Origin of the sequence: Variovorax sp. PBL-E5 (assembly GCF_901827185.1) — a bacterium.
GTDB lineage: Bacteria > Pseudomonadota > Gammaproteobacteria > Burkholderiales > Burkholderiaceae_C > Variovorax.
In genome coordinates this window covers 4180001-4237671 of the sequence record NZ_LR594671.1, presented here as the reverse complement: position 1 = coordinate 4237671, position 57671 = coordinate 4180001, and the positions used below count along the sequence as shown (strand labels likewise).

The window sequence follows — 57671 nt, the reverse complement described above, 5'->3', positions numbered from 1 at the left end:
CACCTTTGACGGAACGCTGTGGGCGTTCGGGGTGGTTTGCAGCTTGACCTCGCCAGAAACGGGTGGCGGTACCCCGACTTGCCGGGACGCACCAAGGCGCCAGATTCAGCAAAGCCAAAGATTATAGCCGACCCGTCATGCAGCTACGGCCGGCGCAGTCAGGCCCGTTGGTGAAACACCGCGGATCCGGCTCAGCCGGTCCGCCGGTGTTGCCCCCGGCAGGGGGTAGGCGAAGCGACACGAAGTGCGCGCAGCCTGGGGGCGAGCTCTATTCTTGTTCGAGGAAGCGCTGCGCATCGAGCGCCGCCATGCAGCCCGTGCCCGCGCTGGTGATCGCCTGTCGGTACACGTGGTCCTGCACATCACCGGCCGCGAACACGCCAGGCACGCTGGTCATGGTCGCAAAGCCCTGCAGGCCCGCCTTGGTCAGGATGTAGCCGTCCTTCATTTCCAGCTGGCCGTGGAAGATGTCGGTATTCGGATGGTGGCCGATGGCGATGAAGCAGCCCTTGAGGTCGAGCTGTTCTGTGGCGCCGGTCTGGGTGTTCTTGAGGCGGATGCCGGTCACGCCCGAGTCGTCGCCCAGCACCTCGTCCAGCGTGTTGTGAACCTTGAGCTCGATCTTGCCCTCTGCCGCCTTTTCGTTGAGCTTGTCGATCAGAATCGGCTCGGCCCTGAACTTGTCACGCCGATGGACCAGCGTGACCTTGCTGGCGATGTTCGACAGATACAGCGCCTCTTCCACGGCCGTGTTGCCGCCGCCGATCACGCAGACTTCCTGGTCGCGGTAGAAGAAGCCGTCGCAGGTGGCGCAGCCCGACACGCCGCGGCCCATGAAGTGCTGCTCGGAGTCCAGCCCGAGGTACTTGGCCGAGGCGCCGGTGGCGATCACCAACGCGTCGCAGGTGTAGGTGTCGGTATCGCCGCTGAGGGTGAACGGGCGCTTGCTCAGGTCGACCTTGTTGATGTGGTCGAAGACGATCTGCGTCTTGAAGCGCTCGGCATGTTCCAGGAAGCGCTGCATCAGATCCGGTCCCTGCACGCCGTGGACGTCGGCCGGCCAGTTGTCGACCTCGGTCGTCGTCATGAGCTGGCCGCCCTGGGCGATGCCGGTGATCAGCATGGGTTGAAGATTGGCACGGGCCGCATAGACGGCCGCGGTATAGCCGGCCGGGCCGGAGCCGAGAATGAGGACCTTCGCGTGGCGTGGGGTGGACATGATGCGTAGAAAACCTATCAGTTACGCTGCAGCAGCGTGTACATTTTCAGGGTGATAGATATGGAGTATCACCGTTCGGTTCAAGACCGGGCGTGGGGTGTTTTCAATGCGTGCGATTGTATTAATCCATGGGTTTGCGAATCGCACGGTACTCGGGGATTGATGAATGTCGATGCTTTCCAACCTTGAATTGCTTCGCCGCGTGCCGCTGTTCGCTGCGTTGACGCCAACGCAATCCGCGAGCATTGCGGATGCGATCATCAAGAAACGCTTCAAGCGCGCCGAGGTGGTGGTCGAGCAGGGCAAGAAGTCCGATGCGCTCTACATCATCCTGACCGGGCGAGCCCGCGTGATGAGCACCGACAGCCGCGGCCGTGAGGTGATCCTCGCCACACTGCAGCCTGGCGACTATATCGGGGAAATGAGCATGATCGACGACGAGCCGCATTCCGCGACCGTGCGCACCGAAGTGCAGACCGACGTGCTCATGCTCGGCCGCGAGGCGTTCGCGCGTTGCCTGCCCGAGAATTCCTCGATGTCGTACAACATCATGCGCGGCCTGGTCGCGCGCCTGCGCCATGCGGATCGCAAGATCGAATCGCTCGCGCTGATGGACGTCTACGGCCGCGTGGCGCGTTCCCTGCTCGAGTTCGCGATCGACGATGGCGCCGGCAATCTCAAGGTGCGCGACAAGATCTCGCGCCAGGATCTGGCCAAGATGGTTGGCGCCTCGCGCGAAATGGTGAGCCGCGTCATGAAGGACCTCGAGGAGCGCGGTTTCGTGCAGACCCAACCCGACGGGTCGATGATCGTCAAGGAACGACTCTCATCGCTCGCCTGATTCTCCGGCCGGCGGCGCTGCAGCGCACCGGCCTTCATGTCGCCGGCCCTGACAACGCGGCCGCGATCGACTTCGTTGTAGTTTCCATAGGTCATCGGCTCGCGCGCGCGGGCCGGTCGTCCTGTCGCCCATGACCTACTCGCTCAATACCCTTCAACAGACATCGTCGTCTGCCGAGTCGCAGCCGGTGCGGCAGCGCGCGATGCGCTTTGCGCACGAGATCACGCTGATCGCCGGCTTCGTCCTCCTCTTGTTCTGGCTGCTCGCCATGCTGAGCTTCACGCCCTCGGATGCGGCCTGGTCAACATCGGGCACCGGCGGTGACATCAAGAACTGGGGCGGCCGCATCGGCGCGTGGCTGGCCGATGCGAGCTATTTCCTGGCCGGCTACTCGGTCTGGTGGTGCCTGGCGGCCGGCCTGCGCGTGTGGCTGTCGTCGCTGGCCGGATGGCTGCGCGGCGGCGAGACGGCGCCTGCCGACCAGCCGCCCCGCGGCCGTTTCAATCGCAGCCGCCTGGCATTCTGGTTCGGCCTGCTGCTGCTGCTGTGTGCCAGTGCGGTGCTCGAATGGTCGCGTCTCTACCGGCTCGAATTCCGCCTGCCCGGCCATGGCGGCGGAATCCTCGGCTACTTCGTCGGGCCGCTGAGCGTGAAGTGGATGGGCTTCACCGGCTCGGCGCTGATCGCCATCGCGGGCGGCGTGATCGGCTCGGCACTGGTGTTCCGCTTTTCGTGGAGCCAGATCGCCGAACGCATCGGCTCGCGCGTCTATTCGCTGTTCGAGTCGCGGCGCGAGAAGCGCGAGATCGCCCAGGACATCGCGATGGGCAAGCAGGCCGTGCGCGAACGCGAGGAAGTGGCTTCCGGCTTTCACGGCGGCGAACTCGAGTCGCCCGACGAAGAACTGCGCGTCGTGCCGCGCGCCAAGCGCCGCGCCCCTTCGCCGCCGGTGCAGATCGAGCCCGCCCTGGCCGAGGTGCCGCGCAGCGACCGCGTCGCCAAGGAACGCCAGAAGCCGCTGTTCCGCGAACTGCCCGACAGCAAGCTGCCGCAGGTCGACCTGCTCGACGCCGCGCAGACGCGCCAGGAGACCGTTTCGGCCGACACGCTGGAGATGACCTCGCGCCTGATCGAGAAGAAGCTCAAGGACTTCGGCGTCGAGGTCCGCGTGGTGCTCGCTTCGCCCGGTCCGGTGATCACGCGCTACGAGATCGAACCGGCCACCGGCGTCAAGGGCTCGCAGATCGTCAACCTCGCGAAAGACCTCGCACGCTCGCTCTCGCTGGTGTCGATCCGCGTGGTCGAGACCATTCCCGGCAAGAATTTCATGGCGCTCGAACTGCCCAATGCCAAGCGGCAGTCGATCAAGCTCAGCGAAATCCTCGGCTCGCAGATCTACAACGAAGGCAAGTCGATGCTCACCATGGGCCTCGGCAAGGACATCGTCGGCAACCCGGTGGTGGCCGATCTTGCGAAGATGCCGCACGTGCTGGTCGCGGGCACCACGGGTTCGGGCAAGTCGGTCGGCATCAACGCGATGATCCTGAGCCTGCTGTACAAGGCCGAGGCGCGCGACGTCCGGCTGCTGATGATCGATCCCAAGATGCTCGAGATGTCGGTCTACGAAGGCATTCCGCACCTGCTCGCGCCGGTGGTCACCGACATGCGCCAGGCCGCCCACGGCCTCAACTGGTGCGTGGCCGAGATGGAGCGCCGCTACAAGCTCATGAGCAAGCTGGGCGTGCGCAACCTCGCGGGCTACAACGTCAAGATCGACGAGGCCAAGGCACGCGAGGAGTTCATCTACAACCCCTTCAGTCTCACGCCCGACAGCCCCGAACCGCTCGGGCGTGAGCCGCACATCGTGGTCGTGATCGACGAGCTCGCCGACCTGATGATGGTGGTCGGCAAGAAGATCGAGGAACTCATCGCCCGCCTCGCGCAGAAGGCCCGTGCGGCCGGCATCCACCTGATCCTCGCCACGCAGCGGCCCAGCGTCGACGTCATCACCGGCCTCATCAAGGCCAACATCCCGACGCGCATTGCCTTCCAGGTGTCCAGCAAGATCGACTCGCGCACCATCCTCGACCAGATGGGCGCCGAGGCGCTGCTCGGCATGGGCGACATGCTCTACATGCCCAGCGGCACCGGGCTGCCCGTGCGCGTGCACGGCGCCTTCGTGAGCGACGAAGAGGTGCACCGTGTCGTCGCCTACCTCAAGTCGCAAGGGGAACCGGACTACATCGAAGGCGTGCTCGAAGGTGGCACCGTGGACGGCGATGGCGACCTGCTCGGCGAGGGCGGCAGCGACGGCGGTGAAAAGGATCCGATGTACGACCAGGCGGTCGAGGTCGTGCTCAAGAACCGCAAGGCCAGCATCTCGCTCGTGCAGCGCCATCTCAAGATCGGCTACAACCGCGCCGCGCGCCTGGTCGAGGACATGGAGAACGCCGGGCTGGTGAGCGCGATGAGCGGCAGCGGCCAGCGCGAGATCCTGGTTCCTTCGAGAACGGAATGACATGTCGATGATGATGAAGAAGTGGATGGCCGCTGCGATGCTCGCCGCGCTGGCCGGCGGCGCGTGGGCCGGCGGCATGGAAAGCCTCGAAGCCTTTGTGAAGACCGCCAAATCGGGCCGTGCCGAGTTCACGCAGACCGTGACGGCGCCGTCCAAGGACGGCCAGGCCTCGCGTGACAAGGTGTCGAGCGGCACCTTCGAATTCCAGCGTCCCGGCAAGTTCAAGTTCGATTACAAGAAACCTTTCGCCCAGAGCATCGTCGCCGATGGCCGGACGCTCTGGCTCTACGACGCCGATTTGAACCAGGTCACGCAGCGCAAGCAGTCGCAGGCATTGGGCTCGACGCCGGCCGCGCTGATCGCCGCCGCGCCCGACCTGCGTGCCCTGCAGGCCGATTTCACGCTCGAGGCTGCGCCCGAGCGCGACGGCCTGCAATGGGTGAAGGCCACGCCGAAGAACAAGGACGGCCAGCTGCAGAGCGTCCAGATCGGCTTCCAGGGCGATGCACTCGCCGCGCTCGAGATCCTCGACAACTTCGGCCAGCGCTCGGTGCTGAAGTTCAGCAAGGTCGAAGTCAATCCTGCGCTGCCCGCCGGCACCTTCTCGTTCAAGGCGCCGGCCGGCGCGGACGTGCTGCGCGAGTGAGCGCCTCGCGGCCGAACGGTCTTCGCTGAGGATGCCGCCCGTGGCCGCACCTGCCCACCAACCCCTGGCCGAACGCCTGCGTCCCAAGACCCTGGGCGAGGTCATCGGCCAGCAGCAGCTGCTCGGCCCCGGCATGCCGCTGCGCATCGCCTTCGAGTCGGGGCAGCCGCACTCGTGCATCCTCTGGGGCCCGCCCGGCACCGGCAAGACCACCATCGCGCGCCTGATGGCCGATGCCTTCGATGCGCAGTTCCTCAGCATCAGCGCGGTGCTCGGCGGCGTGAAGGACATCCGTGAGGCGGTCGAACGCGCGACGGCCGCACGCGATGGGCTGGAGCAGCGCCGCACCATCGTCTTCGTCGACGAGGTCCACCGCTTCAACAAGAGCCAGCAGGATGCGTTCCTGCCGCACGTGGAGTCGGGCCTCTTCACCTTCATCGGCGCGACCACCGAGAACCCGTCCTTCGAGGTCAATTCGGCGCTGCTGTCGCGCGCGGCGGTCTACGTGCTGCAGCCGCTCGACGAAGGCGACCTGAAGCAGATCGTGGCGCGCGCCCAGGCCATCCAGGCCGTGCCTGCCATCGATGCGCCGGCCATCGACCGGCTCGTGGCCTATGCGGACGGCGACGCGCGGCGGCTGCTCAACACTCTCGAGACGCTCGCCGTCGCAGCCGGCGCCGAGAAGCTCGACCCCATCACCGATGAATGGCTGCTGCGCGTCCTGGGCGAGCGCATGCGCCGCTACGACAAGGGCGGCGAGCAGTTCTACGACACCATCTCCGCGCTGCACAAATCCGTGCGCGGCAGCGATCCCGACGCGTCGCTCTACTGGTTCGTGCGCATGCTCGACGGCGGCGCCGACCCGCGCTACATGGCGCGCCGGCTGGTGCGCATGGCCAGCGAGGACATCGGCCTGGCCGACCCGCGCGCACTGCGGCTCGCGCTCGATGCCGCCGAGGTGTACGAGCGCCTCGGCACGCCCGAGGGCGAACTGGCACTCGCCGAATGCGTGGTCTACCTCGCGATCGCGCCCAAGTCGAACGCGGTTTACAAGGCTTACAACGAGGTCCGCGCACTCATCAAGTCCGACGGCACGCGGCCGGTGCCCATGCATCTGCGCAATGCGCCAACGAAGCTGATGAAGCAACTCGACTACGGCAAGGGCTACCGCTACGCGCACGACGAGGAGGGCGGCTTCGCGGCCGGCGAGCGCTACATGCCCGACGGCCTCGAACCGCAGCCCTTCTATCGGCCGGTCGAGCGCGGCCTCGAAATCCGCATTGCGGAGAAGCTACGCGAACTGCGAAAGCGCAACGCCGACACCGGCGGCTGATACGCAGGCTCCGCTCGCCGATATCGGCTTGCACCGCCATCGCCGGCGCGCCTTGCGCCAGCGGGAAAACCCCGTCGTTTGGGCACCGGATTGGCGCGCCCGCGTGACTACAATCCCGCCCACAAACCCGCCGCCGACACATGCTGGCGGGTTTTTTGCTAAGGGGAAACCACGGCGCCGACCCGGCGCGCGGTCAGCGTCAGGCATCTCTCGAGGGTGTCGCCAACAAAAAGGGAAGTTCGCTATGGACATCTTGCTGCAGCAGATCATCAACGGTCTGGTTCTCGGCAGCATGTACGCCTTGATAGCCTTGGGCTACACCATGGTGTACGGCATCATCAACCTCATCAATTTCGCGCACGGGGAAGTCCTCATGGTCGGGGCGCTGACCAGCTGGACCATCATCGGCCTCATGCAGGATGCGTGGCCGCACGCGCCCGGCTGGCTCATCCTGATCGTCTCGCTCATCATCGCCTGCATCGTCGCGGCCACGCTCAACTTCGTGATCGAGAAGGTCGCCTACCGGCCGCTGCGCAACAGCCCCAAGCTGGCGCCGCTCATCACCGCCATCGGCATGTCGATCCTGCTGCAGACGCTGGCCATGATCATCTGGAAGCCGACCAACAAGGCCTATCCCAACCTGCTGTCGACCACGCCGATCCACCTGGGCGGCGCCGTGATCTCGCCCACGCAGGTCATGATCCTGGGCGTCACCGCGATCTGCCTGGCGATCCTCAGCTGGCTGGTCAACTACACCAAGCTCGGACGCGCCATGCGCGCCACCGCCGAGAACCCGCGCGTCGCCGCGCTGATGGGCATTCGGCCCGACATGGTCATCTCGGCCACCTTCATCATCGGCGCGGTGCTGGCCGCGATCGCCGGCGTGATGTACGCCTCCAACTACGGCATCGCGCAGCACGCGATGGGCTTCATTCCCGGCCTCAAGGCCTTCACCGCAGCGGTCTTCGGCGGCATCGGCAACCTGGCCGGCGCGGTCGTCGGCGGCATCCTGCTGGGCCTGATCGAGGCCATTGGCTCGGGCTACATCGGCGCGCTCACCGGCGACGTGCTGGGCAGCAACTACAGCGATATCTTCGCCTTCATCGTGCTGATCATCATGCTCACGCTGCGGCCCTCGGGTCTGCTCGGCGAGCGTGTGGCGGACCGGGCCTGAGGAGCGCGACATGAAGAACAGCAAGAACCTCGTCCTCACCGTGATCGGCATCATCGCCGTGCTCGTGCTGCCGCTGATCCTGCAGAGCCAGGGCAACGCCTGGGTGCGCATCGCCGACATCGCGCTGCTCTACGTGATGCTGGCGCTCGGCCTCAACATCGTCGTCGGCTACGCCGGCCTGCTCGACCTCGGCTACGTCGCCTTCTTCGCCATCGGCGCCTACCTGTACGCGCTGCTGGGTTCACCGCAGCTCACCGACACCTTCCCCGCCATCAAGGCCATGTTCCCGCACGGGCTGCATGTCTCGCTGCTGGTCGTGGTGCCGCTGGCGCTGGTCGTCGCCGCGATGTTCGGAGCGCTGCTGGGTGCACCCACGCTGAAGTTGCGCGGCGACTACCTCGCGATCGTGACGCTCGGCTTCGGCGAGATCATCCGCGTGTTCCTCAACAACCTCGACCAGCCGGTCAACATCACCAACGGTCCGAAGGGCATCACCGGGATCGACTCAGTCAAGTTCTGGGGGCTCGACCTCGGCCGGCCGCTCAAGATCGACGGCTTCACGATTTCCTCGGTCACGCTCTACTACTACCTGTTCCTGCTGTTCGTGGTCTTCACCATTCTCGTCTCGCACCGCATGCAGACGTCGCGCATCGGCCGCGCGTGGATGGCCATCCGCGAGGACGAGATCGCCGCCAAGGCGATGGGCATCAACACCCGCAACATGAAGCTCCTGGCCTTCGGCATGGGCGCGAGCTTCGGCGGCGTGTCGGGCGCGATGTTCGCGTCCTTCCAGGGCTTCGTCTCGCCCGAGTCCTTCAGCCTGATGGAGTCGGTGATGATCGTCTCGATGGTGGTGCTGGGCGGCATCGGCCACCTGCCGGGCGTGATCCTCGGCGCCGTGCTGCTGTCCGCGCTGCCCGAGGTGCTGCGCTACGTGGCCGGGCCGCTGCAGGAAATGACCGACGGCCGGCTCGATGCCTCGATCCTGCGCCAGCTCTTCATCGCGCTGGCCATGATCATCATCATGCTGGTGCGGCCGCGCGGCCTCTGGCCTTCACCCGAGCACGGCAAGTCGCTCGCGCGCAGGGGCGTTGTGGCCGCACCCGCTTCCGGCATGCCGGCGGCAGCGCCGGGCATCGAGACGCCGTCGGACGAAATGCCGGGCGACGCATCGCGGCCGATGTCGATCAACCCGTGACCGAGGGCGAAGAAAAATGACTGAAACCATCCTCGACGTCCACGGCATCTCCAAGCGTTTCGGCGGCCTGCAGGCGCTGTCGGACGTCGGCATCAAGATCCAGCGCGGGCAGGTCTACGGCCTCATCGGTCCCAACGGCGCCGGCAAGACCACCTTCTTCAACGTCATCACCGGGCTCTACTCGCCCGACAGCGGAAGCTTCGAGCTCGCCGGCAAGCCCTACCGGCCGACCGCCGTGCACGAGGTCGCCAAGGCCGGCATCGCGCGCACCTTCCAGAACATCCGCCTGTTCCAGGAAATGACCGCGCTCGAGAACGTCATGGTCGGGCGCCACGTGCGCACCCATTCGGGCCTGTTCGGCGCGATCTTCCGCGGCAGCGGCTTCAAGGCCGAAGAGGCCGCCATCACCGAGCGCGCCCACGAGCTGCTCGAGTATGTCGGCATCGGCAAGTTCGCCGACTACAAGGCGCGCACGCTCAGCTATGGCGACCAGCGCCGCCTCGAGATCGCCCGCGCGCTGGCGACCGACCCGCAACTGATCGCGCTCGACGAGCCGGCCGCCGGCATGAACGCGACCGAGAAGGTGATGCTGCGCGAGCTGATCGACCGCATCCGCAAGGACAACCGCACCATCCTGCTCATCGAGCACGACGTGAAACTCGTGATGGGCCTGTGCGACCGCGTCACGGTGCTCGACTACGGCAAGCAGATCGCCGAGGGAACTCCTGCGGACGTACAGAAGAACGAGAAGGTGATCGAGGCCTACCTCGGCACCGGAGGACATTGAGATGGCGCAAACACTTTTGAAAGTCAGCGGCCTGAAGGTGGCCTACGGCGGCATCCAGGCCGTCAAGGGCATCGATTTCGAGGTGCGCGAAGGCGAGCTGGTGTCGCTGATCGGCTCCAACGGCGCCGGCAAGACCACCACCATGAAAGCGATCACAGGATCGCAGCCCTACCTCGCCGGTGACATCGAATTCCTCGGCAAGAGCATCAAGGGCCGCGGTGCGTGGGACCTGGTCGCCGAAGGCCTGGTGATGGTGCCGGAGGGCCGCGGCGTCTTCACGCGCATGAGCATCACCGAGAACCTGCAGATCGGCGCCTACATCCGAAAGGACAAGGCCGAGATCGCGAAGGACATGGACCGCGTGTTCTCGACCTTCCCGCGCCTGAAGGAGCGCGCCACGCAGCTGGCCGGCACCATGTCGGGCGGCGAACAGCAGATGCTGGCGATGGGACGCGCGCTGATGGCGCGGCCCAAGGTGCTCCTGCTCGACGAGCCATCGATGGGCCTGTCGCCGATCATGGTCGACAAGATCTTCGAAGTGGTCAAGCAGGTCTACGACCAGGGCGTGACGGTGCTGCTGGTCGAGCAGAACGCCAGCCGCGCGCTGCAGCTGGCCGATCGCGGCTACGTGATGGAGTCGGGGCTCATCACCATGAGCGGGGATGCGAAGGTGATGCTGAGCGATCCGAAGGTGCGGGCTGCTTACCTCGGCGAGTAGGGCTTTGTTCCCTCTCCCAAAGGGAGAGGGAGCAAGAGCACTCAATCGACGTGCGCGCCGGTCGCCTTCACGACCTTCTCGTACTTCGTGAGTTCGCTCTTCATGAACGCTCCGAACTGCTCGGGCGAATTGCCCACCGGCTCGGCCAAGAGCGATGCGAAGCGCGTCTTCGTCTCTGGCGAATGCAGCGCATCGACAAACGCCTTGTTGAGCTTCGCGATCACCTCCGGCGGCGTGCCGGCCGGCGCCATCAGGCCCCACCAGGTGTCGACCGAGAAGCCCTTCAGCGTGGCGGCCACGGTCGGCACCTCGGGCAGCATGCTGCTACGTTCGGCGGTGGTCACCGCGAGCGCCTTGAGCTTGCCCGAGCGGATGTTCGGTGCCGCGGTCGCGAGGTTGTCGAAGTTGAAATCGACCTGGCCCGACAGCAGCGCGAGCTGCGCCGGGTTGCCGCCGTTGTAGGGGATGTGCACGGCGAAGATGCCGGCTTCCTTCTTGAACATTTCCCCGGCCAGGTGGCCGGCGCTGCCGTTGCCGCCGCTGCCGTAGTTGAGCTTGGCGGGGTTGGCCTTGGCGTAGGCGATCAGGTCGCGCACGCTGTCGATCTTCAGGCGCTTGGCCGTCTCGGCGTTCATCACCAGCACGTTGGGCACGCGGACCATCTGCGTGATCGGCGCGAAGTCGGTCGCGGCGTTGAACGGGATCTTGCTGTAGAGCCACGGATTGACCGCATTGGTCGCGGTCGCCGCGATGCCGATCGTGTAGCCGTCGGGCGCCGCCTTGGCCACGATGTCGGCGCCGATGTTGCCGCCCGCACCGGGCTTGTTGTCGATGATGACCGGGCCCAGCGTGTCGCGCACGCGTTCGGCGAGCGCGCGGGCCGTGACGTCGATCGGGCCGCCGGCCGCATAGGGCACGACGAGGCGGATCGGCCGCTGCTGCTGCGCCGTGGCGCTCGCGGCGGCCAGCAGCGCGGCGGTGGAGAGGAGGGTGAGAAGTAAGCGTCGGGTAGTCATGTATCCGATTGTGCTTCGGCCCGCTCCGGCCCGTGACCGTGCGATCCCTGAGCCGGCGTGCGGCCCACCGCCTTGCTAGGGCAATGCCTTGTCCGCCTCGGTCGTGAACGCATCCGCGTAGAACTCGTCCTCCGACAGGCCGCGCTCGGCCACGTAGTCCCGCTTGGCGGAGTCCACCACCACCGGCGCGCCGCAGGCATACACCTGGTGACCCGAGAGGTCCGCGAAGTCTTCCATCACCGCGCGATGGACGAAGCCCGTGCGGCCGGTCCAGTTGTCCTCGGGCACGGCATTGGAGATCACCGGCACGTAGCGCAGGTGGGGCATCTCCGCGACTTGGGTGCGCACCCAGTCGTCCATGTACAGATCCTCGGGCCGGCGGCCGCCCCAGTACAGCGTCGCCGGCCGCTCGATGGCCTTGAAGCGCATGTGTTCGATGAGCGCCTTGATCGGTGCGAAGCCCGTGCCCGAGGCCAGCAGCACCATCGGCTTGTCGGAATCCTCGCGCAGGAAGAAGCTGCCGTACGGCCCTTCGATGCGAAGGATTTCCTTTTCCTTCATTGCGCCGAACACGTGGTCGGTGAACTTGCCGCCCGGCAGATGGCGGATGTGCAGCTCGATGCCGGTGCCCGGCGTCTGCAGCGTGTGCGGTGCATTGGCCATCGAGTAGCTGCGCCGCGTGCCGTCGCGCAGGATGAATTCGATGTATTGCCCCGCATGGAACTGCAGCGGCTCGCCGGCCGGCAGCTGCAGCCGCAGCATCACCACGTCGTGCGACTGCTTCGCGAGCGCCTGCACCCGCGCGGGCATCTTGCGGATCGGGAAGGCGCCGGCCTCGCTCACCTGGCGCGATTCGAGCACCACGTCGCTCTCTGCATGCGCGCGGCAGGTCAGCACGAAGCCGGCCAGTTCTTCCTCGGCACTCAGCGCCTTGCTCTGGTGCGAGGCCAGGATCACGCTGCCCGACAGCTTCCTGCACTTGCACGAGCCGCAGGCGCCGTCCTTGCAGCCGTAGGGCAGGCCGATGCCCTGGCGGATGCCGGCCGCGAGAATGGTCTCGTCGGCCTGCGCCATGAAGTGGCGTCCGCTCGGCTCGACCGTGATCTGAAAGCCCGCCTCGCTCGGCGCTGCGCTGGTCATGGGTATTCTTTGCTCTGCTTTGGAAAAGGGAACTGGATTTTGCCTTCAATCAACAGCCCCCTCGGCGCGAGGCCCGCGCGCTTCCGGCGCGAGCGCGTGCTCGTGGTCGGATGCGGCGACGTCGGCCTCCGGGCGGCGCGCCTGCTGCGCGGCCGGGTGCGGCTCGTCGCGCTGACCTCGTCGCCCGAGCGCGTGCCCGCCTTGCGGCAGGCCGGCCTGACGCCGGTCGTCGCCGATCTCGACGCGTCAGCGAGCCTGCGCCGGCTCTCCGGCCTCGCCACCCGCGTGCTGCATCTGGCGCCGCCCGCGCGCGTCGAAGGCGCGCGATGGTGGCGCGATGCGCGCACGCTGGCGCTGGCGCGCGCCCTGCGGCTGCGCACCCTGCCGGCCGCGCTGGTCTATGCATCGACCAGCGGCGTCTACGGCGACTGCGGCGGCGCGCGCATCACCGAGACGCGCCCGCTGCGCCCCGACACGCCGCGTGCGCACCGCCGCGTCGATGCCGAGCGCACGGTGCGCTGGCTCGGCCGTGCGGGCATCGCCGTGCGCATCCTGCGCATCCCCGGCATCTACGCGCCCGACCGCGAGGGCGGCACTCCGCGCGAGCGGCTGAAGAAGGGCACGCCGGTGCTGCGCGCCGAGGACGACGTCTACACCAACCACATCCATGCCGACGACCTCGCGCGCGCCTGTGTGGCGGCGCTGTGGCGCGGCGGCCCGCAGCGTGCGTTCCACGTCAGCGACGACAGCGAACTCAAGATGGGCGACTACGTCGATCTCGCCGCCGACCTGTACGGCGTCGCGCGCCCGCCGCGCATCGCACGCGATGCGGCGCAGGCACAGCTGCCCTTGTCGCTGCTGAGCTTCATGGGCGAATCGCGGCGCCTCGACAACACGCGCATGAAGCGCGAGCTGCGATTGCGGCTGCGGCATCCGACCGTTGCGGCGGGGCTGAGCGCTCTTGCTCCCTCTCCCTCTGGGAGAGGGTTGGAGTGAGGGCGCTGGGCCTTTGATTTGGGTTCAGGTGCGAATTTTTTTATCGTGGCCGAACGACCTCGCGAGTGCGTCGCGCCATTCAGGCCGAAAGCACTGCGGTCCAAATCGCGGGCACAGCTTTGCCTCGGACGCGCAGCTTGCCGAGATTGAACTGGCCCTTGCGGACGCGATGCAGCAACTCGACACCGGCGATCGTCAACGCTGCGCGATCGAAGACCTTGAAGCCGAGCATCGGCTTGATGCGCGACTTCACGCCGCGATGGTCTTGCTCGATCATGTTGTTCCAATATTTGGACGATCGCAGTCGCGTTTCTTTCCACCGCAGGCTTTGCGCGGGCAGCCCGTGCACGGCGCGATGCGAAGCGGCGTAGCCATCCAGCGTGATGCTCATCGGCAGTCAGCCTTGAGTCTGCAGCGCCTCGCGAAAGAATGCCTTGGCCGCCTTCACATCACGGTTGGCGCTCAAGCGAAAGTCGACTGTCTGGCCTTCTCGATCGACAGCTCGATAGAGATAGGTCCACTTCCCGCGGATCTTCACATAGGTCTCGTCGACACGCCATGAACGACCGGCCTTGCGGGCGAATCGATTCCAGCGCTTCTCGAACTCGGGCACGAAACGCTGGACCCAGCGCATGATCGTTGTATGCGCCAAGGCCAAGCCACGCTCGGCCATCATCTCCACGAGGTCGCGAAGGCTCAGCTTGAAGCGCAGGTACCAGCGAACGCACAGAACGGTGATCTCTCGCTCAAAGTGTCGGCCTTGAACAGTTCGTCCTGCTTTGCCGCATCTTCGCCATCGATCCGCCTTCAGTTCAAAGGCCACAGCCTGCCCGGCGCGCGATTTGCACCAGAGCCCAAATCAAAGGCCCAGCGCCCTCACCCCAGCCCTCTCCCAGAGGGAGAGGGAGCAAGACCCTGCGCCTGGCCGAACAGCTTGCCCAGCGCCGCCATTTCGGCCGCGGCGTCCCGCTGCATCGCACCGATCTGCTGGAGACCGTCCTGCGCATTGCGCTGGTCCTTCGCGAACTGCGCGTTGACGTCGTCGACCTGCGCCTTCAGCGTGGCGTCGCCGTCCAGCAGCCGCTTGAGCGTCGCCGTCTTCAGCATCGCGGCCACGTCGCTGCGATCGGCCGCGAGCTGGTCGGTGCCGGCCTTGGCGCGCGCCGCGGCCGCCTGCATGCCGTTGGCCAGGTCGGCCGCGAAGGCATCGAAGGCGCCGCCGTCGAGCGAGCTGCTGTCGGTCGCCGCGAGCCCTGGCGTGTCCGGCAGGAAAATGGCCATGCCGGCGCTCAGCGCGGTGAAGTCGATGTGCGGATTGAGTGCCTGCAGCCGTTCGAGCGACGCGCCGCTGCCGCCGGCGGTGGCCTTGGCCAACTGGGTGCTGAACTTCTGCAGGCTGCTGGCCTTGAGAACGACGAGGCGCATGGCGATGCTCCGTGAATGTGATGAAAGCGCGCGGCTTCAGCCGAGCAGGTTGAGAGGCTGCATCTCGGGCCTGAGCGGCCCGGCGACCCCGCTGCTGGTGATGTTGCCGATGGCCGTCACGACCGCGTTCTGCGGCGAGATCGTCATCGACGGCTTGCCGCCGCGCACACGGTTGGCGTTGACCACCGCCACCGGCGACGCGAGGCGCACGGCATCGATGTTGGTGTTGGCGCGCAGCTCGCAGCGGTTGTCGCCGAACATCAGGTCGCCGCTGGCACCCACGTCGACCGCCGACACGCGGCCGCGCGCGAGCAGCGTGTTGCCGAGCACCGAGGCGCTGGCGCCGCGCACCACCACCGCGCCGGCCGCGTCGACCGTGGTCTGGCCTGCGTCCAGCCAGGCGCGGTTGCCGGCCAGCACCAGCGTGCGCGCCTCGTCGACGCGCACCGCGGTGTAGGCGGCGACGCGCGACAGCAGGCGCAATTTGGCATCGGGCTCGTCGATCAGCAGCGCCCACCAGGCCGTAGGGCTGGGCTGCTCACTCGGTGTCGCGTCGCGCTCCACATGGTTGTGCGCGATCGCGGCCTGCGCATAGGGCGCGCGCAGCATGATGCCGGCGACCGTGCCGCCGAATTCGCCGGCCGGTCCGATCTCGGTCACCTCGTTGTTCGCCAGGCGCATGCGCTGCACCGACATGCCGAACAGGCCGGCGATGAGCTGCTGGTTCTGCTGCGGGCTCAGGCCGACCTGGCGCACGGTGTTGCCCGACAGCGTCGCGACCTGGGTGCGCAGGATGCCGATGCCGAACACCAGCGCCGCGATCGACGCATCGGCCTTGTCGCTGCCGATCGCGCGCAGCTGGTTGCCCGTGATCGAGAGCGAACCCGAGCGCGCCGTGTCGACCATCAGAATGCCGTTGCCGCAATCCTCGATCACGTTCTGCGCGATCACCAGGTCCGATGCCGGCGCCTGCACCAGCACGCCAGCATCGGGAAAGCCGCCGATCTGGTTGGCCAGCACCTGGCACTGGTCGCTGCCGCTCGGATCCAGCCCGACCCCCAGCCGGATCCCGGCGCCGGTCGGTGCGCGATCGCCCTGGCGCACCGCGCTCAGCTTGTTGGCCTCGATCCACGCGCCATCCACCGCGCAGGCGATGCCGTCGCCGTTCACGCTCAGGCCGTTGCCGGCGATGCGCATCGCCGCGCCGGGCAGCGCGATGCCGAGCACGCCGATGCCCTGCGTGCGGCAGCCCAGGAGCTGGTTGTCGCCGATGCGCGTGTCGTAGAGATGCGCGACGCGGCCGCTCATCGTCACACCCGTGCGCTGGCACCACAGCACGTTGCCGGCGATGCGCAGCACGGCCGTGATGAGGAAGGTCGGCGCGGTCTGGTCGCTAGTCTCGCCGGCGCGGATGCCGTCGGGCGCGATCAGCAGGTTGTCCGTGATCGACACGCCGGCCGCCACGCCGGTGAGCGCGATCGCGGCGCCTTGCGCATCGGTGCTGCCGAGCACCGCGATCACCAGTTGCCGCAGCGCCAGCCCGATCACGCTGCGCACGCTGACGGCCGATTGCTGGCCGAGCGAGACCAGCGTCATGTCCTGCAGCGCGATCGCCGCGCTGCGCTCGATCACGAAGGCGCTGCCCGATGCGGTGATCACCGTGGCCGGTCCCTGGCCATGCACGCGCACCGAGCGCGCGCCGGTGATGCGCACCGCCTCGCTCAGCGTGTACGGGCCCGCATGCAGGCACACGGTGCCGCCGGTGTCGCGCACCTGGTCGATCGCACCCTGGATGGTGAGCTGTCCGCTCGCATGCGACTCCGGCGTCACGCAGGCGGTGCAGCCGCAGTCCGCGCCGCCTTCGGCCGGTGGCCAGTGGTGCCGGCAGTCGCTGACCGTGCCGGCCGCCACGTCCCAGAAGCCGAGCCGCGCATAGTGGTGATGGATGCCGCGCGGCGGCGCGCGGTCGAGCAGCTCGACCGAGGCATCGGCCGTGCGCGCCGCGAACTCCCAGTGGTCGCCGCTGCGAAAGCCGGTGGCGCCGGTCGAGTCGAAGTTCACCGTCACGCCGTTCTCGAGCAGCAGCGTGGTGCCCGTTGCCGGCACCTTGATCACGCCGGTCGAGCCCGGCGCGTCGAGGTCCTGCACCTGCACCGGCGTGCCGCTGGGGTCGGTGCGGAACACCAGGCCCTTCTGATCCCACTTGCGCACGCGCAGGTTGCGTGCCGCGGGCCAATCGCTGTTCGGGAAGCTCGCGGGCAGCATCGCGGCCGGCAGTCCCAGCGCGAAGCTGATGCGCCGCGTCGCGTCGTCGACCGTCACCCGCCGCATCTCGCCCGGCGCCTGCGAGAACTCGCGCACGTCGTCGGTGATCTCGACCCAGTCGCCGCTGTTGATGCGCAGCACATCGTCGCGGCCCAGCGTCTCGAGTTCGAGCTGCGTGGCCGAGATCATGCTGCTCACGCGCGAGGCCACGCAGCCGTTGTTGCTGGACCAGCGGAAGGTCGCGGTGCCGCCGGGCTGGCCGGGGTCGTAGATCTCGACGCGGTAGAGCTGGTTCTCCAGCCCGCGGTAGCCGCCGGTGGGCGGCAGTTCGCAAGGATCGTCGACCACCGCGACGTCGAAGGTGCCGGTCGTCAGCACGCCGGTCGAGGATGCGGTCAGCGCGCTCCAGCCGGGGATGTCGCCATCGGGCGAGGCACAGCTCGTGCCCGAGCCCGCGTCGTCGGCCAGCACGCGCACCTGCCACACGGTCTGCCGGCGCGAGCTGGTGTCGACGCCGACCGCGCTCTCGACCAGCGCGGGCTGTTCCAGCGCCGTGACCTCGCGGTCCCAGACATCGAGGTAGACCAGGTGCACGCCGGCTGTCGGCAACGCTGGCGCGCCCGGCAGGTAAGGCTGCGAGGCGTAGGGAATGGGCTGCGTGAACACACTCTCGGCCATCAGATTGTCGAAGGCGCGCTGCGCGGCCTGGTCCGAGGCCGCGCCGTGGTTCTCGGCCAGGAGTCCATCGACATAGAGCCGCCCGCGGCCGATCTGCAAGGCGCCCGCGACCGCCGTGATCTTGAAGGCATCGGGCGTGTTGGACGACACCGTCGCGCGGCCCAGCGTGTCGCTCGCGAGCGCCCGCAGCCGCCGGTCGAGGATCGCGACCAGTTCGTTGGCATCGGCGTCCAGCAGCACGCCGCCCTGCTTGAGTTCGACGCCCGCGTAGTCGAGCAGCGGGTTCAAGCGCACTCTGGAAAGATCGGCACCCATGGTGTGTCTCCAAACAGGTTGTCAGCTGGCGTAGAAAAAGCCCGCGTGCAGGCCGAAGCGCAGGTACTCGTCGAGCCGGATGCGCAGGTTGGTCTCGCGCTGCGGCTGGAACAGCGCATGCAGCACGCCCATCTCGCAGCCGTCGTCGGCGCCTTCGCGGATCGATGCATCGGTCACGGGACGCAACTGCCCGTAACCCGGCGTGCCGTAGCGCAGCGAGGTGAAATGCGGCAGCACGTCCGGATGGTCGGCATCGGGCACGCAATGAAAGCGGCGCGGCGTGATCGCACCCGCAGGCAGACAGCAGAAGCGCACGCAGCCCTGCTGGCGGCGCTCCGCGATCAGCGGCGCGGACCAGGTCTCGCCGGGTGCGTCGCCGAGCGCGGCGAAGAAGATGCTGTCGGAGGCCAGCTGCAGCAGCTTGGTGTGCAGCTTGCCGATTACCGTGCATTCGCTGACGGTGAGCACGCCGCCGGGTGCGCCCGTGCCGTCGGCATCGTAGGCCGCGTTCTGTGGTGCGCCGGCATCGACGATGCAGTTGTCGAGCGTCACCTGCGCATCGCCAACGATCTGGAGCGGGCCGGTGATGCAGCGCTGCAGCGTGATCTTCGCGAAGGGGTTCTCGACGATCAGGCTCGGCGCGCCGGGCGAGATCGCGCTGCCGTCGGCATTCAGCGCCAGGCCGGGCACCAGCGTGCAGTCGCGCAGCACCAGCTCGCGCGGCTCGTCGTCGGCCGCTGCCGCGAGCCGCAGCGCCCCGCCGCTGAAGACCAGGCCATCGATCACCAGCCGGCCGCGCGCGCCGATGGCCAGCGTGACATCGCCGCTCGCCGCGATCAACGGCCGCGCCGGATTGCGCGCCGCCACCACCACGCCGATGCCGGGCGCGCCGGGCGCGAGCACGTCGTCGATCCTGAAGACGGGTGTCTCGGCATGGCGCAGGCTGTCGCCGATCAGGAGGCGCCCGCCGGCCGCGAGCGCATCGAGCTGCGGCTGCAGCGCGGCGCCGCCGATCACGCTGAGCTGCGTCGCGTCGTCATCGCCCTCCGGCGTGCGCTCGTACTCGCCGCCGCCGATCGCGCGCACCGTGCCGTAGTGGAAGGTCGCGAGCAGCGGCCCGTCGCTGGCCGCGCCGAGCAGCACGCGCCCGCGTTCGGGATCGAAGCCGATGGTGCCCGCGGGCACCGAATCCTCGTGGTTCCAGCCGGTCACGTTGCCGCCTCCATCAGCGATGTCGCGCAGGTCGCACACGCGCACCGCGGTGACCGACACCGGCGTCGGCGGATTGCCGGGCCGCATGAAGATAAGGCTCTCGCCTTCGCCGTAGTCGTCGTCCAGCCGCGCATCGGGCGCGGGCACGGTGCTGGCCTGCGCCGCGCGCACCGCAAGCGCCATGCGCCGCACCGACAGCGGCTCGGGCACGTTGATCGCTTCGGCCAGATGGCTGATGTCGTCCTCGGTCTGCGCATGGCGGAACAGCTGCAGGTCGGCGCCCAGCGGATTGACGCGGAACCTGCGTCCGCTCGCATCGCCAGGATCGGGCGTGAGCGGCACCGCGCTCAGCCGCATCGACAGCAGTCGCCACAGGAAGATGCCGATGTTCGGGATGTTGTAGCGCCCGGCCCCGGTCTCGGGCCGGCGCATCTCGGCCGTGTGCGCGACCGCGTTGAAGGCGCCGCCCTGCGCGAACATGGTGCCGGTGTCGCGCAGATCGGCAGTCGCCGGCGCATACAGGCGCACGTGGTTCATGTACTGCGTGGTGGCGAGCTGCTCGAAGAACTCGACCGCATGCGCGGGCCAGTCGGTGACGTCGCTCGCGAGCTGCTCCAGCATCAGCGCCGTGCCCTTGCGGCGCCGGTAGCCGATGGTGTTGGCAACCTCGGGCCGCGGCGAGGCGATCTTCGGCGCCACGCCATGCAGCGGCCGGTAGCCGATCAGGTCGCCGATGTAGGGCGCGACCCAGTCGGCGCAGGTCTCGATGAACTGGTCGTCGTAGAGCTGCGCGATGTTTTCTTCCAGCGCCGCGAACTCCTGCGCGAAGGCCGCGAGCAGCGCCTTGAGCGGCTCGCCCTGGTCGGCATCGCGGACGCGGCAGACCGCGGGCAGCAGCGTGTAGAGACGATCGGCATCGAGGCTCATGTCGACCCCCACGCTCGGCACTTCGTGTCCTCGCTGCCCCCCGAGGGGGCGTTCGCTTGCTTGAAGCGGTTCGGCGCTGCGCTCATGTCATCTCCTCCAGCTGATCGAAGGGCGCCGTGTCGAGCGTCAATAGTTCGGCCGGCAATGCCACGCCGCCGGCCACGCGCAGCGCGGAGGCCAGCAACCGCACCTGCACCGAGGGCAGCGTCTGCGAGGCCGGTTGCGTGCCGCCGTACAGGCGCGTGATGTCGACCGCGACCACGCCCGGCACGGCCTGCGCGACCGCGATCACCTCCGATTGCTGCACCGGCTGCGCGAGCGCGCGCGCATCGAAGGCGTAGTGCGCGCGCAGTGCCGTTTCGACCGCGGCGAGCACCGTGCCGATGTCCCACGCGGGATCGCGCTTGACCTTGAGCCCGAGCCGGAACGTGCTCTGCTGGCAGGCCAGCAGACGCACCGCGACATGCGGATCGCCGCTCGCCTTCAGCGCCGCAAGCAGGTTGTTCCACACCGGACCGGCCGCATCGAGCGCCGCACCTTCGGGCCCGGCGATCGCGAGGGCCACCACCGGCCCTGCGCGCAATTGCAGCACTTGTGCCTGCGCCTTCGCAATGCCGCTGAAGGCGCGCGCGAAGTCCTCGTAGTCGAGCACCGAGACCGCGCGGCCCAGTGTGCGCGTGGTGAGCGGGATGCTGTCGCGCGCCGCATCGGCCGCCTCGGGATCGGTGCCGCCCTCGGCCGCGATCGGATTGCTCACGCTCTTCAAACCGAGCGGCCGGCTCATCAGCTGCGTGAGCTTGTCGGGCGCGACATTGCCGTCCACGCCGAGGCCCTTGCGGTACGCGGCGCGCACGTTGTTCGGCCGGCTCGGCAGGCGCGCGCCGCTCACGCCGTCGCCGAAGACCACGAAGTTGCGGCCCTGCTCGTCGGTCGCGAGCGCGTAGGCGCGCGCATCGGACGCCGCGCCGTAGAGCGTGCTCCGCGCTGTCCACGCGATGTCACCGATGCGCACCGTGAGTTCGGGTGCGGCGCCGAGCTCGTTGGCCGCGGCGCGCCAGGTCAGCGGCAGTTGCTTGAGTTCGAAGCGCTGGAACGCAGTGCTCGCATCGCCGCTGCCGAGGATCTGCGAAACCGATTCGCCATGCGAGGCCAGCGCCACGTTGGCATGCACCACCACGCTGCTGCGCAGCAGCGCATCGGCGAGCGGCGGCGCGATCTCGAGCGTGCAGCGCACGGCGTCGAGTGCATGCGCCGCGACCAGCGTGGCCTGCACCGCAACCACCGCGCCGTCGGCGGCGCGCGTGCCGCGCACGATCAACCGCCGGCCGGGCAACAGACCATCGGCCGCGGCTGCAACCGGAATCAGCGCGCCCGCGACCGCATCGTCGACCGGGTAGGGCGCGAAGACCAGCGCTTCCGATTGAACGAAGGCCACCGTCGCGCGCAGCTGCTGGCGGAACTGGGTCTCGAAGCTGTCGCCGCGCAACTGCAGGCGCGTGAGCCTGCCGGCGAGCGCGAACTCGGCGCGCGCCACCTCGGCGACATTGCTCACCGCATAGAGCTCGACATAGGTGTTCGCCGGCGCGGGCTCGCTCGCAGAGTTGAAGCCACCCTTGGCGAGCACCACGTAGCTGCCGTTGTGGACCTCGGCATAGACCGCATCGAGATCGACCATCGCCGTGCCCGCCGGCAGCGCCGAAGGCCACAGCGCGAAGCCGGGCCATTCGGTCGCGCCTTTGCCTGCGGGATAGTTGTCGCGGAACTCGATCGACAGGCTGCCCCACATCGGCGCGTTGTGGCCGAAGCCCGCTGCGCGCTTGCGCAGCACATGCACCTGCGGGCTCTGTGCGGCCGGCGTCATCGGCGGCACGATCGAGCCCAGGCCGCGCTTCCAGCGCACCAGTGTGCGGTCGGCATCGACCTGCAGCTCGACGCTGTCGATCACGCGGAAGTCCCAGTTGTTGCGGTTGGTGTTGTTGACGAATTCGTTGCCGAGCATCAGCAGCGCATCGCCGGACTTCAGGTTGTTGCGCACGCCCGCGAGGTAGGTGAGGGTGTCGTTGCGCGCCGGCGTGCGCATCTCGCTCATCCATGGTCGCATTGCATTCCATGCGGGGCGCGCGTCGGGCAACGGTTCGACCGTCTCGAAGGTCTGCGGCGTCTCGTTCGGGCCGGGCACGCTCTGCACCTTGAGCCCGGTGTCCAGCGACAGCGCGGCCGGCACGCCGGTCACGAAATTGCCGGGCTCGGGCGCAAGGCTGGCCGGCGGCGCGGGCGGGGTGTCGAGCGCGAAGGCGAGCCAGGTCTCGGCCGCGACGCCGGGCCGCAGCCGGTAGCCGACCAGCTTGCCCAGCTCCTGCAGCGACACGCGCTCGGTGGCGGTGCGCAGGAAGGACTCGTTGGCGAGGCGCTCCTGGTAGAAAGTCAGCACGTCGGCCGAGCAGGCGAAGGCATCGATGAGGCCGATCGAGAAATCGTCGTCATCGCGCGTGCGCAGGTTCGCGAGCGGCGCGAAGTCGGAGGACGAGAGCGCGGCTTGCAGGCTGGCGCGGAACTGCGCGTAGTCGCCGATGCGGTAGCGGATGGCCGAGAGGCCGGCGCGGTTCGAGAGGCCTTGCGGTGTCTCGGCCGCGATGCCGTCGCAGCAGCCGCAGGCTTCGCTGCCGGGCGGCAGCGGCGGCACGTGCGGCTTGAGGTCGGGGACGGGTGTGGTCATTGGCCACCTCCTGCATCGACGGTCAACCGCCCGCGCTCGGGGAAGCTCGGGTTGTTGGCCAGCTGCGCGATCTCCAGCGCGCCGATCGCGATCACGCCCTGCGCGAGCGAGGTCGAGTGGGGCACGCCGAGCCGCGCGAAGCTGTCGGCGCGCACCGAGTCCACGCCCTCCACCGACTGCGCCGCCGCGATCACGCGGCTCAGGTACACCGGCTGGCCGAAAGTGAAGTTGTCCGGATGGAACAGGCCCAGCGTGCCGTCGGCCAGCACCCGGCTCGACAGCACGGCCTGCACGTTCTGCAGCACGTCGGCGCGAAAGTACGCCGCGTTCACGCACACGTGCAGCGCGACATCGAGCGGCACATAGCGCGGTGCGTTGACGTCGAGGTCGTAGCCGGCCATGCGGAAGCGTTCGAGAAAACTGCGCAGCCGCGCGCCGAAGGCCGCATCGACCGGGCCGCCGCCGAAGCGGTCGGGCGTGACGAACACCGTATACCAGCTGCCGGTCCAGCGGAAGGTCGCGGCCGCGCGCTGCACGTCGGCCCGGCGTTCGGCCGCGGCCGCGTAGTCGGCGGGCGTGACGGCGCGCTCCTGCGTGCGGAAGGCCTCGGGCGCATCGCGCCGCGCGGCCTCGATGTCCTCGGGGCGCACGCCGCCCGCCGCCGGCATCGGATTGAAGACAGCGGTGAAGACGCCGCTGGTCGCGCTCACGATGTGCGCGATGGCCTCGGTGCCGACATTGCCCGCGGGGCCGTTGCCCACGCGGTAGGTCGCGGCGAAGCGGGTGCCGATGTCCGGCCGCTGCCCCTGCACGTCGTTGCCGAAGCGCAGGCGCGCGTTGGCGTCGTCGTCGATCTCGACCACGAAGTCGGTCGCATCGGCGGCGCTGGCCAGCAGGTCGCGCTGCGCCGTCCAGGCTTCGGGCAGCGCGGCGGGCAGGTCGACGGTGCCGGTGAGCGACGCGATGCGCGGCGTGGCGGTGCGCGGGTCGATGGCCAGCAGCGCGTTCGCGGGCCACCAGGCCTGGTCGTCGCCGATCGGCACCGCGAGCAGCGTCGCGAGGTCGAAGCCGTGCGAGAGCGGCGCCTGTGCGAGCACCGGCCGGAAGCGCGGCGGCACGTCGACGGGCGCGGGCTTGTCGCACGAGCCGCTGGGCGCTGCGCTGGCGACGCGCAGCCCCGATGCGGTGACGATGCCGAGGTCTTCGTCGGCGATGGTCATGCCGTGGTCGGCGAGCACGATGTTGCCGAGCGCGATGCTGATGTCGATGCCCGGACGCCCGGTGACCGACAGGCACAGCGCGAAGGGCAACGCATCGGCGGCATCCCATGCGATCTCGGTGACGTCGAGCGGTGCATCGACCGGCACCGGCTCGAACAGGCCGCCCGACGGATCGCTCGACAGGGCGACGGCCGTGAGGCGCACGGCCCAGCGGTGGGTGCGGTCGGCGTCCTCGGGCTGGAAGGTGGTGGGACTCATCACTTCGCCGAAGACGAGGATGTCGCCGACTTTCAAGGTGTCGACATGGCCGCGCAGCGTGGCGTTCACTGTGCCGCGCGGCAGACAGCAGCCTTCGTCGCCCCAGGCGTAGAAGCGCAACTGGTTGAGCCGCTCGTCGAGCACGGCGTCGTGTGCGGTCTCGAAGACCTGGGCGCCGCCCGCGAGCGCGCTGCGCAGCGTGTCGCTGTCCGGCGCGAGCACGGTGTCGGCACGCGGGACACGCGTGAGCAGCCGCGTGCCGCGAGGCAGCGCGACGCCCTGGCCGGCAACATCGAGGTGCACGAAGGCGCGCGCGTTGCAGCCTTCGTGCAGGAAGTAGTCCACCAGCCGCGCGTGGCGCCGCACCGAGATGCGCTGGCGTGCGGTGGCGAGGTAGGCCTCGTTGGCGATCGCATCCTGGCGGTAGGAGAGGTTGTCGGCCGCATAGGCGAGCAGTTCGACCAGCGTGATGCCGAGGTCGGCGGCGGAGCGTTCGGTCCAGCCGGGGACCTGCAGGCTCAGGCGGTCGAGCATCAGTCGGCGAAAGCCCTGGTAGTCCTTGGCGAGGTAGTCGATGTCGGGTTGCGCGCCTTGTTCGGGCGGGCAGGAGGGCGGCTGTGCGCAGTCGAAGTCGGAGGGGCATTCGACCTTGAACGAGAACACGTTGCTGGACAAGCGCGGATCGAAGCCGGCCGGTGGGTCGTCGCTGCCGGCGTTGGCGAGGATGCTGAAGGTGTAGCGCGAGAAGTCGCCGCTGCCGTCGGTGCGGACGACGAGGGTGCGGGGCAAATCGTCGACGGTATCGACGAGGCCGGGCTCGGCCTGCGGCGGCAGCGCATCGGCGCTGGCGCACCAGACGATGCCGACGCTCCGGATGCGCTCGCCGCCGTCGATGCGCAGGTTGTCGGGGCCGAGCACGAAGCCGGGGCGCAGCAGTCTGACGAAGAGCGTCTGTTGGCGCGGTACGCCGGGCGGTGCGGCGCGGTCGAGCACTTCGATGAACTCGATGGCGTTGGCGGTGCCGCTTTGCTGGATCACTTCCAGTCTTCGTTCGTCGCAGCAATGGAAAGTTGTCGTGGTCATGGGTGCGTCCTTCCCATGGAGGGGCGCCCGGTCCGCGCTGCGGGCTGCTCGACCCCACTGCGCCGGCCCCTTCGGGGCTGCCCTGCGGTGCTCGCCTTTCGCGGGGTCTCGCTCAAACTCGCCTTCGGCTCAGACAGTCGCGAGCCCTGATCCGCGAAAGGCTGCACTCCTCGGCGGCGCAGAGGGGCCGACCATCCCGCAGCGCAGACCGGGCTTGGGGGTGTGCGAGCGCTGCTTCCGCCCGCGGCGCCGGTGTATTGCCCCCTCTCCCTCTGGGAGAGGGCTGGGGTGAGGGCGCCGGGCGGTAGCGGGGGCCGCAGCGCATTCACGTCGCACTCCCAGGCACCGCAAAGCTCTCCACATGCGTGCTGCGATCCAGCAGCACCACGTAGCTCACATCGACCCGCAGCGCCGAATCGTCGTTGACGACTTGCACGGACTGCACCGCGATCAGGTCCGACAGGTACTGCTGCAGCGCGCCCTGCACCAGCATCTGCGTGGTCGCGGCCAGCGTGCTGCTGTTGGGCTCGAACACCAGTGCGAGCAGGCCGCTGCCGAAGTCGGGGCGCATCACGCGCTCGCCCGGTGCGGTGAACAGCACCTGCTCGATCAGGTCGCGGATGTGGTCGCCGCGCGCCGTCGTCGCCGTGCGGCCGAGGCTGTCGAAACGGTAGGGGAAATCGAGATCGCTCATGGCTGCATCCCTCTGGCTCTCAGGTTGCGAGCGCGCGCGTCTGCGCGGCCACCGGCATCAGCGGCGTGCCGGTCGGCACGCACACCGACTGCCCGGTCATCGTCAGCACCGGCGCGCCGCCGGCCGTCACGCGTGTCGCGCCGACGAGCCACTGCGCCGTGGCGCAGGGCGGCGATCCCGAACCGCTCAAGCCGCAGGCCGCGACCGCATACGGGCTGCTCAGCGTCACCACCGGCTGGCCGCTCACCGTCACGCGCGGGAAGGGCGTCATCGGCGTCGCCTGGCCCGCATGCGCGCACATCACCGTGGCGCCGACGTGGAGGATGGGCGAGGGCATCGCGTGGGCTCCTAGACCACCGTCAGCGCGCCGAGGTTGAGGTCGACCGTCGGCCCGGTCATGTTGATCACCGCGCCCTGGCCGTTGGAGATCACGATGCCCGCGTCGCTCACCGAGATCATCGCGCCCGTCGTGGTCTGGATCAGGATGCCGCCGGTCGGGCCGGGCACGTCGCTGATCACGAGGCCGTTGTTCAGCGGCGTCTGCAGCACGAAGCCGGTGACGCCCGGTGGCACTGCGTGCGCGAGCGTGGGCACTTCGGCCGCGCTGCCCCAGTAGCCGCCGACCCAGATCGGGTAGTCGGGGTCGCCGCGCTCGAACTCGATCCACACGCCGGCACCGATCATCGGGACGGTGAAGAAGCCGGTGTTGATGCCCGCGGCCGGTACGCAGGGCATGGCCCAGGTGCCGGGGATGACGCCGGCGAGGTCGGGCACCATCGCCTGGATGCGGCCGATCTGCAGCGGGTCGACGTTGTCGACGACCGTGCCACGGTACTTGCCGTAGAGGGGTGAGTCGCTCATGTCGGTACCGTCGGAAATGTCGAGACCAGCCCGTTGCGCGCCAGCGTGAAGCCCTGCTTGTAGGCGCCGCGCTCGATCTCGTGCGTCACGCTCTTCACGTAGTAGAGGCCGTCGAAGGGCAGGCCGGCGCCGCGCACGCCGACCAGCCGGCGCGACCTGAGAAGACGCCCGTACTTGGCGACATCGAGCCGCCCGTGGCCGAACACCGAGTCGCTGTGCTGGCTCGCATAGGCCAGCCCGGCCATCAGCGCCTCGGGCGCCGACAGGTGCGCGCTCTTGTCGAGCTTGACGACCTTCGGCGGCAGCGGCGGCACCAGGCCGAGCGGCGGGTTCATCGGCGTGATGTCGGGGATCGGGATGCCGATCGGCGCCTTGCTGACCGGCTCCTGGAAGAAGACGATCGGCGTCGTCTTGCGCTCCTTGTCGAAATCGAAGGACAGCTGGTCGACGTTGCTCTGCGCGTCCATGCCGGTGGTGAGCGCGGGCTGCGGCTGGCCGAAGCGGATCTCCGGGCCCCAGTAGGCTTTCGAGGTGCCGGGCGCAGGACCGGGCTCGAGGTAGAACACATAGCCCGCCTCGCCGGCCAGCTTCTTCACGTAGGCATAGTCGCTGCCGCGCTGCTGCGGGATCTGCTGCACCGGCAGCGGCGGAATGTCGAGCACGCTCGGGATCACCATCGGGACCACACCGAGCGCCGCGTACTTGGCCAGCACCAGCAGCACGCGCGCCGAAGGCGGCATGGCGGGGAACGGAATGCCCGGCAGCTCGATGATGTCCATCAGCGCCGACAGGTCCTTGCCCTTGACCACCAGCTTGCCGACGCCGCCTTCGCCGGGCCGCGTCTCGACGTTGGTCATCACGCCGTCGATGATCGATTGCGCGCTGCCGTTGAGCGTCACCACCAGCACCACGCGCATCAGCGGCACGCCGCCGCCGCTGGTGAGCAGGAACAGCGTGCGCAGCGGCGAGCGCAGCGGCAATTCGAAGTTCAGCTCGAAGCCGCTCTGCGTTTCGCCCGAGCCGTCCTCGACCTTCACGTGCACCAGCGCGTCCACCAACTCGCGCGGCGCGGGCACGGGCACCGGGCCGATCAGGAGCGAAAGCTGGACGCCGCCGGGCATGGCCATGGCCTTTGCCGTCAGAAGCCCGGAGGCTGCGGAATGCGCACGCGCGCGCCGGGCGTGTCGCTGAGTTCGAACGGATCGGTGACCGCGTTGGCATCGGCGATGCGCCAGTAGAGCTCGGGGTCGCCGAGTGCCTGCGAGGCCAGCAGGTCGGGGCGCTCGCCGCTGGTCACCACGTGTTCGGCCGCGATCGCGATGTCGCGCCGCGGCGGGATGAAGCGGCGCAGCACATAGGACACGCCCGGGTCGCCAGGCGCGCGCACCAGGCGGCCGAGCGGCACGCCGTCGTAGCGGCTGTTCGGCGTGAACGGGTTGGCCGGGATCGCGCCCGCGTCGATGAGCAGTTGGACCGGATCGGTGGTGGTCATGCCGAGGGCTCCTTCATGGCAGGTTGCCGAGGCCCAGCGAGGCCAGCGTCGCGGTGCCGGCGCGTGCGGCCAGCGCCTCGCGCACGCGCAGGTGGCTCAGGAAGATCGTGCCGCCCTTGTGCTGGAAGCCGAGGTCGTCGGTGCTCATCACGCGCAGGCCCAGCGAGACCTTGGCGCGCAGCGGATTGAGTGCCGGGTCGAAGGCTTCCTCGGTGATCGAGATGTCGGTCACGCGCACCGGCACCACGCGGCTGGTGCTCCAGATGAAGAGCACCAGCGGCGCTTCGGGCGGCAGGATCTCGAGCGTGCCGTTGGCGCCCTGCGTGGCGACCGAGAGCAGTTCCTCGACGCTCGGATTGACCAGCGCCTCCAGCACCGCGAGCTGCGGCGCGATGCCGTAGGCGACGGCATTGGCGTTGCTGTCCGGATGCTCGAGCTGGTCGGTGGCATCGATCTCGGCCTCGAGCTTGATCGATTCGATCGCCGGCCCCTTGAGGCGGAAGGGTTGCGCGCGCTCGCCGCCGCCGTCGCCGCCGACGCCCTGCACCTGGTAGCTGCGCGTGAGCGTGTCGGGGTTGTATTGCAGCGCGATCGTGCGCTGCACCGCGCCGCCGCCGGGTGCGAGCACGACGAGGCCGCCCTTGATCAGGCGCGGGCTGCCCGGAAAGGAACTCATGCCTGCCTCCGGTGCGAAGGGATGCGGATGGGGGTCGGGTTCATGGTTGTGGCTCCAGGTCCGGACTTCAGAAGTGCCCCGCCAGCGCGTCCGCGCGGCTCTTGTCCAGCAGGTCCTTGAAGGCCTTCTCGAAGTAGTTCAGGTACTGCTGCTGGGCGCGCGTCAGCGGCTGGCCCAGACTCTGCAGGCGCAGCAGGATCAGCGCGACGCGCACCAGCGGATGGTTGCTGCCTGTCCAGCGGAACGCGCCGCCATTGGTCGATCCTGCGGGCTTGGCCGCCGGCGGCTTGATTCGGTTGAAGGCCTGCGGCCCGACCTGTTCGAAGCGAACCAGCAGCGAGTTGATCTCCGGCCAGCCCGCGTCGAGCCATGCGCTGATCGCCGCGGCGCTGCCGGCCTGCGGTGCGAGTTCGTCGATGAGCGTGTCGAGCGTCTGCGAGCTCTTCGAGAAATCCTCCAGCATGCCGATATCGACGGGCACCTTCGCCATGTAGTCGGTGGTCTTGCCATAGATGGACCAGGCCTTGTTCTTGAAGGTCTCGCCGCTGTCCTTCGTCGAGCCGATGGGCGTGTAGTTGACCGGCGTGACGAGGTAGGGAATGTTGCGCAGCTGGGCGTACTGCTTGCCCACTTCCTCGTCCCGGTCGAAGGGCTTGGGCGGCGGCGTCTCGGGGTCTTCGAGGAACAGGTCGACGTTCGCGGGCAGACCCGGCGGACGCGCGAACTGCGGCGCATAGCCCTTCGGCTTGCTGAATTGCGTGATCAGGTCGTTGTTGACCAGGTAGGTGTCGCCGGTCGCATCGTCCGTGATGATCAGGATGATGTGATCGAGCAGCGTCGCGAGCGTGAAGTCGAGCTTGAGTTTCGCATCGCCTTTCCTCACGGTTTCGAGCACGTCCTGCGCCACCGTCAGCGCGTACACGCCGCAGTCGCGCACCAGCCGTCCGGCCAGGTCGCTCGGCATCTTCGAGTCGATGTAGTTGGTCCCGAAGTCGCGGACGTTGTAGCCCGTGTGGTAGGTGTAGGCCTTGAGGTAGCGGCCCATCAGCGCCATCAGCGCGCCGAGCGCGCCCGGGCCGCGGCGCTGGTAGACGCCGTACATGATCGACCAGGCTTTCAGGCGCTGCGCGCTGTCGTTGAGGTCCACGGGCTGGTCGCGGAAGGCCTTGCGGATCTCGGGCTCGCGTGCGATCTCGGCCTGGAAGTCAGCCTGCCCCATCAGCGCACCCTGCACCAGGTCGAGGTTCTGCGGGTCCTGGCCTTCGCCGGTCTGCAGCATGTCGGCCGAGAAGGGATGGCCGGGCAGCTCGGTCAGATCGGTCTCTGCCTGGTTGGCACCGTGGTAGCGGAAGGCCGGCCGGCCGGTGGCCGTCTTCACCTGGCTGGTCTCCGCGATCTCCGCCGGTGCGTCGCCGAAGGGCGTGTGGTTCGCCTTCAGGTCCGCGCGCAATGCGACGCCCTTGTCGCGCAGCGTGTCGGCGCGCTTCGCATCGCCGGCGGCGCGCGCCGCGGCTTCAAGGCCGGCGTAGAAGCCGTAGATCTCGCGCATCTCGTCGTAGATGCCTTCGAGCTGGTGGTAGCGGCGGTCGCGGTGCGACACGTCGGCCGTGGCCTTCGATTTCTCGGTCGCCTGCAGCGCGTAGTAGGAGAGGATTTCATGCGCGGCGCCGAAGTAGCCGAAGGCCCGCTCGTGGTCGCCGCGCCTCGCCGCGTCCTCGCCGAGCCTGACGAGTCCGCCGGGATCGCCCATGACCGAACTGCTCTTCGTGCTCAGCTGCCCGCCGCGCGGCAGGTCGCGGCCGACGGTGAAGGCGATGAAGAACTTGCGCTGCAGCGTTTCCCTCAGGCGGTCCGCCTTCGCGAACTCCTGGCGCTGTTCGAGTTCCTCCACCAGCTGGATGCCCTGGTCGAGCACGTCGATGTCGTAGCCCGACGCGTCGGCGATCGCCAGCAGTTCGTCGATCAGCGCCGGCACGCGCTTCGTGTCCGAGACCTTGGCGACCCCGAAATCGCTCCAGGCAGCAGCCCACTTTCTGTCGGGCGTCGCCGCGGGGACTGCGTTCGGCGTGCCGGTGCCGGTCGTCGCGGGTTGGCGCTGCAGCAGCGTGCCGGGGGCGTGTGCTGCACCGGGGCGTGTCTGCTGCAGCACGTGCGTCAACTCGTGCGCGATCAGGTGGCGTCCTTCGCCGGTGCCCGGCGCATAGCGGCCGGCAGCGAACGCGATGTCGCGGCCCGCCGTGTAGGCGTGTGCATTCAGGTCCCGCGCCGAGCGCGCGGCCGCGCCATCGGCATGCACGCGCACCGACGCGAAGTCGTGGCCGAAGCGCTGTTCCATGTCTTGCCGCAGCGCCGGTGTCAGTGGCATGCCTGGACTCGCCAGCACTCCGTCTACGCTCGCGGGCACAGCTTCCGATGTGGAGCGTGCGGACCGTGCGTCTCGCGCCAGCGCGAGCGCGGTGCCGCGCGGTGCAAGTGTTGCGGGCGCCGCGAGCACCCGCGCCGCGATCCGATCCGCTTCGCCTTCCAGCGGATCGTTGACCGCGCCGACCACGCGCTCGCGCATCGCGCCGGAGGGCGCGGCGGCCGGCTTCGCGTTGCGAACGGCGGTGGCGGCCGGTGCCTTCATCGACGCACTCCCGCGGCCATGTGCCGGCCCGCATCGCGGCCCAGTGCCTGCGCGCCGGCGGGCGCGGCGAAACGTGCACGCACCGCGTCGCGATGCCCCGTGCTCGCAAGCCGTTCGGCCACGCCGGGCAGCGCGAACTCGCGCGCCAGCGCGGCCTTGAGGCCGGCGACGACCGCGTCGCGCTCTGCCGCCGGCACGCCGCGCAGCACCAGGCGATCGATGTGCAGAACGACCTTGGTCATGACGCCCACCCTCGCGTCTGCGATTCGGCCAGCGGCCGTTCGTGCTTGGCCGCCTCGTGGTGCGCGGCGCGCGCGAGGTGCGCCATCGCGAGCGGCTCGCCGCCTTCGGCCGCGAGGAAGGCCGCATTGAGCGCGATGTTGCGGATGTGGCCGCCGGCCATCGGCAGCCGCGCGAGGCGCGCATAGTCGAGCGCGCCGCGTGGCATGGCGTCGGGGAACACGCGGCGCCAGATGGCTTCGCGCTGCGCGAGGTCGGGGAAGGGGAACTGCAGCACGAAGCGCAGCCGGCGCAGGAAGGCCGGATCGAGCGCGGCGCGCTGGTTGGTGGTCAGCACCGCGAGGCCGCGGTAACTCTCCATGCGCTGCAGCAGGTAGCCGACCTCGATGTTGGCGTAGCGGTCGTGGCTGTCCTTGACTTCGCTGCGCTTGCCGAACAGCGCATCGGCTTCGTCGAACAGCAGGATCGCGCCCGAGTCCTCGGCCGCATCGAAGACGCGGCGCAGGTTTTTCTCGGTCTCGCCGATGTACTTGCTGACCACGCTCGAGAGGTCGATGCGGTAGAGGTCGAGCGCGAGTTCCTTGGCGAGCACTTCGCAGGCCATGGTCTTGCCGACGCCGCTCTCGCCGAAGAAGAGGGCGCTGATGCCGAGGCCGCGCTGGCCCTGCGCGCCGAAGCCCCAGTCGGCATGGACGCGGATGCGTTGGCGCACCTGCGCGGCGAGCTGGCGCAGGATCGCGAGTTGCGCTTCGGGCAGCACCAGCGCCTGCCAGTCGGCGACCGGCTCGATGCGCTGCGCGAGTTCTTCGAGCCGCGGGCGTGCCTGCTCGCAGCACGCGTGCCACAGGCGCTCGGCCAGCGGCTGCCGATCGGCCGCGTCGCGCCAGGGCGCCGTGCGGCGCGCGATCGCTGCCGCGGAAAGCCTGAACTGCGAGGCCACGGCATCGATCGCGCTGCGCAGCGCGGGCGTGCAGTCGGTGCCCAGCGCCGCCAGCCAGAGCGCACGCTGGCCGTCGCCATCGGGCTTGTCGACGCGGCCGCCGAAGGCCGCGGGCAGCGGCGGCCTTTCGCGCGCGGCGACGAACACCGGGCCGCCGAGGCGCGCCACCAGCCGTGCGAGCGCGGTCGCATCGCTGCCGGCGGCATCGCTGCTTTCGATCAGCAAGGCTGCGGGCAGCAGCACCGCCTCGCGCTGCCAGAGCGTGGCCAGCGCTTCCTGCTCGCCGGCCTGCGCGGGCACGTCGGCCTGCGCGAGCACGAACAGCACGCGACCGAGGCGCGCGGCCACTGCGGCCGCGACGTCGCGCTGGCCGTCGGCATCGTCGCCCGCGAGCAGGGTGAGCGGCTGCGCGATGCCGCTGGCCGCGATCTCGGCGGCCAGTGCGTCGGCCAGGCGGCGATGGGCATCGGCCATCAACGACGGCGCGGGATGCTCGCGCAGCCAGGGCACGAGGCGCGCGTCGAGCTGGTTGAGGCCGGCGAGGTGATGCAGCACGCGTTCGTCGATGCGCAGGCGGGACTGGCTCGGGCCGCCGTCCTCCATCTCCAGCAGCCGCCACGCGCGCAGCGGCGCCAGCGGTGTCAGTGCGCTCCAGTGCGCGCCGTCGAGTGCGCCGAGCGCGAAGCCGAAGCACAGGCGCGGCACCAGCGCGGCGAGCGCCGTGTCCATCTCGATGCCCGCGGCCAGCAGCAGCACGCTGCGCTCGAAATCGCTGAGGCCGAAGGTGGCCGTGATCTGATCGATGGCTGCGGGTTCGGGCAGCGCGGCACCGGCTTCCACGGGGCTCGGCACGGCCGGCGCGCCGCTGTCGCCGAGACGGCGGCGCAATTGCGCGAACTCGGCCGCCAGCAGGCGCTGGTTGGCCTCGGGCCAGGCGAGCGGGAGTTTCGCGTTCATGGCGGCAGCGTGATGCGGTCGTTGAAGAACGCGGGCGGCGTGGCGCCGCGGTTGACCACCACGCTCTCGATGCCGTCGATCTTCAGGCGCAAGATCGGCGTGCCGCCGGCAGGCGGCGCATCGGCGAACGCGAAGTCGAGCTGCGCCGTGTCGGCGGTGAAGGGCAATGCCGGCGTCTCGCGCGTGCCCATCACCAGCGTCACGGCCTGGCCGACGCGCACCACGGGTGCGCAGCCCAGCGTGAGCGACAACACGTTGGCTGCACTGCGCGCCATCGCGAGCGGCGGGAAGCTGGTGATGGCCGGCGCGATCGCGATCGGCAGCGTGTTGCTGGTGCGCGGCGCGGTATCGCCTGGGCGCAGCACGCGCAGCGCGGCCTGGTAGACGCCGGCCGGCAGCGCGGCGGGCGGCAGCGCGAGGTTGAAGCTGAAGGCCGCATCGTCGCTGCTGTCGGCCAGCGCGATCTCCTGCGCGATGCCGAAGCGGTCGTTGCCGAGCAGCAGTGCGCGCGCCGTGCCGCCCAGATGATGGCCGCTCGCATCGACCGCGTCGCCCGGGCGCAGCACCGAGGGCGTCTGGTGCGCAGGCGCGATCAGGCTGTCGAGCGTGGGGAAGGGCGGCACCAGATCCGGATTGACGAACACGCCCTGGTCGAGATCGCCGCGCCGCAGCACCGGCAGCGGCGAGACTGCGGCCCGCCGCGCTTCGATCAGCACCACCGAGACCACGAAGTTGGTGGTCGGGCGGTAGCGCGCCTGCAGCGCGGTCCACAGCCGCGACATCTCTTCGCCGCCCATCGCGGTGGGCGTGATCCTCAGCATCTCGACCTGCTCGGCGAGGTCGGCGCTGCGCAGCGACTGGTACACGGTGGGCAGCAGCGCGCCGCTGACCGGCGAGGGATTGAGTGCGGTGCGGATCTGCGCGCGCCCGAGCATCGGGTTCTCGTGCAGCAGCTGCAGCGCATAGCCGAGCAGCACCTCGGCCTGCAGCTCCTCGAAGCCGTAGGCGCTCAGCAGGTAGTGCAGGTCGAGCGCGAGCGGCGGATCGGTGCTGCGCACGCCGCGGCTGTCGCGCGAAGGCAGCGCGATATTGCGCCAGGCCGCGTTGGGCGTGACCTGGTGCAGGAAGATGTTGACGCGCGGCACCGCGTCCGGCCCTTCGAGCGGCACGGCGTCGGGCGGCATCGAGGAGACGGTGACGCCGGCGCCCATCGCGTCGGTGACCTGGTGATCGATCAGGCCGGTGTCGATCAGGTCCTTCAACACCGCGGTGACACCGGCGAGGGCAAGGGCATTGCTCATGGCGAGCCCCTACGACCTGCCGCGCGATCCGCGCAGGTAATCGCCCAGGCCGCGCGCATTGGCGTCGCGCGGACGCGCGGCGCGCGGCGGCGATGCGGACGGCAGCGCGGTGAGTTCGACACGGCCGATGCTCACGTGGACCTCGGTCGGTGCCGGCACGGCGGCAGCGCGTGCGGGTTGCCGCTCGCGGCGCGGCGGTGTCGCGTGCATGCTGCGCAGCGGCGGCGATTCCCCTGGCTGCGGTGCCTGGTGGGTCACCAGCGGCTCGGGGTCGGGCATCGAGGCATCGGCATGCGCTGGCGGCGATGGATCGCGCGCTGCGTTGCGCCGCGATGGCGACGCGGCTTCGGCATGGCGAGCGGCCTTGGTCATGGCGCGCCTCGGCGGTGTGGCATCGGGCTCGGCGCGGTGCGTGATGACGAGAGGCAGAACATGTGCCTGCGCGGCCATGTGCATCGGCGCTGCGCGCGCCACCGTCGCTGCCACGTCCGGCTGCGACGACATGACGGGTGCCGGTGCGCCGATCAGCGGCTGCGTCATCGAAGCGGGCTCGGAAGCCGGCGCGAGCTCGGCGACGGACTCGTCGCGTTGCAACGCATGCAGCGGACTCGCGCGCTGCGAGCGCACCGGCCGCGCCGCGCCGAGCGCACGTTCAGCGAGGCCGCGCAGCAAGCTCATGACAGCACGCGTTCGATGTAGCGCTGCCGTCGTGCGGGCGGCAACGCGAGGATCTCGGACTCGCTCCAGCCATAGGCGCCGGCCAGCAGGTGCACGTCGTCGAGCAGCCGGTCGGCCTGCGCGGCGAACTCGTCCCACAGGCTGGCGGCGATGTCGAGCGGCGCCGACCATGGGTGTGCGCAATATGTGCAGGCGAGGTCGAGCGTGACATGCGCGAGCGGATCGGCCGCGTCGAGCGCTGCCTCGATCGCGGTGCGCTCCTCGGCGCTCCATGCGCGCACGCCATCGAGCGCGAGGCGTTCGAGCAAACGCTGCGCGGCGGCGTCGACGTCGACCGCATTGACCAGCGCCGCGAGATCGCGCGAGGTCGGGCGCCGGAAACGCGCGGCGCCAACCGTCACGGGCGCCTCGTCTCGCGGCGCGCGTTGCGCGAAGTCGTTGAGATCCAGCGTGAAGGTCAACGCTTCGCCGCACGCGGGGCAGGCGACCTGCGCCTCGAAGGCTGGCCCGAACCATTCGCAGCGCAGCGTCAGCAATGCCGCATCGCGTGCACCCAGCGGCCGGTCGGCCCAGGCGATCTCGGGCACCGCCGCGGCCGCGAGCAGCAGCGCGCGGTCGAGCGGATGGCGCTCTGCGCCGCGCTCCCGGAGCGCGAGGCATTGATGAAGATCGGCGAGGCCCATGCGCGATCGTCCTCAGGCCGGTTCGGTGAAGCTCGGCTCGCTCGGCTCGGTCACGTCCTGGTCGCGCTCCCAGCCCTCGTTCTCGAGCTTGATGCTCTGGATCAGCACGGCATTGGCATTGGCATCGAGGTCGGCTTCGGCCTGGAACTCGCTGACCCAGCAGCGGTACACCTTGTAGGCGATGGCGAGCTGGCCGGCCTCGTTGTAGATCTCGATGATCAGGTCCTTGCGGAAGTCCTTGAGCGACACCTCGGCGCCGAGGCCGCTGCCGAAGTTCCAGACCTTGTTGGCCCACTTCTCGAACTCGGTGTCGTGCGTGACGCCGCGCTCCAGCGTGATGGCTTCGTACTTGGTGCGGCCGGGCGATTTGCGGCCGGTCGACGGGTCGCCGCCCTCGCGGTGTTCGACCACCTCGGTCGTGCGCTTGAGCGCGGAGATCTTGCAGACGCCGGCCACGTAGCGGCCGTCCCACTTGACCCTGAATTTGAAGTTCTTGTAGGGATCGAAGCGCTGCGCATTGACGGAAAACTGGGCCATGTCTGTGCTCCTAGGTCGGGATGTCGCCGGCGATCTGCTGCAGCTTGAGCACCACGAACTCGGCCGGCTTCAGCGGTGCGAAGCCGACGAAGATGTTGACGATGCCGAGGTCGATGTCGGCCTGCGTGGTGGTCTCGCTGTCGCACTTGACGAAGTACGCTTCCTTGGGCGTCTTGCCCTGGAACGCGCCCTGGCGGAACAGGCCCTGCAGGAAGGCGCCGATGTTCAGGCGGATCTGCGCCCACAGCGGCTCGTCGTTGGGCTCGAACACCACCCACTGCGTGCCGCGGTACAGGCTCTCCTCGAGGAACAGCGCCATGCGGCGCACCGCGAGGTACTTCCATTCCGAGGCCAGCGGATCGGCGCCGGCCAGCGTGCGAGAGCCCCACACCACGCGGCCGTAGACCGGGAAATCGCGCAGGCAGTTGATGCCCATCGGATTGAGGTCGCCGTTCTGCAGGTCGGTGAGCTTGACGGTCAGTGCGCTCACGCCGGTCAGCGTGGCCTCGGTGCCGGCGGCCGACTTCCAGACGCCGCGCGCGGCGTCGGTGCGCGCCATCACGCCGGCGACCGCGCCGCTGGGCACGAAGTCCTGCAGCTGGTTCGCGTGCAGTGGGTTGGGCGCGCTCACGCGCGGGAAGAAGAAGGCCGCATTGATGTTGCGGCCGACCGCGTTGGCATGGGTGATGGCTTCGTCGATGGTGTCGACGTCCGATGGCGGATCGACCAGCAGGATGGCGCGGCGGCGCGCGCAGTAGCTCAGCACGCCGCCGAGGTCGGCCGGCTGCACGTCGGCATCCGGCGCGTAGGGCGGGATGACGAGGATGTTGAAGAGGTCGGCGCGCTCGAGCGCGAAGATCCCTTGGCGCGTCGCTTCGAGGCCGGGCGCGCTGATGACGGTGGCATCGACTGCATCGCCATCGGCCGTCGCCGCGACGGTGAGCAGCGTGGCCGCGGCCGCGGCCGGCCGCGCGGGCGCCGCCGGCACCGCGGTCGCGCGCACCAGCGCGCTGCCGAGCAGCACGCGCTGCACGTAGCGCGCATCGGCCGGGCTGGTGGAGAGGCCGAAGTAGACCTCGCGCAGGTCGGTGTCGGTATCGTGCACCGTGAGGTTGAAGAAGGGCGCCGGCAGCGTGCCGCCCGAGCCGTCGTCCAGCGTCACCGTGACCTCGACCAGTCCGCCCCACGAGCCCGGGTTGGCCGCCGACAGCGTGAGGCCGTTGTTGGTGATCGATGCGGTCGCCATGTTGGCGCCGGCCACGCGCACGATCAGCGCATCGCTGCCGCCGTTCTGGAAATACTGGTTCACCGCGAAGGACATCGGACTGTCGTCCCACAGGCCGCCGAAGATGCGCTGGTAGTCGGCGAAGCTGTGGATGCGCACCGGGCTCTGGTTCTGCGGATCGTTGTCCAGCGGTCCGCGCAGCGCGCGGCCGACGAACGCGGTGATCGACGTGGCCACGCCGGTGATCGTGCGGACGCCGCTCGACACCTCTTCGATGTAGACGCCTGGAAAAGTCAGTGCCGATGGCATGCCATGCTCCTTCTCGTGCGCGCGCGGCGCGGTTGGCTCATCACTCCACTCCCCTCGAATACAGCTGCGTTCCGTCCGCCAGGCTCACGCGCCGCATCAGGCCCTCGCCGACCAGTTGCGCGAGCGCGCGCTCGATCTCCTCGGCCGAGGCCGCGGCACCGCTGTCGCCGAGCCACCAGCGCCGGATGCCTTCGGCCGAATCGGCGGCGCGCGGATGCGCCTTGAGGTAGTCCACGATGAGCCGCTCGACGCCGTCGCGGACATGCGCAGCCGGGTGTTTCATGGGGCTCGCGTTGCAAGCTCGGTGCCAGCGCATGCGCAAGGGATCTGCATGCGCGCCGTGCCTTGGCGCGGACCCTGCGCGGCATGTCGCGGTGGGTCGCCAGCGACCCGGCGATGGCGGATGTGGCAGGGTCGCAATCCACCCGCCGGGGCATCGACGGCCCATGGCGAAGCGCGCAGCGCGCGGCGTTGGCGGCGGTGATTCAGGCGAGGTGGTCGGAGGCGGCGTCGCGCCCGATGCCGTGCTTCTTCAGCAGCTTGCCGAACGCACGCCGTTCCTTGCCGACCATCTGCGCGGCGCGCGTGACGTTGCCTTCGGCCTGGCGCAGTGCGCGCTGCAGATAGTCCTGTTCGAACTGCCGCACTGCCTCGGCCTTGGCGAGCTGGAAGCGCATCAGGCCGCTGTCGTCCCAGTCCTCGGCGGCCGGGGCCGCATGCGGCGCGGCGTCTTCACGCAGCGCGATGCCGCCGCCCATGAGGAATTCGCGATGCACCCAGTTCTCGAGTTCGCGGATGTTGCCGGGCCAGGGCTGGCTGCGAAGCCATTGCAGCGTGTCGTGCGGCAGCGCCTTGGCGGGCAGGCCGTACTTGGCGCTGAAGCGCCGGATGAAATGCGCAGCCAGGAGTTCGATGTCGCCGGCGCGCTCGCGCAGCGGCGGCAGCACGAGGTGCAGGATCTTGAGCCGGTACATCAGGTCGGCGCGGAAACCACCCTCGGCCACCAGCGCGGCCAGCGGGCGGTTGGAGGCCGCGACCACGCGCACGTCGCCCGTGAGTTCGCGCGAGGTGCCCAGCGGCCGGTAGCGCTGGTCCTGCAGAAAGCGCAGCAGCGTCACCTGCGCCTTGCCGCTCAGCGCATCGACCTCGTCGAGGAAGAGCGTGCCGCCGTTGGCCTCGGCGACCAGGCCGGCGCGCGCGTGGCGCGCGTCCGTGAAGGCGCCGCGCTCGTGGCCGAAGAGTTCGGATTCGATCAGCGTCTCGGGCAGCGCGCCGCAGTTGACGGGCACGAAGGGCCGCTCGCTGCGCAGGCCGCCGTAGTGGATGACGCGCGCGGCCAGTTCCTTGCCGGAACCGGTCTCGCCTTCGATCAGCGCCGGTGCCTCGGTGGCGGCGATGCGCTCGAGCTGCGCGACCATGCGCGCATGCGCGGCCGAGGCGCCGATGATTTCATCGTGAAGTCGCTTCCATCCTTTGGAGGTGCACATCGCTTCGGGGATCGGGGGCGAAGACATGGGGCTGCGCGTGTCGGGGTAACGGTGTCCGTGTCCTGGGATGGATGAAGGCCTTCGCCGGCCCTCGAGAACGAATCTACCCGGCTGACCGTGGAGCGCAATATGACTGACGGCGTACCGGAGCCTGGGCACGCGGCATGCATTGAAAACTCAAGTATTCATATCGAAGGTCGGATGGAGCGGCCCGATGTGGAAAAAGTTCTGATTCGGGGCGCATGCAGGTGCTGTGGGAACGCAGGCGGCCGGTGCGCGCGTGGACAATGGGCGCTTGCGCAACACATCCCATGTCCGAGGTATAGAAAACCCATGTCGTCCGCCTCCGATCTCGAATCGATGTTCGATCTCGCCCCCGTATCGCTCTGGCTCGAGGACTACAGCGGGCTCAAGCGCCTGTTCGACCAGTGGCGCGCGCAGGGCGTGGAGGATCTGGTGGCCCATCTCGGGGCCGAGCCCGGGCGCGTGCAGGAGTGCATGTCCCGGTTGCAGGTGATGCGGGTCAACCAGAGCACGCTGACCCTGTTCGGCGCCGCCACCCAGGAAGAACTGCTGTCGCGCCTGGACAGTGTCTTTCGCGGCGACATGGCCGATTCGGTGATCCACGAGTTCGACCTGCTGTGGCGCGGCCAGCTCAGTTTCGACAACCAGACGGTCAACTATGCGCTGGACGGACGCCGGCTCGACGTGCACGTGCATGTGCGCGTGCTGCCCGGCCACGAGGCCGCCTGGGATCGCGTGCTGGTTTCGCTGCACGACGTCACCGAGCGCGTGCAGGCCGAGCGGCAGCGCGCTGAAAGCGAGCGCTACGCGCGCGGCCTGTTCGACCATTCGCCGGTGTCGCTCTGGGTCGAGGACTTCAGCGCGGTCAAGACCTTGCTGGACGACATCCGGGCGCGCGGCATCAGCGATTTCGCGACCTTCATCAAGGTCCATCCGGAGTTCGTGACGCGGTGCATGCAGGAAATCCGCGTGATCGACGTCAATCACGAGACGCTGCGCATGTTCGCGGCGGCCGACAAGAACACGCTGCTCAGGCACATCTCGCGCATCTTCCGCGATGAGATGCGCGAGTCCTTCGGCGACCAGTTGCAGGACCTGTGGAACGGCAAGACGCTGCAGCAGCGCGAGGTGCTCAACTATTCGCTGTCGGGCGAGCCGGTCAACATCCACATGCAGTTCGCGGTGCTGGAAGACCATCTGGACACCTGGGACCTGGTGCTGGTATCGCTGGTGGACATCACCGCGCGCAAGAAGGCCGAGGCTTACCTCGAATACCTCGGCAAGCACGACGTGCTGACGCAGCTGCACAACCGCACCTTCTACACCGAGGAGCTCAACCGGCTGTCGCGCAAGGGGCCGTGGCCGGTGTCGGTGCTGGCGATCGACCTCAACGGCCTGAAGAACATCAACGACGAGGAAGGCCATGCCGCCGGCGATGCGCTGCTGCGCCGCGTGGGCGAGGTGCTGAGCAAGGCGGTCGATGCGCCGTCCTGGCCCGCGCGCATCGGCGGCGACGAGTTCGCGATCCTGCTGCCGATGACCGACGAGCGGGGCGCGGAAGCGATGCGCGAGCGCGTCATGTCGCTGCTCGACCTGAACAACCAGTTCTATGCGGGCCAGAACGGCCATGTGCTGAGCCTGGCGATCGGCCAGGCGACCTGCAGCGCCGGCGACCAGCTGGACCTGGCGCTGATGCGCGCGGACAAGGCCATGTACGAGGACAAGGCACGCCATTACGACGGGCACGGAGCGCCGGGCTACGCCTGAGCGAACGGATTGCGCCGTTTTGAGTGAACAATAGCGGCCTCCATCCTCCAAGGGCCGCGCGGCGGCCTTTCACCGATTCCCATCATGTCCAACCGCAACCTGGCCGGCCATCTCAAGATCTGCGATGGACAGATCGTCTGGGCCGACGAAGACGCGCACAACCTGCTGGGCTATCCGCTCGGCGCACTGGCGGACATGCCTTTCGCCGACGTGCTGGCGAACGAGCAGGACGCGCCGGGTCCGGAAGGCGGCGCGATGCAGGTTCCGGCGCTCGGCGCCATTTACTACGAGCGCGTCACCCTGCGGGAGCAGCAGGGCCGCACCCTGCTGGCCGACATGCGTGGCGAACGCATGGACGACCTCTGCATCCTGTGGAGCTTCAAGCTGGCGGTGCGCGGCGTGCGCGGCGAGCGGCTCGACGTGCTGTCCCGCCACGATGCGCTCACGCGGCTGCCGAACCGCATTCCCTCGGTCGAGGAACTGAGCCAGACGCCGCATCCGCACGACGGCGATGCCAGCCGCCTGCTGGCGGTCTGCTATCTGGACCTCGATCGCTTTCGCGACATCAACGACAGCTTCGGCCCGGTGGGCGGCGACGCAGTGCTGCGCGAGGTGGCGCGGCGCCTGAAGGCCGCGGTGCCGCACGACGCCACGGTGGCGCGGGTCGGCGGCGACGAATTCGCGCTGGTGCTGCCACTCTCCAGCGAAGAGCAGTGCCGCGCGCTGCTGCAGCAGATCCTGGCGCGGCTCGCGCATCCGTTCCGGCTGCAGGACCGGTCGGCCCGCCTGCGCGCCAGCGTGGGCGTGGCGCTGATGGCGCACGGCGCGCAGCCGACGGAGGTGATGCTGCAGCATGCCCAGCACGCGGTCTTCTTCGCCAAGCGGGCCGGTGGCAGCCAGATGCATTTCTTCGACGCCGACCAGGCGCTGGAGGAGCAGCAGGAGCAGCAGATCCGCCAGCGCATCCGCGAAGGCCTGGCGCAGCACGAGTTCATCCTCGCTTATCAGCCCAAGGTGGACATGCGCTGCGGTACCGTCATCGGCTTCGAGGCGCTGGTGCGCTGGCAGCATCCCGAGCGCGGCCTGCTGCAGCCGGCCGCGTTCGTGCCGATGATCGAGGACCACGAACTGGTGGAGCGCCTGGGCGACTGGGCGCTCGGCGAGTCGGTGCGCCAGGCCGCGCAGTGGCTTGCAGCCGGCGTGCAGACCTCGGTCAGCGTCAACATCAGCCCGCGCCATCTGCTGCGTCCGGATTTCATCGAGCGGCTGGCCTTCCATCTCGGGCGCTTCCCGCAACTGCATGCCGGCGTGCTCGAACTGGAAATCCTCGAGACCACCGCGATCAAGGATTTCAGCGCAGTCGCCGAATTCATCGGCGCCTGCAAGGAGCTGGGCGTGCCGGTCACGATGGACGATTTCGGCACCGGCTATTCGTCGCTGACCTACCTGCGGCAGCTGCCGGTCGCGGCGCTCAAGCTGGACCATTCCTTCGTGCGCGGCATGCTGGAGGACGCGGAAGATCAGGCGATCGTCAAGGGCATCCTGGTGATGGCGCATGGTCTCGGACGCAAGGCGATCGCCGAGGGCGTCGAATCGGTGGCCCATGGCGACGCGCTGATGGCACTGGGCTGCACGCTGGGCCAGGGTTACGGCATCGCGCGGCCGCTGCCGCCCGATCAGGTGCCGGACTGGATCGCGGGCTTCGAACGCGCGCCGCCCTGGGGCAGGGCGCCCGGCTGCTGGCCGCCGCCGACGACCCGGTTGCGTCCCGCAGATTTGGCTTCGTAGAGCCGAGCGTCGGCCGTCTGGATCAATCGATCCGGCGCGCTGCCGGACATCGCGGTCGTGGTGGCGACGCCGATGCTGACCGTGAGGCAGGGCCCGCCGTCAGACGCCGGATGCGGCAACGCCAGGGCCTCGATATCGGCACGCAATTTCTGCGCGACCGCCTCCGCGTCCGCGGCCGAGAGGGACGGCAGCACCAGCGCGAACTCCTCGCCGCCGAAGCGCGCGGCCACGGCGGGCGGCGCGCAGGGCGTCTCGCGGATCGCGCTCGCGACGCGCCGCAGGGCGTCGTCGCCCGCAAGGTGGCCGAGCCGGTCGTTGTAGTTCTTGAAGCAGTCGACATCGATCATCAGCAGTGACAACGGCGACTGGTTCTCCAGCGACGCCTTCCATTCCTGCGCCATGTACTCGTCGAAGAACCTGCGGTTCGACAGGCCCGTGAGGCCGTCGGAATTGGTGAGCCGGCGCAGCTCCTGGTTGCTCTCGAGCAGCTGTTGCTCGCTCAGGCGCAGGGCGCGGTACGCGTTGTCGCGCTGGATCAGCGCCATGTAGGAGCGCGAGTGGTAGCGGATGCGTGCGACCAGCTCGATCGGCTCGGGCAGCTTGACCAGGTAGTCGTTGGCGCCGATCGCGAAGGCCGATTTCTTCATGATCGGCTCGTCGTTGGACGACAGCACGATGATCGGGACGTTGCGCGTTTGCGGCGTCGACCGGTAGGCCCGCACGAGGTCCAGCCCATCCGCGCCGGGCATGACCAGGTCCTGCAGGATCACCGTCGGGTGCACCTTGCAGGCCGTGGCCAGGGCTTCGCTCGCGTTCGCACAGGCGTGGAAGGCGATGGAAGAATCGACGGAGAGCATCTTGCCGACCACCATCGCGATGAGCGGCTGGTCGTCCACCAGCAGCACGGTGGTGGCCTCCTGGCGATCGGCGCCACCTTCTTCAAATCCGGCGTTCACGTGCATACTCATCGGCAGATGAACGCGAGGACGGAATGGGCATGGGTAAGTTTGGCCATGATCTGGTGTCGTGCCAGGGTGCGGGAAGGATTCGGAAACCGGTCGGATGCCCGTACGACGCGGCTGCATTATCGCGGCTCGGCCGGCCGGTTCGGCAAAAGCCTTGCCCGCAGCCGCTGAAATGACCGAAGCGTCCGGCGACGAGACCCCGCAGGACGCGCAATCGCGGCTGGAGGCGGCCAATCAAAGGCAGCTCGAGCTCCTGCGGCGGGTGGTCGAACTCACGCGCGACCGCGACCGGCTGACGGTCAAGGCGAATCGCCAGGCCGAGGAGATCGGCAGCTTGCGCAGGACGCTGGACGCCACGCGTCGCCATCTGCTGGTGACCGACGTGGTGCGGCTGGCCCAATGGGAATGGGATATCGCCAGCGGTTCCGTCTTCCTCGGTGCGCGATGGGAGGAAATGATCGGTGCGGCCGCCGAGAACAACCGCTGGCCGCTGCGCGACCTGCTGGCCCGTGTGCACCCGGACGACGTGCCGGCCGTGCGGCAGGCGCTGGACGATGCGCTCGGCGGCAAGGCCGACCGCTACTCGGTCGAACATCGCGTCGCGGCGGCCGATGGCTGGATCTGGATCGAAAGCATCGGCATGGTGACCGAGCGCGACGCCGATGGCAAAGCGCTGCGGCTGACGGGCTTCAACTCCGACATCACCGCCCGCCGCCGCATGCACGACGAGATCGAGCAGGCGCGCGCGCAGGCCGAGGCCAGCAGCCGCGCCAAGAGCGAATTCCTTGCCAACATGAGCCACGAGGTCCGCACGCCGCTGAACGCGGTCCTGGGGCTGACGCGGCTGCTCCACCAGTCGCCGTTGAACGACGAGCAGCGCCAGCATCTCGAGCTCATCGACAACTCGGCCGCGTCGCTCCTGGCCTTGCTCAACGACATCCTCGACCTGTCGAAGATCGAGGCCGGCAAGCTGGTGTTCGAGCTGATCCGCTTCGACATCGCGCGCTGGGTGCGCGAGGCCGTCGCGCTGCACAAGCTGGCGGCCGAGAAGAAGGGCTTGCAGCTCGAGGTCGATGTTTCGGATGACGTTCCGTGGAAGGTGGCCGGCGATCCGGGCCGGCTGCGCCAGGTGATTTCCAACCTGGTGTCCAACGCCGTGAAGTTCACCGAGGCCGGCCGCATCTCGGTGTCGGCGCGTCTCGCGCCGCAGCAGTCGGACCTGCGGCGCGATCAGCTGCGGATGCTGTTCGTGGTGCGCGACACCGGCGTCGGCGTTCCGGCCGACAAGCAGCAGCAGATCTTCGAGGCCTTCACGCAGGAGGATGCATCGACCACGCGCCGCTTCGGCGGAACCGGGTTGGGGCTGGCCATCTGTGCGCGCCTGGTGAGCATGATGGGCGGCGAGATCCAGCTCACGAGCCGGCCGCGCGAGGGCAGCACCTTTCGCTTCACCGCAGTCTTCGAACAGGCCGCCGACGAGATGAGCGTCCTGACCGAGCCGGCGCCGCTCGAGGCCGTCGCGACCCGCGGCCTCAACGTCCTGCTGGCGGAGGACCACGCGGTCAACGAACTGCTCATGCGCAAGCTGCTCGCCGAGATGGGATGCACCTTCAACGTCGCGCGCAATGGCGAGGAGGCCGTGCGCCACTGGAAGACGAGGCAGTTCGACCTGGTGCTGATGGACGTGCAGATGCCCGTGCTCAGCGGCTTCGACGCCACGGCGCGGATCCGCGCGATGGAAGCGGCCGAGCCGGACCGCGGGCGCACGCCGATCGTTGCGCTCACGGCCCACGCGATGGCGGGCGATCGCGAGAAGTGCCTGGCCGCCGGCATGGATGCCTATGTCTCGAAGCCCGTGTCGCCGGCGCTGCTGTCGCAAGCCATCCACGATGCGATGCGCGGCGGGACGGCGACGGGGGCGCCCAGGGAATTCCTGCTCGACACCGATTTCGGACCCTGGCCGGGCAGCGCGCCGGGCGCGTCCCCTGCGGCCAGCGGATCCGACCCATCGTTGCCGATCGACATGCAGCAGCTGTTGCAGACCATGGGCGGTGATTGGGATGCCGTGCGTCAACTCGCCGCCACGATGCGCGCCGACATGGCGTTTCGCCGGCCCGCCATCCAGCATGCGATTGCCGGCGGCGATTCGAAGGCGGCGCAGGAACAGGTTCATGCCCTCAAGGGGGCGCTTTCGACCATCGGCGCGCTCCAGGGCGCGAAGATGGCCAAGGATGTGGAAGCCTCTTTGCGGCGCGATGACTGGGCCGGCGCGCAGCGCAGCTTCGGCCGGATGGAGCCCGAGCTCGAGCGCGTCGACACGGCGCTGACGCAGATGATCGAGGGCGACGAGGCCTGAGCGAGCAGGCGCTCGGCGGTGGTGCCCGGGGCCGGAATCGAACCGGCACGCCTTGCGGCGGGGGATTTTGAGTCCCCTGCGTCTACCAATTTCACCACCCGGGCACGGAAGGGAAGGAAGCCGAAAATTATGGCACAGTGGCCCCATGCAATATCCGACCATTGAAGACGCGATCGGCAAAACGCCGCTGGTCGCGCTGCAGCGCATCGATGCGGCCGCGAACGCGGAACGCGGCAACGTCATCCTCGGCAAGCTCGAAGGCAACAATCCCGCCGGTTCGGTGAAAGACCGGCCGGCCCTCTCCATGATCAAGCGCGCCGAGGAGCGCGGCGAGATCAAGCCCGGCGACACGCTCATCGAAGCCACCTCGGGCAACACCGGCATCGCCCTCGCCATGGCGGCGGCCGTCAAGGGCTATCGCATGGTGCTGATCATGCCGGAGGATCTTTCCGTCGAACGCGCGCAGACGATGAAGGCCTTCGGCGCCGAGCTCATGCTGACGCCCAAGAGCGGCGGCATGGAATACGCGCGCGACCTGGCCGAGCAGATGATGGCGCAGGGCAAGGGCCGCGTGCTCGACCAGTTCGCCAACCCCGACAACCCGCGCATCCACTACGAAACCACCGGCCCCGAGATCTGGGCCGACACGCAGGGGCGCATCACCCATTTCGTCAGCGCGATGGGCACCACCGGCACCATCACCGGCGTCTCGCGCTTTCTCAAGGAGAAGAACCCCGCGGTGCGCATCGTCGGCGCGCAGCCGGAGGACGGCTCGCGCATTCCGGGCATCCGCAAGTGGCCGAAGGAATACCTGCCCAAGATCTACGATCCGAGCCGCGTCGACGAAACGGTCAACGTGAGCCAGGACAACGCCGAGGAGATGTGCCGGCGGCTGGCGCGCGAAGAGGGCATCTTCGGCGGCATCTCGGCGGCCGGCGCGCTGTGGGCGGCGCTGGAGATCGCCAAGACGGTCGAGAACGCGACCATCGTCTTCGTGGTCTGCGACCGCGGCGACCGCTATCTGTCGACCGGCGTGTTTCCGGCGTAGCGATGTCGGAGCATCGATTCTGTCCGGCCTGCGCCACGCCGCTCGCCCACATCGAACTGCCCGAGGACGGCGGCCCGAAGTCGCGCCTGCGCTGTCCGGCCTGCGGCTGGACGCATTGGAACAACCCGACGCCGGTGCTGGCCGCGATCATCGAGTACCGCGGCCAGGTGCTGCTGGCACGCAATGCCGCGTGGCAGCACAAGATGTATGCGCTGATCACCGGCTTCATGGAAGCCGGCGAGACGCCCGAGGAGGGCATCGCGCGCGAGATCAAGGAAGAGACGAACCTCGATGCGAGCGCGCTCGGGCTGGTGGGTGTCTACGACTTCCAGCGCATGAACCAGGTGATCATTGCCTACCATGCGGTGGCCGACGGCGAGGTCAGGCTGTCGCCCGAGCTCGTCGACTACAAGCTCTACGACCTCGAGGCGCTCAAGTGCTGGCCGGCGGGCACCGGCTTTGCACTGGCCGACTGGCTGCGCACGCGCGGGCACGAGCCGCAATTCGTCGAGTGGCCTCGTCCGGTGAATCCCCCGTCCGATGCGGTGTCCACGACCTAGAATCGAGTGGCCAAGGAACACGCGATGCACATCCACAAAGAAATCGACACCCGCGGACTCAACTGTCCGCTGCCCATCCTGAAGGCCAAGAAGTCGCTCAACGAGATGCAGAGCGGCCAGTTGCTGAAGGTGGTGTCCACGGATGCCGGCTCGGTGCGCGACTTCCAGGCCTTTGCCCGGCAGACCGGCAACGACCTGGTCGAGCAGCAGACCGTCGGCAGCGATTTCATCCACGTGCTGCGTCGCCGCTGACGATGGTGTCGCCGTGAAGCGGAGCACGCGCATTGCTGCATGGGGCCTCGCGCTGGCCGTCGGGGCCACGTTGATCCCGCTGACGACGTGGAGCGACGGAATGCCTGCGAACACCCTGCATCGACCCATTGCTCCGACCGCGATTCCGATCGCGGTCATGGGTGATTCCAACAGCCATTCCTACCAGGACAGCATTTCATTCCCGCCCGGGTCGGCCGACCGCGGCGGGGCTCTGCGTCCCAACACCTTCCAGTGGACCGAGGTGCTCGCGCGTTTGCGCGGCAAGGAGCTGGACTCCGGGCCCTGGGTGCGCTGGGGACGGCCGGGCGTCGTGGCCCGCGGGCGCGAGCTGCTGGGCCTGAATGGCGCCCGGGCGCCGAAGAAGGAGGACTACCTCTACAACTTCGCCAATTCCGGCGCCACCTGCAACAACCTCATGGAGAGCCGCATGCGCCAGGCGCCGCGGCTGGTCGAGCTGATGGACCAGGAGCCGGAGCGCTGGAAGCGCGGGGTGGTCGTGATCCGCATGGGCCTCAACAACTGGAGCGGCCTGCTGGACCTTCAGGCGCACGATCCCAAGGCACCCGGTGTGCGCGCCGTCATCGACTACTGTGCAGGTGAAATTCAGCGCACCATCGCACTGATCCACGCGACGCACCCGACGACGCGCGTCCTGGTCGTGGGCATCGCCAACGAGACGGATGATCCCGAGCAGTTCGACCGCTATCAATCGGCATCCGCAACGGTCAATCTCAGGATTGCGCTCGACGATTTCAACGCGGCGCTGCGCCAGCTCACCGTCGGAGATCCGCGCCTGGCGTATTTCGACGATCTCGCCTGGTTCGAACGGCTCTGGGGATCGCGCACGGCCGACGGCAAGCCGATCTACAAGACGGTGGCGATCGGCCCGACGCTGCGGGTGACCAACACGGCGGGAGACGATCCCCACAATGCCCTGGTGGGCGACCACCATGCCGGGCTGGTATGGAACGCCCTGTGGGCGCAATCGCTGGTCGCACGCCTGCGCGAGGCTTTCGGCTTGCCGCTGACGCCGATCAGCGACGACGAGATCCGCCGCTTCGTCGAACCCCTGGTGTCGAACCCGCCTAAAGCTCCAGGCTCTTGAGGTAGTCGCGGAACTGGCCGCCCACTTCGGGGTGCGCCAGTGCCAGCTCGACCGTGGCCTGCAGGAAACCTTCCTTGCTGCCGCAGTCGTAGCGCACGCCCTTGTAGGCATAAGCGTAGACCGATTCCTTTTTCATGAGCGCGGCGATGCCGTCGGTCAACTGGATTTCGCCGCCGGCGCCCTTGGGCTGGTTGCGGATTTCGTCGAACACGCCCGGCGTGAGGATGTAGCGGCCCGCCACGCCGAGGCGGGAGGGCGCATCCTCGGGCTTCGGCTTCTCGACCATGCGGTTGACCTTGACCAGGCCCTCCTCGATCGTGTCGCCGGCGACGATGCCATAGCGCTTGACCTGCTCGAGCGGGACTTCCTGCACCGCGAGCAGCGAACCGCCCAGGCGCTGGAAGGTGCGTGTCATTTGCGCGAGCACCGGTTCGCCGTTGTCCGGGCCGACCATCAGGTCATCGGCCAGCAGCACGGCGAAGGGTTCGTCGCCGACCAGATGCTCGGCGCACAGCACGGCGTGACCCAGGCCCAGCATGCGCGGCTGGCGCACATAGGAGCAGGTCATGTCGTCGGGCATCACCGAGCGCGCGATGCGCAGCAGTTCCGTCTTGCCGCTGGTTTCGAGCTGGCTTTCGAGCTCGTAGGCCGTGTCGTAGTGGTCCTCGATCGCGCGCTTGTTGCGTCCTGTCACGAAGATCATGTCGCGGATGCCGGCAGCGTAAGCCTCTTCGACCGCGTACTGGATCAGCGGCTTGTCCACCACCGGAAGCATTTCCTTGGGCTGTGCCTTGGTGGCCGGCAGAAAACGGGTGCCAAAGCCTGCTACGGGAAACACGGCCTTGCGAATGCGCGTCGAGGAGATGGACATGGGCTTTTGCGTCGGGTCAGGAGGATGGATCGGAGAAGGGACGTGTGCGGGACCGCCCGAGTCCAATACTAAGGCTCAGCCGCCGCGAACGTCTGTCAGCCGAGGCGCACAAGCTGATCGCGCAATCGATCGAGGGTGGCGCTGAAGTCGGCGAGCCGCTTGCGTTCCTGATCGATCACCGCGGCCGGCGCCTTGGCGACAAAGGCTTCGTTGCCGAGTTTGCCGTTGACCTTGGCGATCTCGCCTTCGACGCGTGCCAATTCCTTGCCGATGCGGGCTTTTTCCGCAGCCTTGTCGACTTCCATGTGCAGGCACATGCGCACGCCGCCGACCACCGCGACGGGCGCCGCTTCGGCGGCCGCGGCCCACGCGGCCTCGTCGTCGAAGACCTTCATTTCCTTGAGCTTGGCCAGCGCCTGGAGCACGGGCGCCGCATCGCGCAGGAAGGCGCTCCCGGCGGCATCATCGGCCACGGCATAGAGCGGCAGCCGGGTCGCGGGCGAGACGTTCATCTCGCCGCGCAGCGTGCGGCAGGCGTCGACGAGCGACTTGAGCCGCGCCACGTGGGCTTCGGCCGCCTCGTCGATCTTCTCGGGCTGGCTCTTCGGGTAGGCCGCGATCATGACGGATTCCCCCGCGCGGCCGGCCACGGCCGCCACCTTCTGCCAGAGGGCCTCGGTGATGAACGGGATCACCGGGTGCGCCAGGCGCAGCAGGGTCTCGAGCGTGCGTATCAGCGTGCGGCGCGTGGCGCGCTGGTGCGCGTCGTCGCCCTGCTGCAGCTGGACCTTGGCGATCTCGAGGTACCAGTCGCAGAACTCGTCCCATGCGAACTGGTAGATCGCGTTCGCGACGTTGTCGAGCCGATAGTCCTCGAAGCCCTTCGCCACGTCGGCCTCGACGCGCTGCAGCCGGGAGGCGATCCAGCGGTCCGCCTGGCTGAACTGGAGATAGCCATGGGCCGGACCGCCGACCTCGCAGTCTTGCTTGGTGTGTTCGCGCAGGCCACAGTCGTGGCCTTCGCAGTTCATCAGCACGAAGCGCGTCGCGTTCCAGAGCTTGTTGCAGAAGTTGCGGTAGCCCTCGCAGCGCTTGGCATCGAAGTTGATGCTGCGTCCGAGCGATGCGAGAGAAGCGAAGGTGAAGCGCAACGCGTCGGCGCCGAAGGCCGGGATGCCGTCCGGGAATTCCTTCTGGGTGTTCTTGCGTACCGCCGGTGCGGTCTCGGGCCTGCGCAGGCCCTGCGTGCGCTTGTCGAGCAGCTCAGGCAGTGCGATACCGTCGATCAGGTCGACCGGATCGAGCACGTTGCCTTCCGACTTGCTCATCTTGTTGCCGTGCGAGTCGCGCACCAGGCCGTGGATGTAGACGTGCCTGAAGGGCACCTGGCCGGTGAAGTGCTTGGTCATCATGATCATCCGGGCGACCCAGAAGAAGATGATGTCGTAGCCCGTGACCAGCACGCTGGACGGCAGGTAGAGGTCGAGATCCTGCGTCTTCTCGGGCCATCCCAGGGATGAGAACGGAACCAGGGCCGACGAGTACCAGGTGTCGAGCACGTCCTCGTCGCGCACCAGGGTCTTGCCCGGCGCCTGTGCCTGTGCTTGCGCCTCGTCGCGTGCCACGTAGATCTTGCCGTCCTCGTCGTACCAGGCAGGGATCTGATGGCCCCACCAGAGCTGGCGCGAGATGGTCCAGTCCTGGATGTTCTCCATCCAGTGGTTGTAGGTGTTGATCCAGTTCTCGGGCACAAAGCTCACCTCGCCCGAGCGGACGGCGTCGATGGCCTTCTGCGCGATCGACTGGCCGCTGGCATCGGGCTTGGTCATGGCGACGAACCATTGGTCGGTCAGCATCGGCTCGACCACTGCGCCGGTGCGTGCGCAGCGCGGCACCATGAGCTTGTGCTTCTTGGTCTCGGTCAGGAGCCCGAGCGCCTGCAGATCGGCCACCACGGCCTTGCGCGCCACGAAGCGGTCGAGGCCGCGGTATTTCTCGGGCGCGTTGTCGTTAATGGCGGCATCGAGCGTCAGCACGCCGATGATCGGCAGTCCGTGGCGCTGGCCGACGGCGTAGTCGTTCGGGTCGTGCGCGGGCGTGACCTTGACCACGCCGGTGCCGAATGCCTTGTCGACGTAGTCGTCGGCGATGACGGGAATCAGCCGGTCCACCAGCGGCAGCCTGACCCGCCGGCCGACCAGATGGCGGTAGCGTTCGTCGCCGGGATGCACCATCAGCGCCACGTCGCCGAGCATGGTTTCGGGCCGCGTCGTCGCCACCGTGAGCGAGCCCGAGCCGTCTTCGAGCGGATAGGCGATGTGCCAGAGGAAGCCGTCCTCCTCTTCGCTTTCGACCTCGAGGTCGCTCACCGCGGTCTTGAGCACCGGGTCCCAGTTCACCAGCCGTTTGCCGCGGTAGATCAGGCCTTCCTCGTAGAGCTGCACGAAGGTCTGAGTCACGACCTTGGAGAGCTTCTCGTCCATCGTGAAGTACTCGCGGCGCCAGTCGACGGTGTCGCCCATGCGGCGCATTTGGCTGGTGATGGTGTTGCCGGACTTTTCCTTCCACTCCCACACCTTGGCCACGAAGTTCTTGCGGCCGAGGTCATGGCGGCTGATCTTCTGCTCCTGCAGCTGGCGCTCGACCACGATCTGCGTCGCGATGCCGGCATGGTCGGTGCCCGGCACCCACAGTGTGTTGTCGCCCTTCATGCGGTGATAGCGCGCGAGGCTGTCCATGATCGTCTGGTTGAACGCATGGCCCATGTGCAGCGTGCCCGTCACGTTCGGCGGCGGCAGTTGGATGGCGAAGGAAGGCGCGCCGTCCCGGGGCTGTTGCGTGCCGCGAAAGCCCGCGACCGCGTAGCCGCGCCGCTCCCATTCGGGACCCCAGTGCGCCTCGATGGCGGCAGGTTCGAAGGATTTTGAAAGGCTTTCGAGGCCGGGTTGGGACAAGGTGTCGCTCATGGCGGTGCAAAGACGAACGGCATCCCGCAGGATGCCGCTCGTGAGGTGGATGAGCCAAGGATTTTATTCGAGTGCGGCCCGCAGATAATTCGCGGATGCTTTTTTTGCTGTCTCCCGCCAAGTCGCTCGACTATGAAACCCCGGTACCCGATGCGGTACCTGCCACGCAGCCTCGCTTCGAGGGACCCAGAGGCCCATCGGCTGAACTGATCAGGCTGCTGCGCGAGAAGTCGCCGCAGCAGGTTGCCGAGCTCATGCATTTGTCGGACAGGCTGTCTGCGCTCAACGTGGCGCGCTACGCGGCCTGGGCGTCCAAGGGGACGGTGGAGAACGCGAAACAGGCGGTGCTGGCCTTCGACGGCGACGTCTACGGCGGGTTGGACGCGAAGACCCTGAGCGCGGCGCAACTGGCCTGGGCGCAGGATCACGTCTGCATCCTGAGCGGGCTCTACGGGGTGTTGCGTCCGCTCGACCGTCTCCAACCGTATCGGCTTGAAATGGGCACGGCCCTGGCCAATCGCCACGGCAAGGACCTGTATGCCTTCTGGGGCACGCGGATCGCCGAACATCTCAACGAGCGCCTCGCGGCGGACCGCACACCGGTCGTCATCAACCTGGCTTCGCAGGAATACTTCAAGTCGGTCGACCGGAAGGTGCTCAAGGCGCGCGTCGTCGAGTGCGTCTTCGAGGAGTGGAAGCGCGACCGCTACAAGGTCGTGAGCTTCTTTGCCAAACGCGCGCGCGGCCTGATGGCGCGCTGGGCCGTGCTGCACAAGGCGGCCACGCCGAAGGCGCTGGAAAAATTCACCCTCGAGGCCTATGCGTTCGATGTCGAGGCATCGAGGCCCGACCGACTGGTATTCCGGAGGAAAACCGCATGAGCCTGGGCCAGCCCATCAGCCCCGAGCTGCGCGAATGGCTGGCCGCGCAGTTGGTGGCGGGTCACTCGGTGCCGAGCCTGCGCGCATCGATGCGTGCTGCCGGATGGCACAACGACGTGGCCGATGCCGTGCTGGCCGAGGTCGAGGCGCAGGCGGCGGGCGCGGCCGCCTTCGCCGCCCCGCGCACCCGCATGCCGGGGCCGGATCTGTCGGCATCGCCGCTCCATGTCGATGCCGGCGACCGGCAGGTGCGGATCCTGCAGACGATCCGGCATCCGCGGGTCATCGTGTTCGACGACCTGGTGTCAGATGACGAATGCGAAGGCCTGATCGCCGCAGCACGGGTGCGGCTCGCGCGCTCGCTCACGGTCGAGACGCAGACCGGCGGCGAGGCGCTCAACGTCGACCGCACCAGCGACGGCATGTTCTTCGAGCGCGGTGAGAATCCGATCGTCGCCCGGTTGGAGCGGCGCATCGCTGCGCTGTTGCAGTGGCCACTCGAATTCGGCGAAGGGTTGCAGATCCTGCGCTATTCACCGGGTGCGCAGTACCGGCCGCACTATGATTACTTCGACCCGGCCGAGCCCGGCACGCCCACCATTCTGCGGCGCGGCGGCCAGCGCGTGGGGACGCTCGTGATGTACCTGAAGGAGCCGGATGCCGGGGGCGGGACGATCTTTCCGGATGTCGGACTCGAAATCGCACCCAAGCGCGGCACCGGCGTCTTCTTCAGCTATGACCGGCCCGATCCGGCAACGCGCACACTGCATGGCGGTGCGCCTGTGCTGGCAGGCGAGAAGTGGGTCGCCACGAAGTGGCTGCGCGAGCGCGAATTCACCTGAATCATGAAACTCACCGCCAACGGCATACAGATCGAAGTCGAAGACAGCGGCAGCGAGGGGCGGCCTGTCGTTCTGCTCATCATGGGTCTCGGCATGCAGCTGATCGCATGGCCGGCCGACTTCGTGCAGTCGCTGGTGGACGCCGGCTTCCGGGTCGTGCGCCACGACAACCGCGACATCGGCCTGAGCGAGGGCTTCGACGAGGCCGGCACCGGCAACCTGATCTGGCAGAGCCTGCGCCAGCGCATCGGCCTGCCGGTGCGGTCCGCCTATTCGCTGCAGGACATGGCGGATGACGCGCTCGGTGTGCTGGATGCGCTCGGCATCCGTCGCGCCCATGTGCTGGGTGCCTCGATGGGCGGGATGATTGCGCAGCGCGTGGCAGCGAGCGCGCCCGAGCGTACGACCAGTCTCGTCAGCATCATGAGTTCGAGTGGCGCACGCCATCTTCCCGGGCCGCGGGCTGATGTGGCGGCCGCACTCATGCGGCGTCCGCCGAGCCGCACGGAAGCGGCGCTGGTCGCGCACAGTCTGGGATTGGTCCGTCTGATCGCGAGTCCGGCGTACCCCCAGGACGACCGTGTGCTGACCGATCGCATCACCCGATCGCTGCGCCGCGCATACCGTCCGGCGGGTGTCGTGCGGCAGATGCTTGCGATCGGCGCCGACAGCGGGCGGGATTCGCTGCTGGGACGCATCAGCAGCCCGAGCTTGGTCCTGCATGGCGATGCCGATCCGCTGGTGCCCATCGCTTGTGGGCAGGACACCGCGCGCCGCATCCCGGGCGCGCGCTTCGTCGCCGTGCCGGGCATGGGGCACGATTTGCCGCCGCAGGTGATCGACATTCTTCTGCAGCAGATCGTCCCTTTCCTGCAGATCGCAGAAAGACGCGCATGAGCCTGGACAACACACCGGAACAATCGCAACTGGGCCGCGCGTCGGCCTATGCGGACCATTACGACGCGAGCCTGCTGTTTCCCATCTCGCGCGCAACGCAGCGCGAAGCGATGGGCATCGCAAGCGACGCATTGCCGTTCTTCGGGGCCGATCTCTGGACTGCCTTCGAGCTGAGTTGGCTCAACGCACGGGGCAAGCCGCAACTGGCCATCGCGCACTTCACCGTGCCTTGCGAGACGCCGAATATCATCGAGAGCAAGTCGTTCAAGCTGTACCTCAACAGCTTCAACAACACCATCTTCGTCGACTCGGAGTCCGTGCGCGAACGTCTGCGTGCAGACCTGAGCGCGGCGTTGTGGCGTGGCAGTGACCGCGCGGGCGGCATCGGCGTGAAGTTGCTGGCGCCCGCCGCGTTCGATCAGGAGCGGGTGCACGAACTCGATGGGCTGGACCTCGACCGTCTCGACATCGAATGCACGCACTATCAGCCGGCACCGGAACTGCTTGCAAGCGATGCAACGCAGATCCCCGTGACTGAAACGCTCTGCAGCCGATTGCTCAAGAGCAACTGCCTGGTGACCGGTCAACCCGACTGGGGCAGTGTTCAGATCCGCTACAGCGGACCGCCCATCGATCAGGCGGGTCTCCTCGCCTATATCGTGAGCTTCCGCAACCACAACGAGTTCCATGAGCCGTGCGTGGAGCGCATGTTCACGGACATCTGGCGTCAGTGCCAGCCGACGAAGTTGGCGGTGTATGCGCGCTACACCCGTCGTGGGGGACTGGACATCAATCCGTTCCGGGCGAGTTGGCCGCAGGCGTTACCGGCGAACATCCGGATGGCGCGCCAGTAGGCTCAACAAAAAAATGAAGCGGCCTGTTGCTCAGGCGCTTCGATCCATGTCATAATCGAAGGCTCGGCTGACTGAGTTCATTG

Annotated in this window: 47 protein-coding genes, 1 tRNA gene and 1 pseudogene; 20 read left to right on the top strand and 29 right to left on the bottom strand. The window is 68.4% G+C overall.

Annotated elements, in window-relative coordinates:
• Window positions 1-268 precede the first annotated feature (268 nt).
• Window positions 269-1219 (bottom strand): thioredoxin-disulfide reductase, encoded by a 951-nt coding sequence (trxB, locus tag WDLP6_RS20530; protein ID WP_162593836.1) that lies wholly within the window; start codon window positions 1217-1219, stop codon window positions 269-271.
• A gap of 166 nt (window positions 1220-1385) precedes the next feature.
• Here trxB and WDLP6_RS20525 point away from each other — a divergent pair, with 166 nt between their 5' ends.
• The 8 genes from WDLP6_RS20525 to WDLP6_RS20490 all read left to right on the top strand — a co-directional run bounded on the left by WDLP6_RS20525 (window position 1386) and on the right by WDLP6_RS20490 (window position 10434).
• On the top strand, window positions 1386-2060 hold the full coding sequence (locus WDLP6_RS20525; RefSeq protein WP_162569024.1) for a Crp/Fnr family transcriptional regulator: 675 nt from the start codon (window positions 1386-1388) through the stop codon (window positions 2058-2060).
• Window positions 2061-2190: 130 nt separating this feature from the next.
• Window positions 2191-4578: a DNA translocase FtsK gene (locus WDLP6_RS20520; protein ID WP_162593835.1), complete on the top strand. Its 2388-nt coding sequence runs from the start codon at window positions 2191-2193 to the stop codon at window positions 4576-4578.
• Window positions 4579-4591: 13 nt separating this feature from the next.
• A complete protein-coding gene (lolA, locus tag WDLP6_RS20515; protein ID WP_443083460.1) occupies window positions 4592-5224 on the top strand; it encodes an outer membrane lipoprotein chaperone LolA in 633 nt (210 codons plus the stop codon).
• 40 nt (window positions 5225-5264) lie between these two features.
• Window positions 5265-6557, top strand: a complete 1293-nt coding sequence (locus WDLP6_RS20510; RefSeq protein ID WP_162593833.1) for a replication-associated recombination protein A — start codon at window positions 5265-5267, stop codon at window positions 6555-6557.
• Between the two features lie 244 nt (window positions 6558-6801).
• Window positions 6802-7731: a branched-chain amino acid ABC transporter permease gene (locus WDLP6_RS20505; RefSeq protein ID WP_162593832.1), complete on the top strand. Its 930-nt coding sequence runs from the start codon at window positions 6802-6804 to the stop codon at window positions 7729-7731.
• A gap of 10 nt (window positions 7732-7741) precedes the next feature.
• Window positions 7742-8929, top strand: coding sequence for an ABC transporter permease subunit (locus WDLP6_RS20500; protein ID WP_162569016.1), 1188 nt, complete (start codon window positions 7742-7744; stop codon window positions 8927-8929).
• Window positions 8930-8945: 16 nt separating this feature from the next.
• Window positions 8946-9716: an ABC transporter ATP-binding protein gene (locus WDLP6_RS20495; protein WP_162569014.1), complete on the top strand. Its 771-nt coding sequence runs from the start codon at window positions 8946-8948 to the stop codon at window positions 9714-9716.
• A gap of 1 nt (window position 9717) precedes the next feature.
• The gene (locus tag WDLP6_RS20490) at window positions 9718-10434 is read left to right on the top strand and encodes an ABC transporter ATP-binding protein (RefSeq protein WP_162569013.1); all 717 of its coding nucleotides are present in this window, start codon (window positions 9718-9720) and stop codon (window positions 10432-10434) included.
• Window positions 10435-10475: 41 nt separating this feature from the next.
• Here WDLP6_RS20490 and WDLP6_RS20485 read toward each other — a convergent pair whose 3' ends face one another.
• The gene (locus tag WDLP6_RS20485) at window positions 10476-11450 is read right to left on the bottom strand and encodes a Bug family tripartite tricarboxylate transporter substrate binding protein (RefSeq protein ID WP_162593831.1); all 975 of its coding nucleotides are present in this window, start codon (window positions 11448-11450) and stop codon (window positions 10476-10478) included.
• Window positions 11451-11525: 75 nt separating this feature from the next.
• Window positions 11526-12590 carry a CDP-6-deoxy-delta-3,4-glucoseen reductase gene (locus WDLP6_RS20480; RefSeq protein ID WP_162593830.1) on the bottom strand — a complete coding sequence of 355 codons (1065 nt, stop codon included), beginning with the start codon at window positions 12588-12590 and terminating at the stop codon, window positions 11526-11528.
• 39 nt (window positions 12591-12629) lie between these two features.
• Between WDLP6_RS20480 and WDLP6_RS20475 the strand changes: the two genes are divergently transcribed.
• A complete protein-coding gene (locus tag WDLP6_RS20475; protein ID WP_162593829.1) occupies window positions 12630-13586 on the top strand; it encodes an NAD-dependent epimerase/dehydratase family protein in 957 nt (318 codons plus the stop codon).
• A gap of 79 nt (window positions 13587-13665) precedes the next feature.
• Here WDLP6_RS20475 and WDLP6_RS20470 read toward each other — a convergent pair.
• The 22 genes and pseudogenes from WDLP6_RS20470 to WDLP6_RS20365 form a co-directional block, all read right to left on the bottom strand.
• A pseudogene (locus WDLP6_RS20470) lies at window positions 13666-14397 on the bottom strand (IS6 family transposase).
• A 65-nt stretch (window positions 14398-14462) separates the two neighbouring features.
• Window positions 14463-15011: a hypothetical protein gene (locus WDLP6_RS20465; protein ID WP_162593828.1), complete on the bottom strand. Its 549-nt coding sequence runs from the start codon at window positions 15009-15011 to the stop codon at window positions 14463-14465.
• 36 nt (window positions 15012-15047) lie between these two features.
• Window positions 15048-18269, bottom strand: a complete 3222-nt coding sequence (locus tag WDLP6_RS20460; protein ID WP_162593827.1) for a DUF6519 domain-containing protein — start codon at window positions 18267-18269, stop codon at window positions 15048-15050.
• A gap of 21 nt (window positions 18270-18290) precedes the next feature.
• On the bottom strand, window positions 18291-20429 hold the full coding sequence (locus tag WDLP6_RS20455) for a hypothetical protein (RefSeq protein ID WP_232077165.1): 2139 nt from the start codon (window positions 20427-20429) through the stop codon (window positions 18291-18293).
• Between the two features lie 61 nt (window positions 20430-20490).
• A complete protein-coding gene (locus WDLP6_RS20450) occupies window positions 20491-23124 on the bottom strand; it encodes a baseplate J/gp47 family protein (RefSeq protein ID WP_162593826.1) in 2634 nt (877 codons plus the stop codon).
• On the bottom strand, window positions 23121-25685 hold the full coding sequence (locus tag WDLP6_RS20445; protein ID WP_162593825.1) for a putative baseplate assembly protein: 2565 nt from the start codon (window positions 25683-25685) through the stop codon (window positions 23121-23123). The genes WDLP6_RS20450 and WDLP6_RS20445 overlap by 4 nt, the downstream gene beginning before the upstream one ends.
• Window positions 25686-26010: 325 nt before the next feature.
• The gene (locus tag WDLP6_RS20440) at window positions 26011-26379 is read right to left on the bottom strand and encodes a GPW/gp25 family protein (RefSeq protein ID WP_162593824.1); all 369 of its coding nucleotides are present in this window, start codon (window positions 26377-26379) and stop codon (window positions 26011-26013) included.
• Between the two features lie 19 nt (window positions 26380-26398).
• The gene (locus WDLP6_RS20435) at window positions 26399-26716 is read right to left on the bottom strand and encodes a hypothetical protein (protein ID WP_162593823.1); all 318 of its coding nucleotides are present in this window, start codon (window positions 26714-26716) and stop codon (window positions 26399-26401) included.
• Between the two features lie 11 nt (window positions 26717-26727).
• Window positions 26728-27240: a phage baseplate assembly protein V gene (locus WDLP6_RS20430; protein ID WP_162593822.1), complete on the bottom strand. Its 513-nt coding sequence runs from the start codon at window positions 27238-27240 to the stop codon at window positions 26728-26730.
• Window positions 27237-28367, bottom strand: a complete 1131-nt coding sequence (locus WDLP6_RS20425) for a hypothetical protein (protein ID WP_232077163.1) — start codon at window positions 28365-28367, stop codon at window positions 27237-27239. Before WDLP6_RS20425 ends, WDLP6_RS20430 begins: the two co-directional genes overlap by 4 nt.
• Before the next feature lie 11 nt (window positions 28368-28378).
• Window positions 28379-28732, bottom strand: a complete 354-nt coding sequence (locus tag WDLP6_RS20420) for a Base plate wedge protein 53 (protein WP_162593821.1) — start codon at window positions 28730-28732, stop codon at window positions 28379-28381.
• A 13-nt stretch (window positions 28733-28745) separates the two neighbouring features.
• On the bottom strand, window positions 28746-29408 hold the full coding sequence (locus WDLP6_RS20415; RefSeq protein ID WP_162568991.1) for a CIS tube protein: 663 nt from the start codon (window positions 29406-29408) through the stop codon (window positions 28746-28748).
• A gap of 67 nt (window positions 29409-29475) precedes the next feature.
• Window positions 29476-32034: an eCIS core domain-containing protein gene (locus WDLP6_RS20410; protein ID WP_197910179.1), complete on the bottom strand. Its 2559-nt coding sequence runs from the start codon at window positions 32032-32034 to the stop codon at window positions 29476-29478.
• Window positions 32031-32276 (bottom strand): hypothetical protein, encoded by a 246-nt coding sequence (locus WDLP6_RS20405; RefSeq protein ID WP_162593820.1) that lies wholly within the window; start codon window positions 32274-32276, stop codon window positions 32031-32033. The genes WDLP6_RS20410 and WDLP6_RS20405 overlap by 4 nt, the downstream gene beginning before the upstream one ends.
• Complete coding sequence (locus tag WDLP6_RS20400) at window positions 32273-34171, bottom strand: ATP-binding protein (protein WP_162593819.1); 1899 nt, start codon at window positions 34169-34171, stop codon at window positions 32273-32275. Before WDLP6_RS20400 ends, WDLP6_RS20405 begins: the two co-directional genes overlap by 4 nt.
• Window positions 34168-35472, bottom strand: coding sequence for a DUF4255 domain-containing protein (locus WDLP6_RS20395; RefSeq protein ID WP_162593818.1), 1305 nt, complete (start codon window positions 35470-35472; stop codon window positions 34168-34170). The genes WDLP6_RS20400 and WDLP6_RS20395 overlap by 4 nt, the downstream gene beginning before the upstream one ends.
• A 9-nt stretch (window positions 35473-35481) precedes the next feature.
• A complete protein-coding gene (locus WDLP6_RS20390) occupies window positions 35482-36150 on the bottom strand; it encodes a hypothetical protein (protein ID WP_162593817.1) in 669 nt (222 codons plus the stop codon).
• Window positions 36147-36833, bottom strand: coding sequence for a hypothetical protein (locus tag WDLP6_RS20385; protein ID WP_162593816.1), 687 nt, complete (start codon window positions 36831-36833; stop codon window positions 36147-36149). Before WDLP6_RS20385 ends, WDLP6_RS20390 begins: the two co-directional genes overlap by 4 nt.
• 12 nt (window positions 36834-36845) lie before the next feature.
• Window positions 36846-37370 (bottom strand): phage tail protein, encoded by a 525-nt coding sequence (locus WDLP6_RS20380; protein ID WP_162568979.1) that lies wholly within the window; start codon window positions 37368-37370, stop codon window positions 36846-36848.
• Between the two features lie 10 nt (window positions 37371-37380).
• Window positions 37381-38904: a phage tail sheath family protein gene (locus WDLP6_RS20375; protein WP_162593815.1), complete on the bottom strand. Its 1524-nt coding sequence runs from the start codon at window positions 38902-38904 to the stop codon at window positions 37381-37383.
• Window positions 38905-38944: 40 nt separating this feature from the next.
• Window positions 38945-39187, bottom strand: a complete 243-nt coding sequence (locus WDLP6_RS20370; protein ID WP_162568975.1) for a hypothetical protein — start codon at window positions 39185-39187, stop codon at window positions 38945-38947.
• A 202-nt stretch (window positions 39188-39389) separates the two neighbouring features.
• Complete coding sequence (locus WDLP6_RS20365; protein WP_232077161.1) at window positions 39390-40418, bottom strand: sigma 54-interacting transcriptional regulator; 1029 nt, start codon at window positions 40416-40418, stop codon at window positions 39390-39392.
• Window positions 40419-40724: 306 nt separating this feature from the next.
• Between WDLP6_RS20365 and WDLP6_RS20360 the strand changes: the two genes are divergently transcribed.
• Window positions 40725-42182 (top strand): sensor domain-containing diguanylate cyclase, encoded by a 1458-nt coding sequence (locus WDLP6_RS20360; protein WP_232077159.1) that lies wholly within the window; start codon window positions 40725-40727, stop codon window positions 42180-42182.
• An 84-nt stretch (window positions 42183-42266) separates the two neighbouring features.
• Window positions 42267-43970: a putative bifunctional diguanylate cyclase/phosphodiesterase gene (locus WDLP6_RS20355; protein WP_162593814.1), complete on the top strand. Its 1704-nt coding sequence runs from the start codon at window positions 42267-42269 to the stop codon at window positions 43968-43970.
• Here WDLP6_RS20355 and WDLP6_RS20350 read toward each other — a convergent pair.
• Window positions 43859-44932 carry a diguanylate cyclase domain-containing protein gene (locus WDLP6_RS20350; RefSeq protein WP_162595174.1) on the bottom strand — a complete coding sequence of 358 codons (1074 nt, stop codon included), beginning with the start codon at window positions 44930-44932 and terminating at the stop codon, window positions 43859-43861. The genes WDLP6_RS20355 and WDLP6_RS20350 overlap by 112 nt on opposite strands.
• Window positions 44933-45107: 175 nt before the next feature.
• Here WDLP6_RS20350 and WDLP6_RS20345 point away from each other — a divergent pair, with 175 nt between their 5' ends.
• Window positions 45108-47291 carry a PAS domain-containing hybrid sensor histidine kinase/response regulator gene (locus WDLP6_RS20345; RefSeq protein WP_162593813.1) on the top strand — a complete coding sequence of 728 codons (2184 nt, stop codon included), beginning with the start codon at window positions 45108-45110 and terminating at the stop codon, window positions 47289-47291.
• Window positions 47292-47310: 19 nt separating this feature from the next.
• Here the strand turns inward: WDLP6_RS20345 and WDLP6_RS20340 are convergent.
• A tRNA-Leu gene (locus tag WDLP6_RS20340) sits at window positions 47311-47395 on the bottom strand.
• 41 nt (window positions 47396-47436) lie between these two features.
• Here WDLP6_RS20340 and cysM point away from each other — a divergent pair.
• The 4 genes from cysM to WDLP6_RS20320 all read left to right on the top strand — a co-directional run bounded on the left by cysM (window position 47437) and on the right by WDLP6_RS20320 (window position 50277).
• Entirely contained in the window at window positions 47437-48339 is a 903-nt protein-coding gene (cysM, locus tag WDLP6_RS20335; RefSeq protein ID WP_162568969.1) for a cysteine synthase CysM, read from the top strand.
• A gap of 2 nt (window positions 48340-48341) precedes the next feature.
• The gene (locus tag WDLP6_RS20330) at window positions 48342-48899 is read left to right on the top strand and encodes an NUDIX hydrolase (protein ID WP_162593812.1); all 558 of its coding nucleotides are present in this window, start codon (window positions 48342-48344) and stop codon (window positions 48897-48899) included.
• A 24-nt stretch (window positions 48900-48923) separates the two neighbouring features.
• Entirely contained in the window at window positions 48924-49151 is a 228-nt protein-coding gene (locus tag WDLP6_RS20325; RefSeq protein WP_162568965.1) for a sulfurtransferase TusA family protein, read from the top strand.
• A gap of 70 nt (window positions 49152-49221) precedes the next feature.
• Entirely contained in the window at window positions 49222-50277 is a 1056-nt protein-coding gene (locus WDLP6_RS20320) for an SGNH/GDSL hydrolase family protein (protein ID WP_162593811.1), read from the top strand.
• Here the strand turns inward: WDLP6_RS20320 and galU are convergent.
• The gene (gene galU / locus WDLP6_RS20315; RefSeq protein WP_162593810.1) at window positions 50258-51148 is read right to left on the bottom strand and encodes a UTP--glucose-1-phosphate uridylyltransferase GalU; all 891 of its coding nucleotides are present in this window, start codon (window positions 51146-51148) and stop codon (window positions 50258-50260) included. The two genes, WDLP6_RS20320 and galU, sit on opposite strands and share 20 nt — an antisense overlap.
• Before the next feature lie 95 nt (window positions 51149-51243).
• Entirely contained in the window at window positions 51244-54114 is a 2871-nt protein-coding gene (locus WDLP6_RS20310; protein ID WP_162593809.1) for a valine--tRNA ligase, read from the bottom strand.
• A gap of 95 nt (window positions 54115-54209) precedes the next feature.
• Here WDLP6_RS20310 and yaaA point away from each other — a divergent pair, with 95 nt between their 5' ends.
• From yaaA to queF, 4 genes are read left to right on the top strand one after another with little or no spacing between them, the layout of a single operon-like run.
• Window positions 54210-54995, top strand: a complete 786-nt coding sequence (yaaA, locus tag WDLP6_RS20305; protein ID WP_162593808.1) for a peroxide stress protein YaaA — start codon at window positions 54210-54212, stop codon at window positions 54993-54995.
• Between the two features lie 2 nt (window positions 54996-54997).
• Window positions 54998-55837 carry a 2OG-Fe(II) oxygenase gene (locus WDLP6_RS20300; RefSeq protein WP_162595173.1) on the top strand — a complete coding sequence of 280 codons (840 nt, stop codon included), beginning with the start codon at window positions 54998-55000 and terminating at the stop codon, window positions 55835-55837.
• A 3-nt stretch (window positions 55838-55840) separates the two neighbouring features.
• Window positions 55841-56734: an alpha/beta fold hydrolase gene (locus WDLP6_RS20295; RefSeq protein WP_162593807.1), complete on the top strand. Its 894-nt coding sequence runs from the start codon at window positions 55841-55843 to the stop codon at window positions 56732-56734.
• The gene (queF, locus tag WDLP6_RS20290; RefSeq protein WP_162593806.1) at window positions 56731-57588 is read left to right on the top strand and encodes an NADPH-dependent 7-cyano-7-deazaguanine reductase QueF; all 858 of its coding nucleotides are present in this window, start codon (window positions 56731-56733) and stop codon (window positions 57586-57588) included. The genes WDLP6_RS20295 and queF overlap by 4 nt, the downstream gene beginning before the upstream one ends.
• Window positions 57589-57671 lie beyond the last annotated feature (83 nt).

Coding starts and splice junctions, on each gene's coding strand:
- trxB (WP_162593836.1), bottom strand. CDS start 1,219: ATGTCCACCCCACGCCACGCGAAGGTCCTCATTCTCGGCTCCGGCCCG.
- WDLP6_RS20525 (WP_162569024.1), top strand. CDS start 1,386: ATGTCGATGCTTTCCAACCTTGAATTGCTTCGCCGCGTGCCGCTGTTC.
- WDLP6_RS20520 (WP_162593835.1), top strand. CDS start 2,191: ATGACCTACTCGCTCAATACCCTTCAACAGACATCGTCGTCTGCCGAG.
- lolA (WP_443083460.1), top strand. CDS start 4,592: ATGAAGAAGTGGATGGCCGCTGCGATGCTCGCCGCGCTGGCCGGCGGC.
- WDLP6_RS20505 (WP_162593832.1), top strand. CDS start 6,802: ATGGACATCTTGCTGCAGCAGATCATCAACGGTCTGGTTCTCGGCAGC.
- WDLP6_RS20500 (WP_162569016.1), top strand. CDS start 7,742: ATGAAGAACAGCAAGAACCTCGTCCTCACCGTGATCGGCATCATCGCC.
- WDLP6_RS20495 (WP_162569014.1), top strand. CDS start 8,946: ATGACTGAAACCATCCTCGACGTCCACGGCATCTCCAAGCGTTTCGGC.
- WDLP6_RS20490 (WP_162569013.1), top strand. CDS start 9,718: ATGGCGCAAACACTTTTGAAAGTCAGCGGCCTGAAGGTGGCCTACGGC.
- WDLP6_RS20485 (WP_162593831.1), bottom strand. CDS start 11,450: ATGACTACCCGACGCTTACTTCTCACCCTCCTCTCCACCGCCGCGCTG.
- WDLP6_RS20480 (WP_162593830.1), bottom strand. CDS start 12,590: ATGACCAGCGCAGCGCCGAGCGAGGCGGGCTTTCAGATCACGGTCGAG.
- WDLP6_RS20465 (WP_162593828.1), bottom strand. CDS start 15,011: ATGCGCCTCGTCGTTCTCAAGGCCAGCAGCCTGCAGAAGTTCAGCACC.
- WDLP6_RS20460 (WP_162593827.1), bottom strand. CDS start 18,269: ATGGGTGCCGATCTTTCCAGAGTGCGCTTGAACCCGCTGCTCGACTAC.
- WDLP6_RS20450 (WP_162593826.1), bottom strand. CDS start 23,124: ATGACCACACCCGTCCCCGACCTCAAGCCGCACGTGCCGCCGCTGCCG.
- WDLP6_RS20445 (WP_162593825.1), bottom strand. CDS start 25,685: ATGACCACGACAACTTTCCATTGCTGCGACGAACGAAGACTGGAAGTG.
- WDLP6_RS20440 (WP_162593824.1), bottom strand. CDS start 26,379: ATGAGCGATCTCGATTTCCCCTACCGTTTCGACAGCCTCGGCCGCACG.
- WDLP6_RS20435 (WP_162593823.1), bottom strand. CDS start 26,716: ATGCCCTCGCCCATCCTCCACGTCGGCGCCACGGTGATGTGCGCGCAT.
- WDLP6_RS20430 (WP_162593822.1), bottom strand. CDS start 27,240: ATGAGCGACTCACCCCTCTACGGCAAGTACCGTGGCACGGTCGTCGAC.
- WDLP6_RS20425 (WP_232077163.1), bottom strand. CDS start 28,367: ATGGCCATGCCCGGCGGCGTCCAGCTTTCGCTCCTGATCGGCCCGGTG.
- WDLP6_RS20420 (WP_162593821.1), bottom strand. CDS start 28,732: ATGACCACCACCGATCCGGTCCAACTGCTCATCGACGCGGGCGCGATC.
- WDLP6_RS20415 (WP_162568991.1), bottom strand. CDS start 29,408: ATGAGTTCCTTTCCGGGCAGCCCGCGCCTGATCAAGGGCGGCCTCGTC.
- WDLP6_RS20410 (WP_197910179.1), bottom strand. CDS start 32,034: ATGAAGGCACCGGCCGCCACCGCCGTTCGCAACGCGAAGCCGGCCGCC.
- WDLP6_RS20405 (WP_162593820.1), bottom strand. CDS start 32,276: ATGACCAAGGTCGTTCTGCACATCGATCGCCTGGTGCTGCGCGGCGTG.
- WDLP6_RS20400 (WP_162593819.1), bottom strand. CDS start 34,171: ATGAACGCGAAACTCCCGCTCGCCTGGCCCGAGGCCAACCAGCGCCTG.
- WDLP6_RS20395 (WP_162593818.1), bottom strand. CDS start 35,472: ATGAGCAATGCCCTTGCCCTCGCCGGTGTCACCGCGGTGTTGAAGGAC.
- WDLP6_RS20390 (WP_162593817.1), bottom strand. CDS start 36,150: ATGAGCTTGCTGCGCGGCCTCGCTGAACGTGCGCTCGGCGCGGCGCGG.
- WDLP6_RS20385 (WP_162593816.1), bottom strand. CDS start 36,833: ATGGGCCTCGCCGATCTTCATCAATGCCTCGCGCTCCGGGAGCGCGGC.
- WDLP6_RS20380 (WP_162568979.1), bottom strand. CDS start 37,370: ATGGCCCAGTTTTCCGTCAATGCGCAGCGCTTCGATCCCTACAAGAAC.
- WDLP6_RS20375 (WP_162593815.1), bottom strand. CDS start 38,904: ATGCCATCGGCACTGACTTTTCCAGGCGTCTACATCGAAGAGGTGTCG.
- WDLP6_RS20370 (WP_162568975.1), bottom strand. CDS start 39,187: ATGAAACACCCGGCTGCGCATGTCCGCGACGGCGTCGAGCGGCTCATC.
- WDLP6_RS20365 (WP_232077161.1), bottom strand. CDS start 40,418: ATGTCTTCGCCCCCGATCCCCGAAGCGATGTGCACCTCCAAAGGATGG.
- WDLP6_RS20360 (WP_232077159.1), top strand. CDS start 40,725: ATGTCGTCCGCCTCCGATCTCGAATCGATGTTCGATCTCGCCCCCGTA.
- WDLP6_RS20355 (WP_162593814.1), top strand. CDS start 42,267: ATGTCCAACCGCAACCTGGCCGGCCATCTCAAGATCTGCGATGGACAG.
- WDLP6_RS20350 (WP_162595174.1), bottom strand. CDS start 44,932: ATGCACGTGAACGCCGGATTTGAAGAAGGTGGCGCCGATCGCCAGGAG.
- WDLP6_RS20345 (WP_162593813.1), top strand. CDS start 45,108: ATGACCGAAGCGTCCGGCGACGAGACCCCGCAGGACGCGCAATCGCGG.
- cysM (WP_162568969.1), top strand. CDS start 47,437: ATGCAATATCCGACCATTGAAGACGCGATCGGCAAAACGCCGCTGGTC.
- WDLP6_RS20330 (WP_162593812.1), top strand. CDS start 48,342: ATGTCGGAGCATCGATTCTGTCCGGCCTGCGCCACGCCGCTCGCCCAC.
- WDLP6_RS20325 (WP_162568965.1), top strand. CDS start 48,924: ATGCACATCCACAAAGAAATCGACACCCGCGGACTCAACTGTCCGCTG.
- galU (WP_162593810.1), bottom strand. CDS start 51,148: ATGTCCATCTCCTCGACGCGCATTCGCAAGGCCGTGTTTCCCGTAGCA.
- WDLP6_RS20310 (WP_162593809.1), bottom strand. CDS start 54,114: ATGAGCGACACCTTGTCCCAACCCGGCCTCGAAAGCCTTTCAAAATCC.
- yaaA (WP_162593808.1), top strand. CDS start 54,210: ATGCTTTTTTTGCTGTCTCCCGCCAAGTCGCTCGACTATGAAACCCCG.
- WDLP6_RS20295 (WP_162593807.1), top strand. CDS start 55,841: ATGAAACTCACCGCCAACGGCATACAGATCGAAGTCGAAGACAGCGGC.
- queF (WP_162593806.1), top strand. CDS start 56,731: ATGAGCCTGGACAACACACCGGAACAATCGCAACTGGGCCGCGCGTCG.